58 protein-coding genes (1 of these 58 running past the window's edge) are annotated in these 54,824 nt (G+C 68.6%); 21 read left to right on the forward strand and 37 right to left on the reverse strand.

Going from position 1 to position 54,824, the window contains the following annotated elements; genetic code table 11:
- Positions 1-462 precede the first annotated feature (462 nt).
- A complete protein-coding gene (locus QZH52_RS25860; RefSeq protein ID WP_301813520.1) occupies positions 463-1,047 on the forward strand; it encodes a hypothetical protein in 585 nt (194 codons plus the stop codon).
- A gap of 38 nt (positions 1,048-1,085) precedes the next feature.
- On the opposite strand, the gene QZH52_RS25865 is transcribed toward QZH52_RS25860, so the two are convergent.
- On the reverse strand, positions 1,086-1,343 hold the full coding sequence (locus tag QZH52_RS25865; protein ID WP_301813522.1) for a hypothetical protein: 258 nt from the start codon (positions 1,341-1,343) through the stop codon (positions 1,086-1,088).
- 255 nt (positions 1,344-1,598) lie between these two features.
- Entirely contained in the window at positions 1,599-1,985 is a 387-nt protein-coding gene (locus QZH52_RS38700; protein WP_366919323.1) for a helix-turn-helix domain-containing protein, read from the reverse strand.
- A gap of 56 nt (positions 1,986-2,041) precedes the next feature.
- Between QZH52_RS38700 and QZH52_RS25870 the strand changes: the two genes are divergently transcribed.
- The 4 genes from QZH52_RS25870 to QZH52_RS25885 all read left to right on the forward strand — a co-directional run bounded on the left by QZH52_RS25870 (position 2,042) and on the right by QZH52_RS25885 (position 3,954).
- Positions 2,042-2,545, forward strand: coding sequence for a cupin domain-containing protein (locus QZH52_RS25870; protein ID WP_301813523.1), 504 nt, complete (start codon positions 2,042-2,044; stop codon positions 2,543-2,545).
- 193 nt (positions 2,546-2,738) lie between these two features.
- Complete coding sequence (locus tag QZH52_RS25875) at positions 2,739-2,954, forward strand: hypothetical protein (protein ID WP_286536397.1); 216 nt, start codon at positions 2,739-2,741, stop codon at positions 2,952-2,954.
- Complete coding sequence (locus tag QZH52_RS25880) at positions 2,954-3,211, forward strand: 4Fe-4S dicluster domain-containing protein (RefSeq protein WP_301813676.1); 258 nt, start codon at positions 2,954-2,956, stop codon at positions 3,209-3,211. Before QZH52_RS25875 ends, QZH52_RS25880 begins: the two co-directional genes overlap by 1 nt.
- Before the next feature lie 425 nt (positions 3,212-3,636).
- Positions 3,637-3,954: a hypothetical protein gene (locus QZH52_RS25885; protein WP_301813524.1), complete on the forward strand. Its 318-nt coding sequence runs from the start codon at positions 3,637-3,639 to the stop codon at positions 3,952-3,954.
- Between the two features lie 154 nt (positions 3,955-4,108).
- Here the strand turns inward: QZH52_RS25885 and QZH52_RS25890 are convergent, their stop codons facing one another.
- The gene (locus QZH52_RS25890; RefSeq protein WP_301813525.1) at positions 4,109-5,614 is read right to left on the reverse strand and encodes a tripartite tricarboxylate transporter permease; all 1,506 of its coding nucleotides are present in this window, start codon (positions 5,612-5,614) and stop codon (positions 4,109-4,111) included.
- A gap of 6 nt (positions 5,615-5,620) precedes the next feature.
- On the reverse strand, positions 5,621-6,040 hold the full coding sequence (locus QZH52_RS25895; protein ID WP_301813526.1) for a tripartite tricarboxylate transporter TctB family protein: 420 nt from the start codon (positions 6,038-6,040) through the stop codon (positions 5,621-5,623).
- A gap of 196 nt (positions 6,041-6,236) precedes the next feature.
- On the opposite strand from QZH52_RS25895, the gene gltS reads away from it, so the two are divergent.
- From gltS to QZH52_RS25920, 5 genes are read left to right on the forward strand one after another with little or no spacing between them, the layout of a single operon-like run.
- Complete coding sequence (gene gltS, locus QZH52_RS25900) at positions 6,237-7,451, forward strand: sodium/glutamate symporter (protein ID WP_301813528.1); 1,215 nt, start codon at positions 6,237-6,239, stop codon at positions 7,449-7,451.
- A 53-nt stretch (positions 7,452-7,504) separates the two neighbouring features.
- The gene (locus tag QZH52_RS25905) at positions 7,505-8,170 is read left to right on the forward strand and encodes a DUF3348 domain-containing protein (RefSeq protein ID WP_286536391.1); all 666 of its coding nucleotides are present in this window, start codon (positions 7,505-7,507) and stop codon (positions 8,168-8,170) included.
- 16 nt (positions 8,171-8,186) lie between these two features.
- Positions 8,187-10,277: a DUF802 domain-containing protein gene (locus QZH52_RS25910; protein WP_301813529.1), complete on the forward strand. Its 2,091-nt coding sequence runs from the start codon at positions 8,187-8,189 to the stop codon at positions 10,275-10,277.
- Positions 10,278-10,300: 23 nt separating this feature from the next.
- On the forward strand, positions 10,301-10,924 hold the full coding sequence (locus QZH52_RS25915) for an OmpA family protein (RefSeq protein ID WP_436411634.1): 624 nt from the start codon (positions 10,301-10,303) through the stop codon (positions 10,922-10,924).
- A complete protein-coding gene (locus QZH52_RS25920) occupies positions 10,917-11,519 on the forward strand; it encodes a DUF2894 domain-containing protein (RefSeq protein WP_301813533.1) in 603 nt (200 codons plus the stop codon). Before QZH52_RS25915 ends, QZH52_RS25920 begins: the two co-directional genes overlap by 8 nt.
- Positions 11,520-11,528: 9 nt before the next feature.
- Here the strand turns inward: QZH52_RS25920 and QZH52_RS25925 are convergent, their stop codons facing one another.
- Positions 11,529-11,855 (reverse strand): GYD domain-containing protein, encoded by a 327-nt coding sequence (locus tag QZH52_RS25925; protein ID WP_286527102.1) that lies wholly within the window; start codon positions 11,853-11,855, stop codon positions 11,529-11,531.
- 162 nt (positions 11,856-12,017) lie between these two features.
- Complete coding sequence (locus QZH52_RS25930) at positions 12,018-12,869, reverse strand: oxidoreductase (protein WP_301813537.1); 852 nt, start codon at positions 12,867-12,869, stop codon at positions 12,018-12,020.
- 124 nt (positions 12,870-12,993) lie between these two features.
- On the opposite strand from QZH52_RS25930, the gene QZH52_RS25935 reads away from it, so the two are divergent.
- Positions 12,994-13,962: a LysR family transcriptional regulator gene (locus QZH52_RS25935; protein ID WP_301813539.1), complete on the forward strand. Its 969-nt coding sequence runs from the start codon at positions 12,994-12,996 to the stop codon at positions 13,960-13,962.
- On the opposite strand, the gene QZH52_RS25940 is transcribed toward QZH52_RS25935, so the two are convergent.
- From QZH52_RS25940 to QZH52_RS25960, 5 genes are all read right to left on the reverse strand, one after another.
- Positions 13,959-14,780 (reverse strand): SDR family oxidoreductase, encoded by an 822-nt coding sequence (locus tag QZH52_RS25940; RefSeq protein ID WP_301813541.1) that lies wholly within the window; start codon positions 14,778-14,780, stop codon positions 13,959-13,961. The two genes, QZH52_RS25935 and QZH52_RS25940, sit on opposite strands and share 4 nt — an antisense overlap.
- A 17-nt stretch (positions 14,781-14,797) precedes the next feature.
- Positions 14,798-15,652, reverse strand: a complete 855-nt coding sequence (locus QZH52_RS25945; protein WP_301813542.1) for a helix-turn-helix transcriptional regulator — start codon at positions 15,650-15,652, stop codon at positions 14,798-14,800.
- 57 nt (positions 15,653-15,709) lie between these two features.
- A complete protein-coding gene (locus tag QZH52_RS25950; RefSeq protein ID WP_301813543.1) occupies positions 15,710-16,912 on the reverse strand; it encodes an acyl-CoA dehydrogenase family protein in 1,203 nt (400 codons plus the stop codon).
- 35 nt (positions 16,913-16,947) lie between these two features.
- Positions 16,948-18,039, reverse strand: a complete 1,092-nt coding sequence (locus QZH52_RS25955) for a phosphotransferase (protein WP_301813545.1) — start codon at positions 18,037-18,039, stop codon at positions 16,948-16,950.
- 69 nt (positions 18,040-18,108) lie between these two features.
- Positions 18,109-18,894 carry an enoyl-CoA hydratase-related protein gene (locus QZH52_RS25960; RefSeq protein ID WP_301813546.1) on the reverse strand — a complete coding sequence of 262 codons (786 nt, stop codon included), beginning with the start codon at positions 18,892-18,894 and terminating at the stop codon, positions 18,109-18,111.
- A gap of 189 nt (positions 18,895-19,083) precedes the next feature.
- Here QZH52_RS25960 and QZH52_RS25965 point away from each other — a divergent pair, with 189 nt between their 5' ends.
- Positions 19,084-19,806, forward strand: a complete 723-nt coding sequence (locus tag QZH52_RS25965) for a GntR family transcriptional regulator (RefSeq protein WP_301813547.1) — start codon at positions 19,084-19,086, stop codon at positions 19,804-19,806.
- Between the two features lie 9 nt (positions 19,807-19,815).
- Here QZH52_RS25965 and QZH52_RS25970 read toward each other — a convergent pair whose 3' ends face one another.
- From QZH52_RS25970 to QZH52_RS26015, 10 genes are all read right to left on the reverse strand, one after another.
- Positions 19,816-20,586, reverse strand: a complete 771-nt coding sequence (locus tag QZH52_RS25970) for a crotonase/enoyl-CoA hydratase family protein (protein ID WP_301813548.1) — start codon at positions 20,584-20,586, stop codon at positions 19,816-19,818.
- Entirely contained in the window at positions 20,583-21,653 is a 1,071-nt protein-coding gene (locus tag QZH52_RS25975; protein WP_301813549.1) for a branched-chain amino acid ABC transporter permease, read from the reverse strand. The genes QZH52_RS25970 and QZH52_RS25975 overlap by 4 nt, the downstream gene beginning before the upstream one ends.
- A gap of 9 nt (positions 21,654-21,662) precedes the next feature.
- Positions 21,663-22,682: a branched-chain amino acid ABC transporter permease gene (locus tag QZH52_RS25980; RefSeq protein WP_286654720.1), complete on the reverse strand. Its 1,020-nt coding sequence runs from the start codon at positions 22,680-22,682 to the stop codon at positions 21,663-21,665.
- 29 nt (positions 22,683-22,711) lie between these two features.
- Entirely contained in the window at positions 22,712-23,461 is a 750-nt protein-coding gene (locus QZH52_RS25985; protein ID WP_301813551.1) for an ABC transporter ATP-binding protein, read from the reverse strand.
- Positions 23,454-24,251 carry an ABC transporter ATP-binding protein gene (locus QZH52_RS25990; protein ID WP_301813553.1) on the reverse strand — a complete coding sequence of 266 codons (798 nt, stop codon included), beginning with the start codon at positions 24,249-24,251 and terminating at the stop codon, positions 23,454-23,456. The genes QZH52_RS25985 and QZH52_RS25990 overlap by 8 nt, the downstream gene beginning before the upstream one ends.
- Positions 24,252-24,253: 2 nt before the next feature.
- Positions 24,254-25,453 (reverse strand): substrate-binding domain-containing protein, encoded by a 1,200-nt coding sequence (locus QZH52_RS25995; protein WP_301813555.1) that lies wholly within the window; start codon positions 25,451-25,453, stop codon positions 24,254-24,256.
- Positions 25,454-25,515: 62 nt separating this feature from the next.
- Positions 25,516-27,087, reverse strand: coding sequence for a long-chain-fatty-acid--CoA ligase (locus QZH52_RS26000; protein WP_301813557.1), 1,572 nt, complete (start codon positions 27,085-27,087; stop codon positions 25,516-25,518).
- Positions 27,084-28,268, reverse strand: coding sequence for an acetyl-CoA C-acyltransferase (locus QZH52_RS26005; RefSeq protein WP_286654439.1), 1,185 nt, complete (start codon positions 28,266-28,268; stop codon positions 27,084-27,086). Before QZH52_RS26005 ends, QZH52_RS26000 begins: the two co-directional genes overlap by 4 nt.
- Before the next feature lie 20 nt (positions 28,269-28,288).
- A complete protein-coding gene (locus QZH52_RS26010) occupies positions 28,289-30,388 on the reverse strand; it encodes a 3-hydroxyacyl-CoA dehydrogenase NAD-binding domain-containing protein (RefSeq protein WP_436411632.1) in 2,100 nt (699 codons plus the stop codon).
- Positions 30,389-30,474: 86 nt separating this feature from the next.
- Complete coding sequence (locus QZH52_RS26015) at positions 30,475-31,530, reverse strand: zinc-binding dehydrogenase (protein ID WP_301813561.1); 1,056 nt, start codon at positions 31,528-31,530, stop codon at positions 30,475-30,477.
- 219 nt (positions 31,531-31,749) lie between these two features.
- On the opposite strand from QZH52_RS26015, the gene QZH52_RS26020 reads away from it, so the two are divergent.
- The 3 genes from QZH52_RS26020 (at position 31,750) to QZH52_RS26030 (ending at position 33,537) form a co-directional block, all read left to right on the forward strand.
- Positions 31,750-32,031 carry a type II toxin-antitoxin system prevent-host-death family antitoxin gene (locus tag QZH52_RS26020; RefSeq protein ID WP_301813563.1) on the forward strand — a complete coding sequence of 94 codons (282 nt, stop codon included), beginning with the start codon at positions 31,750-31,752 and terminating at the stop codon, positions 32,029-32,031.
- Positions 32,031-32,447, forward strand: coding sequence for a type II toxin-antitoxin system VapC family toxin (locus tag QZH52_RS26025; protein ID WP_366919324.1), 417 nt, complete (start codon positions 32,031-32,033; stop codon positions 32,445-32,447). The genes QZH52_RS26020 and QZH52_RS26025 overlap by 1 nt, the downstream gene beginning before the upstream one ends.
- Before the next feature lie 322 nt (positions 32,448-32,769).
- Positions 32,770-33,537, forward strand: a complete 768-nt coding sequence (locus QZH52_RS26030; RefSeq protein ID WP_301813565.1) for an SDR family NAD(P)-dependent oxidoreductase — start codon at positions 32,770-32,772, stop codon at positions 33,535-33,537.
- Positions 33,538-33,564: 27 nt separating this feature from the next.
- Here the strand turns inward: QZH52_RS26030 and QZH52_RS26035 are convergent, their stop codons facing one another.
- From QZH52_RS26035 to QZH52_RS26090, 12 genes are all read right to left on the reverse strand, one after another.
- Positions 33,565-34,038 carry an RES family NAD+ phosphorylase gene (locus QZH52_RS26035; protein WP_301813566.1) on the reverse strand — a complete coding sequence of 158 codons (474 nt, stop codon included), beginning with the start codon at positions 34,036-34,038 and terminating at the stop codon, positions 33,565-33,567.
- Positions 34,035-34,514, reverse strand: coding sequence for an MbcA/ParS/Xre antitoxin family protein (locus QZH52_RS26040; protein WP_301813568.1), 480 nt, complete (start codon positions 34,512-34,514; stop codon positions 34,035-34,037). The genes QZH52_RS26035 and QZH52_RS26040 overlap by 4 nt, the downstream gene beginning before the upstream one ends.
- A gap of 62 nt (positions 34,515-34,576) precedes the next feature.
- Entirely contained in the window at positions 34,577-35,578 is a 1,002-nt protein-coding gene (locus tag QZH52_RS26045) for an NADPH:quinone oxidoreductase family protein (RefSeq protein ID WP_301813569.1), read from the reverse strand.
- A gap of 26 nt (positions 35,579-35,604) precedes the next feature.
- Positions 35,605-36,375: a glucose 1-dehydrogenase gene (locus tag QZH52_RS26050; RefSeq protein WP_301813570.1), complete on the reverse strand. Its 771-nt coding sequence runs from the start codon at positions 36,373-36,375 to the stop codon at positions 35,605-35,607.
- Between the two features lie 15 nt (positions 36,376-36,390).
- Positions 36,391-37,449 carry a phosphotransferase family protein gene (locus QZH52_RS26055; protein WP_301813572.1) on the reverse strand — a complete coding sequence of 353 codons (1,059 nt, stop codon included), beginning with the start codon at positions 37,447-37,449 and terminating at the stop codon, positions 36,391-36,393.
- Positions 37,446-38,660 carry an acyl-CoA dehydrogenase family protein gene (locus tag QZH52_RS26060; RefSeq protein WP_301813574.1) on the reverse strand — a complete coding sequence of 405 codons (1,215 nt, stop codon included), beginning with the start codon at positions 38,658-38,660 and terminating at the stop codon, positions 37,446-37,448. Before QZH52_RS26060 ends, QZH52_RS26055 begins: the two co-directional genes overlap by 4 nt.
- Positions 38,661-38,673: 13 nt before the next feature.
- Complete coding sequence (locus tag QZH52_RS26065) at positions 38,674-39,285, reverse strand: methyltransferase domain-containing protein (RefSeq protein WP_301813576.1); 612 nt, start codon at positions 39,283-39,285, stop codon at positions 38,674-38,676.
- 89 nt (positions 39,286-39,374) lie between these two features.
- A complete protein-coding gene (locus QZH52_RS26070; RefSeq protein ID WP_301813577.1) occupies positions 39,375-40,940 on the reverse strand; it encodes an acyl-CoA synthetase in 1,566 nt (521 codons plus the stop codon).
- On the reverse strand, positions 40,925-41,707 hold the full coding sequence (locus QZH52_RS26075; protein ID WP_301813578.1) for an enoyl-CoA hydratase/isomerase family protein: 783 nt from the start codon (positions 41,705-41,707) through the stop codon (positions 40,925-40,927). The genes QZH52_RS26070 and QZH52_RS26075 overlap by 16 nt, the downstream gene beginning before the upstream one ends.
- A gap of 138 nt (positions 41,708-41,845) precedes the next feature.
- Positions 41,846-43,849: an acetyl/propionyl/methylcrotonyl-CoA carboxylase subunit alpha gene (locus QZH52_RS26080; protein ID WP_301813579.1), complete on the reverse strand. Its 2,004-nt coding sequence runs from the start codon at positions 43,847-43,849 to the stop codon at positions 41,846-41,848.
- A 28-nt stretch (positions 43,850-43,877) separates the two neighbouring features.
- Positions 43,878-45,032 carry an acyl-CoA dehydrogenase family protein gene (locus QZH52_RS26085; RefSeq protein ID WP_301813580.1) on the reverse strand — a complete coding sequence of 385 codons (1,155 nt, stop codon included), beginning with the start codon at positions 45,030-45,032 and terminating at the stop codon, positions 43,878-43,880.
- 10 nt (positions 45,033-45,042) lie between these two features.
- Positions 45,043-46,662 carry an acyl-CoA carboxylase subunit beta gene (locus QZH52_RS26090; RefSeq protein ID WP_301813582.1) on the reverse strand — a complete coding sequence of 540 codons (1,620 nt, stop codon included), beginning with the start codon at positions 46,660-46,662 and terminating at the stop codon, positions 45,043-45,045.
- A gap of 197 nt (positions 46,663-46,859) precedes the next feature.
- On the opposite strand from QZH52_RS26090, the gene QZH52_RS26095 reads away from it, so the two are divergent.
- Positions 46,860-48,746 carry an acyl-CoA synthetase gene (locus QZH52_RS26095; RefSeq protein ID WP_301813584.1) on the forward strand — a complete coding sequence of 629 codons (1,887 nt, stop codon included), beginning with the start codon at positions 46,860-46,862 and terminating at the stop codon, positions 48,744-48,746.
- Between the two features lie 27 nt (positions 48,747-48,773).
- The gene (locus QZH52_RS26100) at positions 48,774-49,982 is read left to right on the forward strand and encodes a substrate-binding domain-containing protein (RefSeq protein ID WP_301813585.1); all 1,209 of its coding nucleotides are present in this window, start codon (positions 48,774-48,776) and stop codon (positions 49,980-49,982) included.
- Positions 49,983-50,070: 88 nt separating this feature from the next.
- Here QZH52_RS26100 and QZH52_RS26105 read toward each other — a convergent pair whose 3' ends face one another.
- The 3 genes from QZH52_RS26105 to QZH52_RS26115 are packed head-to-tail and all read right to left on the reverse strand — an operon-like array spanning position 50,071 to position 52,943.
- Entirely contained in the window at positions 50,071-50,940 is an 870-nt protein-coding gene (locus QZH52_RS26105; protein WP_301813586.1) for a phosphatidylglycerol lysyltransferase domain-containing protein, read from the reverse strand.
- On the reverse strand, positions 50,937-51,746 hold the full coding sequence (locus tag QZH52_RS26110) for a TIGR03084 family metal-binding protein (RefSeq protein ID WP_301813587.1): 810 nt from the start codon (positions 51,744-51,746) through the stop codon (positions 50,937-50,939). Before QZH52_RS26110 ends, QZH52_RS26105 begins: the two co-directional genes overlap by 4 nt.
- Positions 51,747-51,767: 21 nt before the next feature.
- A complete protein-coding gene (locus tag QZH52_RS26115; protein WP_301813588.1) occupies positions 51,768-52,943 on the reverse strand; it encodes an acyl-CoA dehydrogenase family protein in 1,176 nt (391 codons plus the stop codon).
- A gap of 156 nt (positions 52,944-53,099) precedes the next feature.
- On the opposite strand from QZH52_RS26115, the gene relB reads away from it, so the two are divergent.
- The 4 genes from relB to QZH52_RS26135 all read left to right on the forward strand — a co-directional run bounded on the left by relB (position 53,100) and on the right by QZH52_RS26135 (position 54,713).
- Positions 53,100-53,327 (forward strand): type II toxin-antitoxin system RelB family antitoxin, encoded by a 228-nt coding sequence (gene relB / locus QZH52_RS26120; protein ID WP_286537933.1) that lies wholly within the window; start codon positions 53,100-53,102, stop codon positions 53,325-53,327.
- Positions 53,311-53,580: a type II toxin-antitoxin system RelE family toxin gene (locus QZH52_RS26125; RefSeq protein WP_301813592.1), complete on the forward strand. Its 270-nt coding sequence runs from the start codon at positions 53,311-53,313 to the stop codon at positions 53,578-53,580. The genes relB and QZH52_RS26125 overlap by 17 nt, the downstream gene beginning before the upstream one ends.
- Before the next feature lie 57 nt (positions 53,581-53,637).
- The gene (locus QZH52_RS26130) at positions 53,638-54,186 is read left to right on the forward strand and encodes a hypothetical protein (RefSeq protein ID WP_301813593.1); all 549 of its coding nucleotides are present in this window, start codon (positions 53,638-53,640) and stop codon (positions 54,184-54,186) included.
- Positions 54,187-54,422: 236 nt separating this feature from the next.
- Positions 54,423-54,713 (forward strand): hypothetical protein, encoded by a 291-nt coding sequence (locus QZH52_RS26135; RefSeq protein ID WP_286537930.1) that lies wholly within the window; start codon positions 54,423-54,425, stop codon positions 54,711-54,713.
- Positions 54,714-54,719: 6 nt separating this feature from the next.
- On the opposite strand, the gene QZH52_RS26140 is transcribed toward QZH52_RS26135, so the two are convergent.
- Positions 54,720-54,824, reverse strand: the end of a protein-coding gene (locus QZH52_RS26140) for a DUF2889 domain-containing protein (protein WP_286537929.1). Its footprint extends 456 nt past the window's final position; only the last 105 of its 561 coding nucleotides appear in the window; its start codon lies off the right edge, out of view; it ends in the stop codon at positions 54,720-54,722.

Raw genomic sequence — 54,824 nt, forward strand, 5'->3', positions numbered from 1 at the left:
AGACCCTGAGCGATACTGCGCCCACTCGGCTGTCCGCAGTGGCACGCTGAGTACCGTGCAGCTCAGCCTTCTCCGGGCTGTGGACCTACACCACGGAATGGGACACGACCCAAGCTCGTCCCGCTGGGTGAGTTCCGCCGTACAACATTGGGTGAGTACCGGAACAGCTCGTTGGACTAGGCCAATGAGGCCTGCCGAAAGGCATTAACCACCATGTTTCGGCGAGTACGCCTCTTTGGTCCTGCAGTGCGCGGGCCGGTTGATTGCTCCCACGGGTTCCAGCGCCTTGTCGCTTCGGCCTGTCGCCGGCGTTGCTCGGGTGTCCAGTTGCGTGCAGCCAATTAGTGCATCCTCTTTAAAGTACGCCAGCACATTCGTCACTGTTTAGTGACGTTCATCTCCGAGACGCACCAGTCGTGCGCACGTTACAAGATTTCTAAGAAAAGCCCACACTGAAGACTAATGAAGGTCCAGAATGAATTAAAGCAACATGAGGAGATTGCTTCGACACAGGGGGCGATGAATCCATCAACGCTGAGAGGAATCCCCATGTCAGATTCACTTGCTGCGCGCCTCGTTCGCGCTACCATATTCGGGCTCGTCCTAGTCATAGGGCCGCTGAGTCTAGCCACTGCGGCGACGCAAGTGTTCCCCGCCGGGCAGGCGTGCAAATTTGACCTGTATGTCGACTCTACTGGCGGCAATCAGCATTACAAGGAATTCTTGGATAAGCAAGGCAAGCCAGTGCGGACACTTCTTGCTGGCGTAGGGTCACAACTCACGTTCACCAATCCAACCAACAACGCTACCTATTCATTCAAAGGGAATGGGTCAGTTCTTCAAACAACAAACAACACCGGCGGTTCTCAAACTGTCACCACGGGGGGGCACAACGTCATCATCCTTTATCCGACTGACGTACCAGCGGGCCCCACCACCACGCTATATGTGGGTCGAGTCGTATACCAGATTGATGCTGCGGGCAACTGGACGATTCAAGGGACTCACGGGAACTCAACTGATATTTGCGCCCTCTTGTCGAGTTAGGTCTGCACACGCGGACGCGCTATTGGCGGACTGCCGCTTCAGTGGCATGGTTGCCTTGTTGCGTCCGCAATAGTTCGGTCGGGCACAATATTGTCTTCTCCCGCGTGCGCCTGCGCGGCGCGCTCAGCGTCACCTGCTGGAACGCCGTTGTTCAGTTGCTGTGGCCCGTTGCTGATGTTGGCTTGTCGAGCGAACACCACAGGCGGATTCTTCATCTCTGCCGTCGTGCGGCATTGGCACTGCGCCTTCATCGCCAACCGTGCATAGGTTTCCATCGCGCCGATGTGCTCGCCCATGTGACTGCAGCGCGGCGGGCAACTCGCCAAAGATGGCATTCAACGCGACGGCCTGGGCTGCAAGAATCGCTTCGCGGTCGCGCATGTCGCCGCGATTCACAGCCTCGCCTTTATCTCTGAGCACGGCCATGCGGTCGGTGAGCGACAACTCGGCGATAGCGGGAGGTGTCACCAAGCATCTCCCCGGCACCAAACGTGAAAAAGCCCGCTGTCGAAAGACGTCGGGCTTCTTTGCTTTGTCGTGATCCGCTGGCGCTAGCTTCGAGCGGCCTTTGATTCAGCCAGCCTCTCCATCTCGAGAACCAAGACGGATGGCTTCACGCGAAGCGCGTCAGCCAATGCGCAGATCGTGTCCAAGGCAGGCGGACTGACCCCACGCTCGATACGCGACACGAAGCTCGGAGACAACGCGGCCTTGGCCGCGAGTTCGGCTTGACTGAGGCCGCGCTCTTTGCGCCGCATCTGAATCGCCGCACCGAACAAAACTATCCGATCTGCCAAACATCCTCTTTCAATACGCCACTCTTGGCGGAAAAGAAGTTTGCAGTAGACTAATGGGCATATATGCCTACTTCCGATGGGCGCGGGAGGACGAAGATGTGTAAGGCAAACCATTGCCCTCGTTCGGCGCCTGGGTTCCATGCGTCGCCCATGCCAAGCGGTTCGCGCGCAGCAGCGCACTGGGGAGGTGCAGCCTCATGAAGAGACAAATCGCCTCCTCCTTCCCCACCGCCAAGCCCTTCAAGCTCCCACCATCACTCGCACTCCCGCGCCCCGCCCCACCGAAGGCCGTTCGCCGCGCCGGCCTGGATGTGCCGATCCCGCGCTTCTTTTCCGACCAGCCCGACCGCTCCGATTTCTGCCACGTGCGCGCCGGCACGGGCATCGTGGTCGACCGCATCGGCGCGGTGACCGACTACCGCTACGAGCTGCTCGGCCACCTGCTCTCGGGCAACCTGTTCGTCGAGCCCTATCTGGTCACGCTGCTCACAGGGGCCGAGCCCTACACGAGCTTCCAGCATCCCGGGCTGAAATTCATCTACCTGTTGTCGGGCGACATCGGCTATCAGTACGGCACCCGGGTCGTGAGGCTTGGTGTCGGCGATTCGCTGCTGTTCGACGCTTCGGCCTTGCACGGCATCGAGGACATCGGCACGCAGCCGGTGACGTATCTGTCGGCGGTGTTCACCTTCAGACGCTAGCCGGCGCCGGCGGCTGCACCCATGGCCGTCAAAGACCTGGTGCCCCATATCCGCCCGCTGCATCGCGTGGCTCTGATCGACGCAGATCGTCTGGACGACAACCACCGGCCGGAGCGCGAATGCTGCCCACGCCGCCGACGGGCTTTTCCCGCCGCCGCGCACCCCAAACCCGAATACCGCCAGAATGAGCCCCATGACCGACTATGGCGCCCTCCCTGCCAGCAATGCCCCCGCGCCGACCCGCCAGCCGCGCGACGGCATGCCTGTGGACGACCGGACCCGGACGGCGACGGGCTCGCCCGGCGACCCCGAGAGCCGATTCGGCGCGGCCGCCAGCATCCTCGACCGGCTCGATACCCGCCCGCTGGCGTTGCGCCTGCGCCGTCGGCCGTGGTGGCGATTCTGGTGATGCCGCTCCGGCCCGCCGGGCGCCCCCGCCCCGGCTGGACGCCCGCCATCGACACCTCGCGCTGCACTGGCTGCGGCTGGTGCGTCGCCGCCTGCGACTCCCACCTGCTCAGCCTCGAGGTCGCGCAATGGAAGAAGCACGCCGTGCTGAACGACGCAGTTCGGTGCACGGGCTGCAGCGACTGCGCCGTCGCCTGCCCCTTCCATGTGATCACCATGCGCAAGGGCGAAAGCCCAACCAGCGACGCCTGCCACTGAGTCGGCGAGCCGCGGCCGCGGAGCCGGCAAATAAACCTGGCCGCCGCCTCCGACTGCCCGTTCCATGAGCATCGCAATGGAGCCCAAGCAGGATGCGGCTCCGACCGGTTGCCCACTCGGTTATCCACAGAGTCATGCACCGCCCAAGGGGAAAACAGGGCCTTGACTTTCGTGTTTTGGTGCAGTGCACAATGGCATCGCTCATTGGGAAGAGCACACCTTCGGTGCGTCCGGCCCGAAAAACGCAGCACGCCAGCTTGGTGCGTCGTCTCGATCTTTTCCACAGCGTGATGCGAGCGGCAACTCACCTGCCGCGGCCCGTCGTGCGCCTCGGCGATGGGCCCGTCACCCCCCTCTTGGGGAGTTGACGCAGGTAATACTAAAGAGCTCAATTGAAGCTCCAGCAAGCGTCCAGGAAGGCAGGCATGAAGACGTTGTCCATCATGGCAGTCGTCACCCTCTGCACCCCTCTTCTTGGCTGCGACGTGCAACCAGACGTGCTGTTCGTGACCGAAAGCAACCCGTTCCAGATGCTGCAGCTGACCGACGCCGAGCAGGGCTGCCCGGCCCCTCGCCGCGTGTGCTACCTGACCTTCAGGGATGGCGGCACTTCGAATGGCTGCTGGGTCCGCGAGAAATCCTATGTCCGGGCCCTTTTTCCGGATCTGGGCGAGCGCGTCATCCCGGTGACCGAGTTCCGCCGCACGATGCTGGCCGAGTACCGCAACATCTCTTTGGACTAGGGCGCCTGAAGCGCCAACGCCCCGAAGTTCTCCCTGTGGGCGGGGGACAACCTTGGGGAAAACCGCCCGGATTGCGAGCGGAATCGTTGCCTGGCGCGGCTTGCGACACGGTGCCCGCCAAAACGGCAGCGCACCGCGCCGCCGTGCAGCTGGCTCAGGCCGCCTGCGCCTGCGGTGCGTTGCGCTTCCAGACCTTCAGGCCGAAGGCCACCAGCTGCCAGACGACGAACACCGCGACCAGGCTCAGCAAGGTGCCGCTGATCGGCCGCGTGACGAAGATGCCGAAGCTGCCCCGGCTGATCAGAAGCGCGCGGCGGAAGTTCTCTTCCAGCATCGGCCCGAGGATGAAGCCGAGCATCAGCGGTGCGGCATCGAGTTCCAGCCGCATGAACATGTAGCCCAGGAAGCCGAAGGCCGCCGTGATGTAGATGTCCTCGAGGTTGTTGTTGACGCTGTAGGTACCGATGCAGCAGAAGAACAGGATCGACGGGAACAGCACGCTGTAGGGGATCTTGAACACCGACAGCCAGTAGCGCACCAGCGGCACGTTCAACACCAGCAGGAAGACGTTGCCGATCCACATGCTGGCCACCAGGCCCCAGAACAGTTCGGGGTGGCTGGCGATCATGTTCGGGCCCGGCTGGATGCCCTTGATGATGAATGCCGCCAGCATCAGCGCCATGACGGCGTTCTCGGGGATGCCGATGCTCATCAGCGGGATGAAGCTGGTGCGCGCTGCCGCTTCGTCGGCCGCGGCCTGGCCGGCCACACCCTCGATGCAGCCGGTGCCGATCTCGTGCTTGTACTTGCTGACCTTCTTGTCGATCGCGTAGGCCGCGAACTGCGCGATGGTCGGTCCGCCGCCCGGTAGGATGCCCAGGAAGGAGCCGACCACGCTGCCGCGCAGGGCGCTCGGGATGATCCGCTTGAACTCCGACCAGGTCGGGATCAGGTTGATCTTGCCGTTGAAGGGCGACCGCTCTTCGCGCGAATCGAGGTTCTTGGTGATTTCGGCGATGCCGAAGCAGCCCAGCGCGATGCTGACGATGCCGACGCCGTCGACCAGGAAGGGCAGATCCAGGGTGAAGCGCTGCGCGCCGCTGTTGACGTCGGTGCCGATGGTGCCGAGCAGCACGCCGATCATGCACATGGCCAGCCCGTTGAGCAGGCTGCCGGTGGTGACGAAGCTCACGCACACGAAGCCGACCAGCATCATCGCCACGTAGTCGGCCGGGCCGAACAGGAAGGCCACCTCGCCCAGCATGGGCGCCAGGAAGGTCAGCACCAGGATGGCGACCGTGCCGCCGATGAAGCTCGAGAAGCCCGCCGTGAACAGCGCCAGGCCGGTCTGGCCCTTGAGCGTCATCGCATAGCCGTCGATACAGGCCACGATACTGCTGGCGTGCGGGATCTTCATCGTGATCGCGCTCACGCTGTCGCCGTACTGCGCCCCGTAGTAGATGCCGGCCAGCATGATGAGCGCACCGGTGGTCGGGATCGAATAGGTCAGCGGCAGCAGCAGGCTGATGGTGGCCAGCGGGCCCAGGCCGGGCAGCAGGCCGACCAGCGTGCCCACCGTGCAGCCGATGGCGCAGAACATCAGGTTGTTGAGGGTCAGGGCGTGGGAGAACCCAAACGCCAGGTTGTTCAAGGCTTCCATGATCGATCAGTAGAGCGGCAGGTTCAGGCCGAGAAGTTTCTGGAGTGCCAGGGCCATAGCGACCAGCCCGAGGGAAATCTTGACGTTGCGTACCCACGAGTAGGAACTGCCGGCCAAGGTGGAGAAGAACACCATGAAGACGATCCCGGCGATCATGTTCACGTAGGTCGAGATCAGCGCCAGGCCGCAGAGGCTGCCCAGGATGATCGCGATGTTCCTGAAGTTGATGCTGAGCCGCACGCGCTCGACGAAGAACGAGCGGACCACGGTCGCCGCGCCGATCACGAGCAGGATGCCGCTCACCATGGCGGGAAACAATCCCGGCCCCGCGCGGCTGAAGTCACCAATGGGATATCGCAGCGCCTGCAGGCCGAAGGCCAGCGAGATCGCCACGAGGAACAGGCCTCGGACTAGATTTCTATTCATACGCGCAAGATGGTTTGTTTCCGGTCGTGAAAGCGGCCCGCTGCCGGACCGCCTTCCGCCCCATGCAGGGTTGCTGGGACAACCCGATGTTGTTTCCTGCTCGCTGATCGGAATCTGACGCCCGGGTGAGGGGAATTACGTAACCGGGCCGTTATGCTCTGGCCGGCGCCCCCTCCCCTCCACCGGAACCACCGCCTTGCTGCAACACGACCTGCACCTCGACGCCTACGTCAGCTTCACGCTGGCGATCCTGCTGTTGTTCGTCGGCAAGGCCTGCACCCGCCACTTCGAGCTGCTGCGCCGCTACAGCATTCCCGAGCCGGTCATCGGCGGGCTGGTCAGCATCGTGGTGGTCAGCACGCTCTACCTGGTGCTCGGGCTCAAGGTGGACTTCCAGCTCGGGGTGCGCGACGTGCTGCTGCTCTATTTCTTCGCCGCCATCGGGCTCGGCTCCGACGTCCGGACCTTGCGCCAGGGCGGCCGGCCGCTGGTGATCCTGGTCGCGCTGGCCACCGGCTTCATGGTGCTGCAGAACCTGGCCGGCATGGCGGTGGCCAGCGGCTTCGGCCTCGACCGCCGCGCCGGGCTGCTGACCGGCTCGGTGTCGCTCACCGGCGGCGTCGGCACGACGCTGGCCTGGGCGCCGCATTTCGTGCAGCTGGGCATCGCCAACGCCGAGGCCATCGGCCTGGCCAGCAACATGGCGGGCCTGATCTCGGCCTGCGCGATCGGCGGCCCGATCGCCGCCTGGCTGATGCGCCGGCACCGGCTCAAGTCGTCGGCCGAAGCGGCGCTGCCGGCCGGCGCCCACTACGAGGACGAGAACCGCAGCCGCCTGGACTACAACAGCGTGCTGCTGGCGCTGCTCTGGCTCAACCTGGCGCTGATCCTGGGCCGCATCGTCAGCGACGCCATCGCGCTGACCCGCCTGCGGCTGCCAGGATTCGTCGGCGCCCTGATCGCCGGCATCGTGCTGCGCAACGTCAGCGCGCTGTTCACCAAGCAGAAGGGCCAGTTGTGGCACTGGGAGCGCATGCAGGCCGGCGTGGCGCTGCTCTCGGACATCTGCCTCGGTGTCTTCCTGACCATGGCCCTGATGGGGCTGCAGCTGTGGCAGATGCATGGCGTGGCGGTCTTCGTGCTGACGGCCGTGTCGCTGCAGATCCTGATGGCGATCGCCTTCGCCGTGTTCGTGGTCTTTCTCTGCATGGGGCGCGACTACGAGGCGGCGGTGGTCTCGGCCGGCTTCGGCGGCATCGCGCTCGGCTCCACCGCCACGGCCATCGCCAACATGAGCGCCGTGACCCGCGAACACGGCGCCGCGCCGCGCGCCTTCATCGTGGTGCCGCTGGTCTGCGGCTTCTTCATCGACCTGGTCAACGCCGTCGTCATCGGGCTCATGGCGGGCTGATGTGGGGACCCGCTTTGCGGGCACCGATGTAAAATCGCCGGTTTTTCCAGTAGGTGCAAGTGTCAAGGCGCACAGGTTTCACCGACTCGGCGCTGGTTCGCTTGCTCGCTCGACTGACCGACATCACGCATCCCGAATCCCGCCAGGGCTTCGCGGACCGCTTGAGTCAGTGGTTCGGCTGGACCGACGCGATTTCGCTCTCGGCGGCGCTGGATGGCAGTCCGGCGGCGACGCCAAGGCGCGCGCGCGGCCCGGCCGACGCCGAACGACCCGAAGTCGATGGCGTGCGGGCGGCATTGGCGAAAGCCATCGCCGAACGCGGCGCCTTTGCGTCCGACTTCGCATCGCACCGTCGACGCTACCTCGCCCGGCAACAGGCCATGGAGACCGCCATCGGTCCCCTGCGCGGCCGGCTGCGCGCCAAGCTCGCGTCCGCGTCGCCCGAGATGGCCCGGCTGGCCGCGCTGGACGTGGTCATGGAGCAGGTGCTCGGGTCGCAGGAGCACCGCCTGCTGGCGACCGTGCCCGGGCTGCTCGAAAAGCACTTCGAGCGCCTGCGCCAGGCGGCCGAGCGGCCGGCCGACGAAAGCGACGGCGGCGCCGCACCCGGCGCCTGGCTGGACGTTTTCTGCCGCGACATGCAGGGCGTGCTGCTGGCCGAACTGGATATTCGATTGCAACCGATCGAAGGGCTGCTCGACGCCCTTCGCAAGAGCTGACCGCTGACAGGCCTTCATGACCAGATTTCTTCACTACGCCGCCTTCTTCGTCGGCCTCGCCGCCGTGTGCTGGGTGGGTGCCGGCTACATCGGCTCGAACCCGCTGGCGCTGGCGATCACGCTGCTGATCGGCGCCTTCTATCTGATGGGCGCGCTGGAACTGCGCCGCTACCACCAGGCCACCGCCACCCTGGCGAGCGCCGTGGCGGGCCTGTCGGCGCCGCCGGCGAGCCTGGGGCCGTGGCTGGACACGCTCCACCCTTCGCTGCAGAACGCGGTGCGCCTGCGGGTCGAAGGCGAGCGCGCCGCCCTGCCCGGCCCGGCCCTGACGCCCTACCTCACGGGCCTGCTGGTGCTGCTCGGCATGCTCGGCACCTTCCTCGGCATGGTGGTGACCCTGAGCGGCACCGGCACGGCACTGGAGAGCGCGTCGGACCTGCAGGCCATCCGCTCGTCGCTGGCGGCCCCGGTGAAGGGCCTGGGACTGGCCTTCGGCACCTCGCTCGCGGGTGTGGCGGCGTCGGCGATGCTGGGCCTCCTGTCGGCCTTGTGCCGCCGCGACCGGCTGCAGGCCGGGCAGCGGCTCGACACGCGGATCGCGACCAGCCTGCGCGTCTTCTCGCAGTCTCATCAGCGCGAGCAAACCTTCGAGCTGCTGCAGCGGCAGAGCGAGGCGATGCCCCAACTGGTCGACCGGCTGCAGGCCATGATGGCGACGATGGAGCGCCAGAGCCAGGCCCTGCACGAACGGCTGGCCGCCAGCCAGGACACATTCCACGGCAAGGCCGAGACCGCCTATGCCGGCCTCGCCGCCACGGTCGGCCGCTCGCTGGAGCAGAGCCTGATCGAAAGCGCCCGCGCCGCCAGCGCCACGATCCAGCCGGTGGTCGAGGCCACCATGGCCGGGATCGCCCGCGAGGCGGCCGCGCTGCACCAGACGGTCGAGCACGGCGTGCAGCGGCAGCTCGACGGGCTGTCGACCCGCTTCGAGGCCAGCACCGCCACCGTGGCCGAACTCTGGCAGGGCGCACTCGCCGGGCAGCAGCGCACCAGCGAGGCGCAGTCCCAAGACCTGCGCGCTGCGCTCGACCGCTTCGCCCAGACCTTCGAACAACGCTCGGCCGCACTCGTCGACAGCGTCTCCGGCCGGCTGGAAAGCACGGTCGGCCAGATGTCGGAGGGCTGGAGCGGCGCCCTGGCGCAACAGCAGCGCGTGAGCGAAAAGCTGTCGGACGACACGCAGGGCGCGCTCGCAGCGGCGGCCGCCACCTTCGAGCAGCACGCGGCTTCGCTGCTGGGCACGGTGGCCCAGTCGCATGCAGGGCTGCAGGCCGAGATCGCCTCGCGCGACCAGCAGCGGCTCGCGGCCTGGACCCAGGCGCTGGAGGCCATGGCCGCCGCGCTGCAACAGGAATGGCAGCAGGCCGGCGCCCGCAGCGAGCAGCAGCAGCAGGCGATCTGCCAGACGCTGGCCGAGACTGCACGCGAGATCTCGGCGCAGACCGAAGCGCACGCGAAGGGCACGATCGCCGAGATCGCCGGGCTCATGCAGACCGCCGCCGAAGCCCCTCGCGCCGCCGCCGAAGTGATCGCCGAGCTGCGCCAGAAGCTGTCCGACAGCATGGCGCGCGACAACGCGATGCTCGACGAACGCACCCGCATCCTGGCGACGCTCGACACGCTGCTGGGCGCGGTGAACCATGCCTCCACCGAACAGCGCGGCGCGATCGACTCCCTGGTCGCCACCTCGGCCGACCTGCTGGAGCGCGTCGGCACGCGCTTCACCGAAACGGTCGACGCCGAAGCCGGCAAGATGGCCGGCATCGCCGCCCAGGTCACCGGCAGTGCGGTCGAGGTCGCGAGCCTGGGCGAGGCCTTCGGCGCCGGCGTGCAGCTGTTCAGCCAGTCGAACGACAAGCTGGCGGCCCACCTGCAGCGCGTCGAAGGCGCGCTCAGCAAGTCGATCGCACGCAGCGACGAGCAGCTGGAGTACTACGTGGCGCAGGCGCGCGAGGTCATCGACCTGAGCATCATGTCGCAGAAACAGATCGTCGAGGACCTGCAGCGCATCGCCAGCCAGCGCGCCACCGAAGGCAGCGAAGCGTGACGACCGAAGAGCTCGACGGCGGCATGGAGCCGACGGTGCCGGTGTGGGCCGTCTTCGGCGACCTGATGTCGGGGCTGCTGGGCGCCTTCGTGCTGATCCTGGTCTGCGTGCTCGGCATGCAGATCGATCTCGCGAGCCAGCTCGAAGCCGAGGTCAAGCAGCGGCAGGAAGCCGCGCAACGGCTGCAGACGCTCGAACAGGCCCTGGCCGGCCCCCTGGCCGCCGGCCGCGTGACGTTGACCAACGGGCGCATCGGCATCAGCGGCAGCGTGCTGTTCGCCTTCAACTCGGCCGAGCTGCAGCCCGAGGGCCGGCAGCTGCTGCGCAGCCTGACCGCCCCGCTGGCCGCCTACCTGCGGGCCCGCGACGAGATCCTGATGGTGAGCGGCTTCACCGACGACCGCCAGATGCGCGACGGTGCGCGCCGCTTCGCCGACAACTGGGAGCTGTCGGCCCAGCGCTCCCTGACGGTGACGCGGGCGCTGATCGAAGAAGGCCTGCCCTCTTCGTCGGTGTTCGCCGCGGCCTTCGGCTCCGAGCAGGCGGTGGCGTCGAACGCCGATGCCGATGGCCGATCGAAGAACCGCCGGGTGGAGATGTCGCCCACGCCGAGGCCCTCCAACGCGCAGGCCCGACCCCGTGGCTAGCAGCGAAGCCGGCGCCCGGATCGCCGCCTGGCGCGAATGCGGCGACCACCGCTTCGATCCCGTGCGCTTCCATTTCATCGAGGCGCTGGCCGGACGCTCGGCCGCCCACGACGGCGAGGCACGCCGCCTCCTCGACGACCGTGTCGCCAGGCTGGTGGCGGACTATGGCGCAGCGCTGGCAGCCGCCCAGGGCCCCAACGTCGACGCGCTGCCGACCGGGAAGCTGCCCGCAGGTCGTGGCCCGCTTGCTCTGCTGGTCGAGCAGGTGGCCCGACAGGCAACGTCCACGGGCGACGGCCCGGCGGCCGGCGAGCTGAAGACGCTCGGCTACTTCCGCAGCACCTGGGCGAAGCTCAGCGCCGAGCGGCGGCTCACGCAGTCGCTGGCCAAGATGCCGGAAAACGCCGGCCCCCTCAACTCGCACCATCTCGTGCATCGATCGCTGACCCTGATGCGCGACCTGTCGCCCGAGTACCTCAACCGGTTCATGGCGTATGTCGACACCCTGCTATGGCTCGACCAAGCGGGCGCCGGCGCCGCCACGGCGGCGCCTGAGAGCCCCAGGAAGGCCGCCCGGGGCAAGGCGGCGGGCTGACCGCCGGGCTCAGCCCTTGGGCGCGGGATAAGCCAGCTTGCCGGCGCTGCCCAGCACCTCCATCGTCTCGGCCACGGTGAACAGCTGCGAGGTCTTGAGCGTGCGGATATGGCCCGCGAGCTCGACCGCGACGATGGCGGTGGCCGCCACCTTGGCGTCGGGCGCCTCGTAGACGATGAAGCCGTCGTAGTCGCCCGCCATGTAATACATGCAGACCAGTTTTCCGCCCAGCTTTTCCATCAGCGCCTTGACCGGCACGCTGCGGTCCTCCGGGTTCTTCGCCAGCTTCTGCCAGCCTTCGGTGTTGTAGCTGAAGCACGTCATGTAGGTCGGCATACGCGTCTCCATTTCCTTGAAATCGAGGCGGAAGCGAGACCGGTCGGAACGGCCGGGCGAACCAGCGCCCCGTCCGGTCCGGAGGGCTCTTTTACTCCGTCAGGCGGGAAATGCAACTTCTCCCGGTTGTCTCGACAATCCGCCGGCCGCATTGACAGGGCTTCATTCGCCCGGTGGGAAATCGGTCGACGCGGCCAGCGCCTGCCAGGCCGCCGTCTCCTGCTCGACGAAGACGTGCTTGTTGCGGATCACCGCCAGCGTGTCGGTGCCCAGCGGCAGCCGCAGCGGCGGCCGCGGCGCTTCGACCAGCGCCATCACTGCCTGCGCCAGGCGCCGCGGATCGCCGGGCTGGTTGTGGCTGATCTGCTTCGCAGCTTCGCGCACGCGGCCCGCAGTGGGGGCGTAGTCGTCGATCACGCGCGGCGAGATGCCGAGCGAAGCGCCGTCCAGGAAGTCGGTGCGGAAGTAGCCGGGCTCGACCACCGTCGCATGGATACCGAGCGGCGCGAGTTCGGCATGCAGGCCCTCGGTGAGGCCCTCGACCGCGAACTTGGTCGAGCAGTAGACGCCGAAGCCGGCACCCGACTGGTAGCCGCCCAGCGACGAGATGTTGATCACATGGCCCCGGCGCCGCTCCCGCATCGATGGCAGCGCCGCGCGCGTGACGTTGAGCAGGCCGAAGACGTTGGTCTCGTAGAGCCTGCGCACTTCGTCGCCCGTAGCCTCCTCGATGGCGCCGAGCAGCCCGAAGCCGGCGTTGTTGACGAGGACGTCGATGCGTCCGAAGCGCTGGAGCGCGGCCTCGACCGCGGCGGCGGCCTGGGCTTCGCTGGTGACGTCGAGCGCCACTGCCAGCAGCGCCGGCGTGTCGCCGAGGCGCAGCGAGGCCGGATCGCGGGCGGTCGCGACGACCGCGTCGCCCTGGGCCAGGGCCGCCTCGGCGATGCGCGCGCCGATGCCGCGCGATGCGCCCGTGATGAACCAGACGCGCTTGAAGTCGTGGGGTTGAGTCATGGTGCTGCTCCTTTGAATGGAAGTGGATGAATGCCTTGCGTGGATGCAATGTAGGTTTTGCACCGGCATTGCACTAGCCATCAATCACCTTATTCATTCACAAGTTATTCGTGATAATCCGCGCATGGCCTTCAACCAGCTGCGCGCGATCTCCACCTTCATCCAGGCGGCTGAGCTCGGCAGCCTGCGCCAGGCCGCCGCCGCTCAGGCGATCACGCCGCAGGCCGCGAGCCAGGCGCTGGGCCAGCTCGAGGCGCACCTGGGCGTGCGGCTGTTCCACCGGACCACCCGGCGCCTGAGCCTCACCGAGGAAGGCAGCCAGTTCCTCGAGGCCGCGCAGCCGGGCCTGGCCACGCTGCAGCGCGCGCTGCAGGGCGCGCGCCGCGGGCGCGAGGAGATCGCCGGCCCGCTGCGCATCGTCGCGCCGCGGGCCACGATGCTGCAGGTGCTGTGGCCGGTGCTCGAAGCGTTCTGCCGCCTGCATCCGCAGGTCGAGCCCGACGTGCAACTCGACGACCGCATCGGCAACTGGGTCGAGGACCGGGTCGATGTCGGCTTCCGCGTCGGCGCGGCGCCCGAGGAAGGTCTGATCGCACGCCGGCTGATGCCGGTCCAGCTGGTGGTGTGCGCGGCGCCGGCCTACCTGGCGCGATTCGGCGCGCCGTCGAGCATCGACGACCTGTCGAACCACCGCTGCAGCTGCTTCCGGCACCCGACCTCGGGCAAGGTGATGCCATGGGAATTCAAGCGCGGCCAGGAGATCGTCTCGCGTGCCTTCGCACCGGCGCTATGCACCAACGACGTCGACCTCGAGGCGCTGGCCGTGGTGGCCGGGCAGGCCGTCGGCCAGCTGGTGGGCGCCACCGCGGCGCCGCTGGTGCGCTCGGGCCAGCTGGTGCCGCTGCTGACCGAGCACGTCACCGATCACCTCGGTCTCTACGTGTATTACGGCAGCCGGGTCGCCCAGCCGGCGCGGGTGCGGGCCTTCATCGACCTCGCAGCCGAGCGGCTGACCGGGAACGACCGCTACTTCCTGCGCCCGGAGGAGCTGCGGGCGAAGCCGCTGCGCGGCCGGCGCGCCGCGCGGCGCTAACCGGCGCCTGCCGCCGCCATGGCCTGCCCGGCCGCTTCCAGCGCCGGCTTGACGCTCTCGAACGCGCCGCCGCCGTCGCAGGGGATCAGCGCGCCCGAGATGTAGCCAGCATACGGCGAGGCCAGGAACAGCGCCAGGTTGGCGATGTCGTCCAGGCTGCCGAAGCGCTTCAGCGGCACCGCGTCCTGCGCGTAAGCGCGTTCGGCAGCCGAAGGCGCCATCAGCTTGCGGAAGCCTTCGGTGCCGTCGATCGGCCCGGGCGAGATCGAGTTGATGCGCACGCCCTCGCCGCCCCATTCGAGCGCCAGCACCCGCGTGAGCTGGTCGACGCCGGCCTTGGCTGCGCAGGCATGCGCCTGGTAGCGCATCGGCACGAAGGACTGCGGCGCCGTGATGCTGATCACCGATGCGCCGGGCTTGCGCAGGTGCGCATGCGCCTGGCGCAGCACGTGGAAGCTGCCGACCAGGTCGATGTCGACCACCACCTTGAAGCCGTTGGACGACATGTCCTTGGCCTCGCAGAGAAAGTTGCCGGCCGCGCCAGACACCAGCACGTCGATGGGGCCGAAGCGGTCGACCGATTCCTGCAGGGCCCGACCCACCGCGTCGAAGTCGCGCACGTCGGCGCACACGCCATGCACCTCGCCGCCGTGACCGCGCAGTTCGGCGACCGCGGCCTCGACGTTCTCGGGCTTGCGGCTGGCCACCGTGAGCCCCGCGCCCTGGCGTGCGAACGCGTGCGCGATGCCGAAGTTGATGCCCGTGGTGCCGCCGAACACGACGACGTGCCGGCCTGTGAAATCGAAATCTACTTGCATGGGTCCTCGAAAAAGAATCAGGCGAACTGGTAGCGCGGCGAGCCCGCGGCGGCCCGGCCGTAGAGCTCGAGCCTGCGGCTGCCGGCGAAGATCGATTTCGGCGTCAGGCCGTAGACCTGCCGGATCGAGTGGCTGAAATGGGTCGAGTCGGGGTAGCCGACGTCGAGCGCGATGTTCGCGAGGTTGGCGTTCTGCGTCACGTAGTAGAGAACGCTGCGGGCCCGCTGCCAGGTGCGAAAGCTGCGGAACGGCGTGCCCACTTCGGCCTTGAACAGGTGCAGGAAACGCGACACCGACAAGTGCGAAGCGTCGGCGCAGTCTTGCGCCGAGGTGTGGCTGTTGGGGTCGTCCTTGATGCGCGCGAGCGTGGCGCGGATGCGCCGGTCGATGGCACGCGGCGGCAGCGCGTCGCCGAAGAAGCTGCGGTCGAAGTCGGCTGTCTGCGGGAACTGCCGCGTGCTGCTGCAACGGAAGCGCTCGAGCGCGGCACGCAAGGCACGCAGCACCTCGTCGTCGAACACGAGGCCGCGCCCCTGCGCGATGAAGATCGGCAGGCGCTTGCTCTCCACGCTGTCGGCCTCGATGAGGATGTTGCAGATCATGCGTTCGCCCGAGGCGATGCGGTGCGGCACGTAGGGCGGAATCACAGACACCTCGGCCTCCTCCCAGGCGCCGCCCGCGACGCTGATGCGGTGCGGCTTGCTGAGCGAGACGTAGATCGAATAGGCGCCGAAGGTGCGCACCGAGGGCTCGCCGAGCAGGCCCACGTAGAGCACTCGATCCGCGTTCAGCCACATGAGCGGCTCCTGCCGCGCGGGGGCGCTGCCGCGCACGGCGATCGTGGATGCGGAAGATTCGAGTTCGATGTGCATGCTTGTCTCCTTGCTTCTGTTCTGCCGTTCGGGTTGCCGCAGGCCGGATGCCTGGGGCTAGCGATACTTCCTGAGCTCCAGCTGCCCGATCTGGTTGCGGTGCACTTCGTCGGGCCCGTCGGCCAGCCGCAGCAGGCGCGCGGTGGCATAGGCCGAGGCGATGCCGACGTCGTTGTTGGTGCCGCCGCCGCCGAAGGCCTGGATGGTCCAGTCGATCACCTGGCAGGCCATCTTGGGCGCCGCCACCTTGATCATCGCGATCTCGGCCTTGGCGATCTTGTTGCCCACGGTGTCCATGCGATGCGCCGCGTTCAAGGTCAGCAGCCGGGCCTGCTCGATCAGGATGCGCGACTCGGCGATGCGCTCGACCGTCACGCCCTGCTGCGCCACGGGCTTGCCGAAGGCCACCCGCGACAGGCTGCGCCGGCACATCAGCTCGAGCATCTTCTCGGCCAGGCCGACCAGCCGCATGCAGTGGTGGATGCGTCCCGGGCCGAGCCGGCCCTGGGCGATCTCGAAGCCGCGGCCCTCGCCGAGCAGCATGTTCGAGGCCGGCACGCGCACGTTCTCGAAAGTGACTTCGGATGCCCGGTCGGGCACGCCGTAGAAGCCGAACACCGCGATCGGCCGCACCACCGTGACGCCGGGCGTGTCCAGCGGCACCAGGATCATCGACTGCTGCTTGTGGCGGTCCGCATTGTCGGGGTCGGACTTGCCCATGAAGATGCAGATCTTGCAGCGCGGGTCGGTGGCATTGGTGGTGTACCACTTGCGGCCGTTGATCACGTAGTGGTCGCCGTCGCGCACGATGCTCGACTCGATGTTGGTGGCGTCGCTGGAGGCCACGTCGGGCTCGGTCATCGCGAAACAGGAGCGGATCTCGCCGGCCAGCAGCGGCACCAGCCATTGCGCCTGCTGCTCGGGCGTGCCGTAGCGGGCCAGCACCTCCATGTTGCCGGTGTCGGGCGCGGAGCAGTTGAAGACCTCGGGCGCCAGGTGGGAGCGGCCCATGATCTCGCACAGCGGCGCGTATTCGAAGTTGCTCAAGCCGGCGCCGTGCTCGGACTCCGGCAGGAACAGGTTCCACAGGCCGGCGGCACGGGCCTTGGGCTTGAGCTCCTCGAGCACCGGGGCGACCTTCCACGGGCCCAGTTCTTCGGCCTCGCGGTAGTAGCGCTTCTCGTTCGGATAGATGTGCTCGTCCATGAAGGCGACGAGGCGTTGCTGCAGATCCTGGACCTTGGGGGAGAACTCGAACACGGGTGACTTTCGGATGGAATGGATGAGAGCCGCAACTAGCGCGCGGTCCTGGGGAAGTGGGCCTCGACCTGGCGCCAGGCGGCCTCGGCGATGGGCCGGGCGCGGGCACCGGTCTCGCGCGCCTCGGCGCTCGACGCCGTGCCGTCGTGCGAGCGCTTGAGAATGCCCTGCAGGATGGCGGCGAGCCGGAACATGGCGTAGGCCAGGTAGAACTCCCAATGCGCCGGATCGACCGGCTCGCGGTCGACCCGGCGGCAATAGGCATCGAGGTAGGCGCGCTCGCCCGGAATGCCGAGGGCTGCGAAGTCGGCGCCGGCCATGCCGCGGAACTGCTGCGCGCCCAGGCGCCAGGGCAGCGCGTGGTAGGCGAAGTCGGCCAGCGGGTGGCCGAGCGTGGACAGCTCCCAGTCGAGCAGCGCCAGCACGCGCGGCTCGCTCGGGTGGAAGATCATGTTGTCGATGCGCAGGTCGCCGTGGAAGATGCAGCTTTCGTCCCGACCCGCCGGCGTGACGGGGACATTCGCCGGCAGCCACTCGATCAGCCGCTCCATTGCGGGAATCGCGTCGACGCCGCCCGGGCCTTCGACCGTCGCCTGGTACTGGCGGGTCCAGCGCGCGATCTGGCGCTCGAAGAAGGCCCCGGGCCGGCCGTAGTCGGCCAGTCCGGCCGCACCCACGTCGACCCGATGCAGCGCGGCGACCACGCGGTTCATCTCCTCGTAGATGGCGCCGCGCGCGGCCACCGGCATGCCGGGCAGCGCCGGGTCCCAGAGCACGCGGCCGTCGACGAATTCCATCACGTAGAACGGCGTGCCGACGACCTGCGGGTCGTCGCAAAAGCAATGCACGCGCGCCACCGGCACGTCGGTGCCGCCCAGGGCATGCAGCACCCGGTACTCGCGGTCGACCGCATGCGCGGAGGGCAGCAGCACGCCGTCGGGTTGCTTGCGCAGCACGTAGCGGGCACCGGCGGCATCGCTCAGCAGATAGGTGGGATTGGACTGGCCGCCCTTGAAGCGGGTGGCGCTCAGCGGGCCGCGCAGGCCGGGCAGCCGGCCTGCGAGCCAGGCGGCCAGGCGGACCGTGTCCAGCGGCCGCGGGGCCGTTTCCGGAGAAATCGCGCTCACGAGGAAGGTCCTTGCATGCGGCCCATCGTAGGCCACATTGTCTGACAATACATCAGGGTTTGTCCGACACTATCGCCCGATGAACAGGGGGTTTCTCTTGGCCGAGAAGGCTTTGACACCCTCCTCGGCATCGGCCGTGGCGCCCGAGGCGACCATGCCGCGGTGCTCGATCTCGAGTTGGGCTTCGAGCGGGCGGCCGGCCGCGCCGTCGAGCAGGGCCTTGGTCCGCGCCAGCGCGGCGGTGGCGCCGGCGGCGAGTGCCTCGACCAGTTCGCGCGCACGGGCTTCCAGTTCGGCATCCGGATGGACCTGCGACACGGCGCCGATCGCCAGGCACTCGCGCGCCGTCAATGGCTGGTTGGTGAGGAAGATCTCCTTGGCACGCGCGGCACCCACGCGGCGCGCCAGCAGCCAGGACGACCCGGCGTCGGGTGTGAGGCCGATCGCCGTATAGCCGCCGCGCAGCTTCATCGACTCGGCCGCGAGCACGATGTCGGCACAAAGCGCGAGGCCGATGCCGCCGCCGCCGACCGGGCCGTTGAGTGCGCTGACCACCGGCACCGGCAGCGTCGCCAGCGTGTGGATCGCGCGGTGCAGCGGCGGGATCGCGCGGTCGAGCAGGCCGGACAGGTCGCCGCCCGCATCGACGAAGTCGGCGATGTCGCCGCCGGCGCAGAACTGCCGGCCGCGGGCCCGCAGCAACACCGCGCGCACGCCCACGTCGGCCGCCAGCCGCTCGATGCAGTCGACCAGCGCGCGACCGGTCTCGAGGTCGAGCACATTGGCCCGTTCGGGGCGGTTGAGCGTGAGCAGTGCGACGGCGCCCTCACGCTCCAGCAGTACGGAGTCGGACAATCCAGGACCTCTTTGAACGCGGCGGCGCCGCGACGATGGCCGAGCGTAGGCAAGGCCCTGTCCTGCGTCTTGTGCCAACTCGCTGCGACTTTGGCTTTTCGAGGGTTCATCCGAGGGCAAAGCCCTTGTGGCCGATGCGTATTGCCTGACAATTACGTCAACAATCCCGCCCCAAGCGCGCGAAGCTGCATGACCACCGCCCTCAAGACCGTCTTAACCAGAACGCCCGCCCGCGCCCGGCCGGCGCCCGAGACGCCGCATCCGCGCAGCACGCCCGACCGCGTGGCCGACGCGATCAGCAAGGGCATCCTGATGCGGCGCTTCACGGTCGGCCAGCGGCTGGTCGAGGCCGATCTCACACGTGATCTGGGCGTGAGCCGCAGCACCGTGCGCGAAGCCCTGCGCATCCTGGCGTCTAGCGGCGTGGTCGACCTCACGCCGCACCGCGGCGCCGTGATCCGCTCGCTCACGCGCGAAGACGCCGCCAGCCTGCTCGGCGTGCTGGAGGTGCTGTCGGGCCTGGCCGCAAGGCTGGCGGCGGCCAATATCCACCGCGAGGGCAATGCGAAGCGCTTCGAGGCCGCGGCGCAGAAGCTGGTCAGCGCCCGCACGCCGGAGGCGCTCGACCGCGTGCTCGACGAACGCGCCAACTACTACAAGGTGATGTTCGAGATCGCCGACAGCAGCGAACTCGACCGCGTGCTGCCACAGGCGCGGGCGCATCTGTTCCGGGCCCAGTTCTATCACTCGCTGACCACCGCCGACCTGAAGGCGATGGTGGCCGAATACCGCGCCATCACCGAAGCCATCCTCGAAGGCGACGAGTCCAAGGCCGAGAGCCGCATGCGGCGGCACCTGCAGAAGACCGGCGAGCGCACGCTGCCGCGGATGAGTGCGTTCGCGCTGGCCTGAGGGCCAGCCTCAGCGGCCTTGCCAGACCGCGGCGCGCTTCTCGGCGAAGGCGGTCGCGCCCTCGCGCGCATCCGAGGAGCCATTGACCTTGCGTGCCACAGGCCGCTGGCGCTCGAACATCTCGTCGTCGGTCCAGGTGCGCGAAGCATCCACGATCTGCTTGCTGGCCGCGACCGCGAGCGGCGCGTTGGCGTCGATGCGCCGGGCCAGTTCGAGCGCCGAATCGAGCGCGCCGCCGTTCTCGACCAGCCGGTTGACCAGCCCGCAGGCGGCCGCCTGCTCGGCCGTGACCGGGTCGCCGACGATCGCCAGCTCCATCGCGAGGTTGCGCGAGACCCGGTGCGGCAGCCGCATCAGGCCGCCCGACGATGCGACCAGGCCGCGCTTGACCTCGGGCAGGCCGAAGCTGGCGCCGCGCGCCGCCACGATCAGGTCGCAGGCCAGCGCGATCTCGAAGCCGCCGGCGACCGCATGGCCCTCCACGGCCGCGATGAGCGGCTTGCGCGGCGGCGCTTCGCACATGCCGGCAAAGCCCCTGCCCGCGACGATCGGCTCGTCGCCGCCGGCCGCGAAGGCCTTCAGGTCCATGCCGGCGCAGAAGGAGCCGCCGGCGCCGGTGAGGATGCCCACGTGCAGTTCGGGCCGCGCATCGAGTTCCGACAACGCCGCCGCGAGCGCGACCGCCACGTCCTTGTTGATCGCATTGCGCACCGCCGGACGGTTGATCGTGATGATCTGCACGCTGCCCCGCACTTCGACGAGCACGACGGGTGGATTCACAGCACCTCCTTGGTGGACGCCCGCAGCTTGCCGACGATGCCGCTCGGGAAGAAATAGACCGACAGCACGAAGGCGGTGCCGAACCACAGCAGCCAGCGGTCGGGGTGGAACAGCGCCGCCAAGAGCGGCACCCCGCCGAGCGAGCCGCTCATGCCGCCCATCAGGCTCTGCAGGTAGTTCTCGGCCACCACGAACAGCGCCACGCCGACCACCGAGCCGTAGACCGTGCCGAGGCCGCCGATCACCGCCATCAGCAGGATGTTGAGCATCACGTTGAAGCCGACCGTGGTTTGCGGCCCGACGTAGCGCAGCCACAGCGCCATGAGGATGCCGGCGCAGGTCGCGAGCGCGGCCGCCAGGCAGTTGATCGCCACGCGGTAGTAGAGGGTCCGGTAGCCGATCGCCTCGGCCCGGAACTCGTTCTCGCGGATGGCCTCCAGCACGCGGCCGAAGCGCGAGTTGACGACCCGGAGCATCAGCAGGAACAGCAGCACCGCGCTTGCGAACACCAGGTAGTAGGTCAGCACCTTGCCGTTCACCGTGGTGCCGAGGATGTCGTTCTCGAACAGGCGGAAGCCCGGCGACAGCGACTCGGGCAGCTTGAAGGTGCGGCCGTCGTCGCCGCCGGTGAGGCCGCTCATGCGGGTCACCAGCGCGCCGAAGGCGGCCGCCACCGCCAGCGTCATCATGGTGTAGAAGATGGCCTTCACGCGCAGCGACACCAGAGCGATCAGCAGCGACAGCACCAGCGAAAGTCCCAGCCCCGACAGCGCGCCGACGAGCATGGCGGTCCAGGTCGGGCCGAGCTTGTACATCGCGATCGCGACGCCGTAGGCGCCGATGCCGTAGAACATCGCGTGCGCGAACGACACCACGCCGCAGTAGCCCAGCAGCAGGTCGAAGGAAGCCACCAGCACCACGAAGACGCAGATGGTCGCCGCCACGTTGAGCGAGCGCGCGCCCGAGAACAGGAAGGGCGCCGTGGCGAGGTAGGCCACCACCAGCACCAGCAGCGCCGTGAGCCAGCGGCTGCGCGGCAGGTCGCCCGAGAGAATCGAATTGAACATCGCGCCCGCCTAGTGCTTGTTGACCGGATAGAGACCCTGCGGCCGCCACAGCAGCACCGCCATCATCACGAGGATGTTGGAGACCAGCGCCATGTCGGGCAAGAGGAAGCTCACGTAGTTGGTGCTGAGCGCGATCAGCATCGCGCCGGCGAAGCAGCCGGTGACCGAGCCGAGCCCGCCGATGATCACGATGATCAGCATCTGCACCAGCACCTCGGCGCCGATGGCGACCGTGAACTGCTCGCGGTAGAAGCCCCACATCACGCCGCCCAGGCCGGCCAGCGCCGAGCCGCCGACGAAGACCGCAATGAAGACGTTGCGGATGCGGTAGCCCAGGGCCTCGACCATCGAGCGGTTCTCGACGCCGGCGCGGATCAGGAGGCCGACCCGCGTGCGCGTCAGCAGCAGCGTGAGCCCCGCATACACCACCAGCCCCACCGCCACCGCCACCAGCCGGTAGCGCTCGATGGCGACGTCGCCGAGCAGCAGCGAGCCGCGCAGCGCCTCGGGCATGGGCAGCATCATCTGGTTGGCGCCGAACAGCACCAGCACGATCTGCTCGATGATGATCATCGCGCCGATGGTGATCAGGATCTGCTTCAGGTGGTCGCCGTAGACCGGCCGCACGAACAGGCGCTCGTAGACCCAGCCGAGCGCGGCCGTGACGACCATCGACAGCGCGATGACCGCCGTGATGGCCGCCAGGCTGGCCCACACCGATTCGGACTCGAGCAGGCCCTTGAGCGGCCCGACCAGCAAGGTGGCGGTGTAGGCCCCGACCGCGACGAAGGCCGCGTGGCCGAGGTTCATGACGTCCATCAGGCCGAACACCAGCGTCAGGCCGCTGGCCATGATGAACAGCATCATGCCCATGGCCAGCGCGGCCACGGTCAGCGTGACCCAGGTCGGGAAGCTGCCGATGACCGGCAGCGCCAAGCCGATGAAGGCCAGGATCAGCAGGCCCGGAACCAGGTCACGGCGGCGGCCGGGCAGTGCCTCGAGCGCCTGCGACGCATCGGCGGCCGGCACGGCGGGGGCGGAAGGGTGGGTGGCGGCGTTCAATGCACGGCTCCTGCATGCAGGCCGAGCAGGCGCGCCTGCAGGCCTTCGTCTTCGGACAATTGCTCCATCGACCCGCTGTGCACCATGCGGCCGTCGTCCATCACCGCCACATGGTCGCCCAGCGAGCGCACGAAGTTGAAGTTCTGCTCGACCAGCAGGATCGTGGTGTCGCGCGCCTTGAGCTGCTCGAAGGCCTCGGCCAGGTTGTCGACGATCGCGGGCGCGAGACCCTTGGTCGGCTCGTCGATCAAGAGCAGCTTGCGCGGCTCGATGATCGCGCGGGCGATCGCGACCATCTGCTTCTGGCCGCCCGAGAGCGTGCCGCCGGGGCGCAGCCAGAATCGCTTGAGCGCGGGAAACAGGCCGAAGATCCATTCGAGCCGCTCTTCGTCGAAGGCGCCGCCGATGGCCGCCAGGCGCAGGTTTTCCTGCACCGTGAGGCCCGAGAAGATGCCCATGTCCTCGGGCACGAAGGCGATGCCGCTGCGCGAGATCGCGGGCGTCTCGGCCGCCGTGATGTCCTGGCCGTCGAACACGATGCGCCCGGCGCTCGCATGCCACAGGCCCATGATGGTGCGCAGCGTGGTGCTCTTGCCGGCGCCGTTGCGGCCCAGCAGCACCGTGAGGCCCGAGCGCGGCACCTGCAGGTCGACGCCCTGCAGGATGTGGTACTCGCCGATGTGGGTGTGGACGCCGGCGAGCGTCAGGAGCATGCCGGCGGCATCGTTGCGTGCGGGCTCAGGCATGGGCCACCGCCTTCGCCGCCCGCGGCGCGCTGCGCTTGCCCAGGTAGGCCTCCTGCACGATCGGCGAGGCCATCACCTCGGCCGGCAGGCCGTCGGCCACCAGCCGGCCGTTGTGCAGCACGATGATGCGGTCGGCCAGGGAATGAATCACGTCCATCTTGTGCTCCACCAGCAGGATCGTCTTGTCGCCCTGCGTCTTGAGTCGGCCGATCAGTTCGAGGATGACCGGCACTTCGTCCACGCTCATGCCCGCGGTGGGCTCGTCGAACATCAGGATCTCGGGCTCCAGCGCCATCAGGATCGCGACCTCGAGCTTGCGCTTGTCGCCGTGCGGCAGCTTGGCCGCGAGGTCGCCGGCGCGCGCCGCCAGCCCGACCTGCGCCACGTAGTGCGCGGCCTGGTCGATCAGGTCGCGGCGGCTGCGCCAAACCGACAGCATGTTGAAGCCGGCGCTGTGGCGGCTCTGCACCGCCAGGCGCACGTTCTCGAGCACCGAGAGCTTCGGGAACAGGTTGGTCAGCTGGAAGGCGCGGCCGATGCCCTTGCTGGTGCGCTGCGGCGCGCTCAGCCGCGTGATGTCCTCGCCCTTGAAGTGCACGCTGCCGGCGCTGGCGTGCAACTGGCCCGACAGCAGGTTGAAGTAGGTCGTCTTGCCGGCGCCATTGGGGCCGACGATGGCCGTCAGGGTGCCGGCGTCGAACTGGGTCGTCACCGCGTTGACCGCCACGTGGCCGCCGAACTGGATGCTGAGCCCGGTGCTCGAGAGCACCGGCGCGCGGGTCGCCGCCATGCTCAGTGCTTCACTGTGATCGGCACCGGCATCTCCGACGCCGGGATCTCGCGCACCAGTTCGAGCAGGTCCCACTCGCTGGCGGGCGCCTTCTTCATCTTGAACTGGTACTGGGCCTGCATCGCCTGGTGGTCTTCCTTGCGGAAGGTCATCTTGCCCTTGGGCGTGTCGAACTCCATGCCCTCCATCGCGGCGATCAGCTTCTCGGAGTCGGCCGAGCCGGCCTTCTTGAGGCCCGCGATGATCGCGCTCGCGGTCACGAAGCCGCCCGCGGTGAACAGGTCCGGCGGCATCTTGAAGCGCTTCTGGTGCTCGGTCACCAGCCAGTCGTTCATCGGGTTCTTCGGGAAGCCGTAGTAGTAGAAGGTGCCGCCGGTCACGTCCAGGCCCTTCCAGGGCTTGGTGTTCTCGAGGTTGGCGCCGCCGATCGACAGGAACTCGATGCCGTAGCGGCCCGGGTTCAGCTCGGAGATTTTGCGGATCGGATTCGGCGCGCCCCAGATCACGACCAGGTACTTGCGGCCGGTGGCGTTCTTCATGCCGTCGAAGATGCGCTGCATCGGCGCCGTGAAGTCGGTGGTCGACAACGGGATGAACTCCTCGTGCAGGATCTTGGCCTTGCTCTGGGTCGCGGCCATCGCGTCCTTGAAAGCCTTGACGCCATCGCGCCCGTAGACGTAGTCGGGTGCCAGGAAGGCCAGGTTGTCGCCCTCCTTCAGGCCGGCGGCGCTGGCCAGCGCATCCTGGAAGGAGTTGCGGCTGGCGCGGAACAGGTAGCGGTTCCAGGCCGAGCCGGTCAGCGAGTCGGCGATGGCGGGTTCGACCATCAGCACCTTCTTGTATTCCTCGGCCACCGGCGCCATCGACAGCGCGCCGCCCGACCACGAGGTGCCGACCGCGATGTCGGCCTTGTCGTCCGACAGGGCCTCGGTGAGCATCGCCTTCGACAGCTCGGGCTTCATCTGGTCGTCCTTGACGATCACCTCGATCTTGCGGCCGAGCACGGTCATCGAGCCCTGCGTGAGGTATTCGAGGCCCAGGCGCAGGCCGCGCTCGGTGTCGCGCGCATAGGCTTCCGACGGGCCGGTCTTGCTCGCGATCAGCGCGATCTTGATGGGCTTGTCCTGCGCCTGCACGGCGGACACCACTCCCAGCAATGCGAGGGCGCCGAAGGCGGCGGCGATCAGTTTCTTCAAAGGCATGTCATGTCTCCAGGTGGATGGGGCGGGACGACCTCGCCGGGCCGTTTCTCGGTTTCGAAAATTCAGGCGATGGCGCGCGTGCGGCCACGCCAGTAGGGTTCGCGCAGCAGGCGCTTGAGCACCTTGCCGCTCGGGTTGCGCGGCAGCTCGGCGACGATGTCGATCGACTTCGGGCACTTGTAGTGGGCCAGGTTGGCACGCATGAAATCGATGATCTCGCGCTCGGTCACTGCCATGCCGGGGCGCGGCACGACGCAGGCCTTCACGGCCTCGCCCCAGGTCGCATCGGGCACGCCGATGATGGCGCCGTCGGCCACGGCCGGGTGCTTCATCAGGACGTTCTCGACCTCGGCCGGGTAGATGTTCTCGCCGCCCGACAGGATCATGTCCTTGATGCGGTCGTTGATGTAGAGGTAGCCGCCCTTGAGGTAGCCGCCGTCGCCCGAGCGGAACCAGCCGCCGTTGGCGTTGCGGCCCTCGGGGTAGGCCGCGGCCGTGGCTTCGGGATTGCGCCAGTACTCTTTCAGGTTGCGGTCCGATTCGATCCAGATCTCGCCGACCTCGCCCTCGGGCAGGTCCTGCAGCGTCACCGGGTCGACGATGCGCAGGCGGCCGCCGCCGATCGGCCGGCCCGCCGAGCGCAGCAGCTCGGCATCGCCCGCGCGATGGTCCGCGGGCATCAGGAAGGTGGCCGGGCCCGAGACTTCGGTCAGGCCGTAGACCTGCAGGAAGTTGCAGCCGAAGGCCTCGAAGGCCTGCTGCAGGGTGGTTTCGCTGACCGGCGAGCCGCCGTAGGCGATCAGCTGCAGGCGGCCGTAGTCGCCCTGCTTCACCTCGGGCGACTGCAGCATGAAGAGGATCATCGCCGGCACGATGAAGGTGTGGGTGATGCCGTGCTCGCCGATGGCCCGGATGTAGCCGGCCGGGTCGAACTCCGAATAAGCGCTGGTCTGGCCGCCGGTGTAGAGCGTCAGCAGCAGCATGGTCATGCCGGCGACGTGGAACACCGGCAGCGGGTTGCCCAGCACGCGGCGCTGGTCAAACTCCCACTCCTTCGCGACCACGCGCGAGGTCGACAGCAGCCCGGCATGGCTCAGCACGATGCCCTTGGGCAGGCCGGTGGTGCCGGATGAATAGAGCTGCAGCGCGGCGTCATGGGTGTCGGCATCGACCGGCTTGAAGCTGTCGTCGTGGCCCGCGTACCAGTCTTCGAAGGACTGCAGGCCATCGTGCGCCTGCTCGGTGCAGACCAGCGTGCGGACACTGTCGAGTCCGGCGGCCCGCACGGTGGCGATGAAGGCCTGGTCGGCCATCAGGAAAGGCGCTTCGCCATTCTTGAGGATGTAGGCGATCTCGGGTGCCGCCAGCCGCCAGTTGACCGGCATGCAGACCGCGCCGAGCTTGCAGGCGGCCAGGGTCAGCAGCAAGGTCTCGATGTGGTGCTTGGTGAGCACCGCGACGCGGCTGTCGCGGCCCACGCCCATCGCGGCCAGCGCGTTGGCGATGCGGTTGGTGGCGCGTTCCACGTCGGCGAAGCTGAGCTTGCGCTCGCCGCGGCGGTAGGCCAGCGCGTCGGGGCGCTCGCGCAGCTGGCGCCGCAGGCTGTCGATCAGGGTGCGGTCGTCCATGTTCATGCCACTTCGAACAGTGCCGCGGCCCCCATGCCGCCGCCGACGCACATCGTCGCCACCACGTATTTCACGCCGCGGCGCTTGCCTTCGATGAGCGCATGGCCGACCACGCGGGCGCCGGTCATGCCGTAGGGATGGCCGATCGAGATGCCGCCGCCGTCGACGTTGTAGATCGCCGGATCGATGCCCAGGTGGTCGCGGCAATAGATCGCCTGGCAGGCGAAGGCCTCGTTGAGTTCCCACAGGCCGATGTCCGAGACCTTCAGGCCGTGCTGCTTGAGCAGCTTGGGAATCGCGTACACCGGGCCGATGCCCATCTCCTCGGGCGCACAGCCGGCCACCGCCATGCCGCGGTAGATGCCCAGCGGCGCCAGCCCGCGGCGCTCGGCGAGGCCCCGTTCCATGATCACGCAGGCCGAGGCACCGTCCGACAACTGGCTCGCGTTGCCGGCGGTGACCACGCCGCCTTCGATCACGGGCTTGAGCGAGGCCAGGCCTTCGAGCGTGGTCTCGGGGCGGTTGCCTTCGTCGCGCGTGAGCGTCACGTCCTTGAACGAGACCTCCTTGGTGTTCTTGTCGACCACCGCCATGGTGGTCTCGAAGGCCACGATCTCGGCATCGAAGCGGCCGGCCTGCTGCGCATCGGCGGTGCGCTGCTGCGAGGCCAGCGAATAGCGGTCCTGCGCCTCGCGGCTGATGCCGTACTTCTTCGCCACGAACTCGGCGGTCTGCAGCATCGGCATGTAGGCATGGGCGGCGCGCGCGATCACGTTCGGGTCTTTCTCCTTCGCGACCCAGCCCATGTAGGCCTCCTGCACCGCCGTGATGTTGTCGTGCCCGCCGGCGATCACGACGTCCATGCCGTCGACCATCACCTGCTTGGCCGCGGTGGCGATCGCCATCAGGCCCGAGGCGCACTGGCGGTCCATCGTCTGGCCCGAGACGGTGTCGGGCAGGCCCGCGGCCAGCACCGCGTTGCGTGCCAGGTTCATGCCGGCGGTGCCGGCCGAGAGCACGCAGCCGATCACCGCGTCCTCGATCTCGGCGCCGTCGACGCCGGCGCGCTGCACCGCATGGGCGATCGCGTGCGCCAGCATGGTTGGCGATTTCGTGTGGTTGAGGGCGCCCTTGTAGGCGCGGCCGATGCCCGTGCGGGCGGTGGAGACGATGACGGCTTCTTTCATGGGCTTTCCAGTGAGAGGGTTCAGGCGGCTTGCCAGTCGGACAGGCGCTTGCCCTGCCCGGCCAGCGAGGCCAGCAGCGGCGAAATGGTCCAGTAGCCGTGCGGATTGCCGCGCGTCTTCGCGTAGTGCGCCAGGCGCACGGCGATCTGCGGCAGGCCGATCGCATCGGCCATATGGATCGGGCCGCCGCGGTGGTCGGGGAAGCCGTAGCCGGCGACCCACACCATGTCGATGTCGCCGGGGCGGTAGGCGATGCCCTCTTCGAGGATGCGCGCGCCCTCGTTGATCAGCGGATACAGCAGGCGCTCGACGATCTCCTGCGGCGGGATGTCGCCGCGCCGCGCGATGCCGTGCTGCGCCGCGAGTTCGGCGGCGATGCGCGCGGTCTCGGGGTCGTCGACCGGCTTGCGGCCGTCGTAGCGGTAGTAGCCGGCGCCGGTCTTCTGGCCGAAGCGGCCGAGCTCGAACATCTTGCGCACCACCGCGCGGTAGCTGTCGTCAGGCGGCAGGCCGCCGGCCTTGCCGTATTCGATGACGGTCTTGGCGCCGACGTCGATGCCGGCCATGTCGAGCATGCGGCAGGGGCCCATCGCCATGCCGAGGGCCTCGACCGCGCCGTCGATCTGCGCCGGGCTGGCGCCTTCCATCATCAGGAACTCGGCCTCGCGCATGTAGACCTCGGCCATGCGGTTGCCGATGAAGCCATAGCAGACGCCCGAGACCACCGCCACCTTGCCGATCGTGCGGGCCAGCTGCATCACGGTGGCCAGCACCTCGGGCGCGGTCTTGGCGCCGCGCACCACTTCGAGCAGGCGCATCACGTTGGCGGGGCTGAAGAAATGCATGCCGACCATGTCGGCCGGACGGCCCGTGGCCTCGGCCAGCACATCGACATCCAGTGTCGAGGTGTTGGTCGCGATGATGGCGCCGGGCTTGCAGACCGCGCCGAGCCGGGCGCAGACCTGCTTCTTGAGGTCCATGTTCTCGAACACGGCCTCGATCACCAGGTCGCAATCGGCCAATGCCGCGTCGTCGAGCGAGCCGCGCAGCAGCGCCATGCGCGCCTCGACCTGCTCGGCCGTGAGCCGGCCCTTGGCGGCGCTGGCCTCGTAGTTGGCGCGGATGATGCCGAGCCCGCGATCGAGCGCCGCCTGCGAGGTCTCGACCAGCACGGTCGGGATGCCGGCGTTGGCGAAGTTCATCGCGATGCCGCCGCCCATGGTGCCGGCACCCAGCACGCCGACCGAGCGCACCGGCCTGAGCGTGGTGTCGCGCGGCAGCCCGGGAATCTTGGAGGCCAGCCGCTCGGCGAAGAACAGGTGGCGCATAGCCTTCGATTCGGGCGAGACGCGAAGTTCCTCGAAGAGACGTGCCTCGGCCGCCTCGCCCTCGGCGAAGGGCAGCAACGAAGCTTGCACCGCGCGCACGATGTTGCGCGCCGACGGATGGAAGGGCTTGCGGCGCGCCGCGTCGGCCAGCGCACGCTCGAAGAAGTCCGGCGCCAGCGACTCGGTCGCGACCGCGCGCTCGCTGATGCGGCGCGGACCGGCGCCGCGCGCGAGCAGGGCCTCAATGAAGGCGATGCCGGCTTGCAGCGGCGCGGCATCGCTCATTTCGTCGACCAGCCCGAGTTGCCGCGCCTCGGCGGCGCCGATGCTGCGGCCGCTGGCGATCAGGTCGAGCGCCAGTTCGGCGCCGACCACGCGCGGCAGGCGCTGGGTGCCCAGCGAGCCCGGCAGGATGCCGAGCTTGACCTCGGGCAGGCCCAGCTGGGTCTTGGGATGGGCGACGCGCCAGTGGCAGGCGAGCGCCAGTTCCAGGCCGCCGCCGAGCACCGTGCCGTGCAGCGCCGCCACCACCGGGCGGCCCAATGCCTCGATCCGGGCCAGCGTGCCGTTGAAGGGCTGGGTCGTGAAGTCCGGCAGGTCGAAAGAGGAGATGTCGCCGCCGGCGACGAAGGTGCGGCCCTCGCCATGCAGCAGCAGGGCCTTGCAGCTGGTGTCGGCCTCGAAGGCGTCGATGGCGGCCACCAGGCCGGCCACGACCGCCGGCGACAGCGCATTGACCGGCGGGTTGTCGATGCGCAGCAGCGCGATGTCGCCATGGCGGTTCAAAGTCACGGGGGAATTCATGGCGTCTGGTGGTGCGTTCGGGGGGTTCGAGGACTCAGCCGAAGGTAGCAAAGGGGCATTCAAATCTCTTGCGTCTACAGGCTGACCGGGAGGTCGCCGCCCGGCGCCACCAGCAGCTTGATCTGCGTGGTGGGACGCCGCAGCGCCTCGAAGGCGGCGGGCAGTTCGTCGAGCCCGACGACGTCGGTCAGCATCGCCTGCGGATCGACGCGCCCGGCGTCGAGCAGGTCCAGCACCCGCCGCCAGTCGGCCTTGGCGTAGCCCATGACGAACTGAAGGTTCAGTTCCTTGGCCATGGCGCGCTGCGGCACGACGCGGTCCTCGGTGGCGCAGACGCCCACCACCACGATGCGCCCGCGCGGCGGCGCCAGTTCGATGCACTGCTGGATCAGGCCGGCCACGCCCACGCATTCAAAGATGACGTCCGGCGGACCGCCGGCGTGGCGGGCGAAGGCCGGGCCGACCTCCTCCGCCGCCGGATCGATCAGCGCCGTGGCGCCGAAGCGTGCGGCGACCTCGCGCCGGCCGGGTGCCCGTTCGCTGACCGCCACCCGGGTGGCGCCGGCCTGGCGCGCGAAGGCGGTCACGGCCAGGCCGATGGGCCCGGCGCCGATCACCAGCACCTTGCAGCCAAGGCCGACCTGGCCCGACTGCACCGCGTGCAGCCCGACCGCCAGCGGCTCGATCATGGCGCCCTCGCGGGCGTTCACCGCGCCCGGCAGCCGGATCGCCTGGCCGGCCGGCACCTTGACGTACTCGGCCAGGGCGCCGGGGCGGTTCGGGCTGAAGCCGGTCAGGCGGTTGTGCGGGCAGATCATGCCGAGGCCGTCGCGGCATTCGCGAAAGCCCTCGTCGGTGCAGGCGCGGCAGGCGTTGTTGGGCAGGGCCGTGGCGCGCTCGCCGACCTTCCAGGCGGTGGCGCCGCTTTCGACGATCTCGCCGGCGAACTCGTGGCCCAGCACCGTGCCCTCCTTGACCGTGAACAGGCCCGGATGGGTGGCGTGAAGGTCGGAGCCGCAGACGCCGCAGTAGTGCACCCGCAGCACCAGTTCGCCGGCGCCGGCCTGGGGCAGCGGCAGTTCCTCGATGGCCAGCAGACGGTCGCTGCCGCGGAAGACGGCGGCTTTCATGGGGCGGAGGTTATGGGGCGGGCGGGCATGGCCGCAGTCTGGTGGCGCAGGCCGCAAAGTTCTTGCGTCCAGCCGCTGACGTGCAGCCGCTGGGCGCAAGACGAGGCCACGCTGACCCGTCTAGGCTCGGCCGATGGAACTGAAGGGCCAAGTGTTGGTCGGAGTCGGTTGACGGTTGGCGGAAAATGTCATAACGTACAGACATCAAAATCCAAGCAAGTGCCCCGCCGCTTCAATATGACCTCTGTACACACGTTCTCGAGCCGCGACTTCACGCGCGATGTAGGCGCTGCCAAGCGAGCGGCGGCCGAGGGTCCTGTTTTCATCACCGATCGTGGTCGGCCCGCCTTCGCGCTGCTCAAGATCGAGGACTACTACCGCATCACGGGTGAGCCAGAAAAATCGCTGCTGGACCTGATGGACAGCTTGCCGAGTACCGAAGGCATCGATTTCGAGCCGTCGCGCGTCGACATCGAGTTCAAGCCGGCCGAGTTCGGCTGATGTACGTGCTCGACACCAACGTCTTGTCGGAGTTGCGGCCCGGCAAGGCCCAGCAGTCGCAGGAGGTTCGAGCCTGGGCTGCCGGGTTCCCGCACAGCCAATTCTTCGTTTCGGCCGTCACCATCCTCGAACAGGAAATGGGCATCCTGCAACTGGAGCGACGCACCCCGCCAGAGGGCAGCGCGCTGCGCGCCTGGTTCGAGGCCATGTGGAAGGCCTTCGATGGCAGGGTACTGCCATTCACAGGCGAGGTCGCCATGCGCTGCGCGGCGATGCATGTCCCCAACCGAAGGGCCTTCCGCGACTCGATGATCGCGGCCACGACGCTGGAACATGGATTCACGCTGGTCACGCGCAACGTGCGAGATTTCGAAGGGACCGGCATCAAGCTGGTGAACCCCTGGGAGCAGATGTAGGCACTCGGACGGGCCGCGCCGATCTGATTTTCTTGCTGCAACCTAAAAAGCCGGTTGTATTCGAAGGCTCGAATCACGCGGCAGGTGATCCGATGGCACTGCCGATGCGATGGGTTGACGAGCGCCGCCCGCTCCTCCGGCACCAGCACCGAAGGCACCAGCAGGATTGGCGAGCGCCGCGACGGGGCATCGCCGCAGTCTGGTGGCGCAGGCCGCAAAGTTCTTGCGTCCAGCCGCTGACGTGCAGCCGCTGGGCGCAAGACGCCGGCGCGCTGCGCGCCTAGCCTCAGGGCAAACCCTCTGGACGACGACGGAGCAACCCATGGAACTCAAGGACAAGGTGGTGGTGGTCACCGGTGGTGCCAGCGGCATCGGGGCCGCGATGGCGCGGCGCTTCGCCCGGGAGGGCGCACGCGCCGTCGTGGTGGCGGACCGCCACGCCGGCCAGGCCGCCGAACTGGCCGCCGCGATCGGCGCCGAGGCGGCCGGGGTCGATGTCACGGTCGAAGCCGAGCTGCTGCGCCTGATCGACGACACCGAGGCCCGCCACGGCGCCATCGACCTGTTCTGCTCCAACGCCGGCATCACGGCACGCGGCGGGCCCGAGCTGCCCGACTCCGACTGGCAGCGCGTGATGGCGGTCAACCTGATGGCCCATGTGCACGCCGCCCGCGCGCTGCTGCCGCGCATGCTGGCGCGCGGCGGCGGCTACCTGCTGCAGACCGCTTCGGCAGCCGGGTTGCTGTCGCAGTTCGATGCGCCTTATGCGGTCAGCAAGCACGCGGCGGTGGCCTTTGCCGAATGGCTGTCGATCAGCTACGGCGGGCGCGGCATCGGCGTCAGCTGCCTGTGCCCGGGCGGCGTCGACACGCCGCTGCTCGATGCCGAGACGCCGGAACGCCGCGCGCTGATGGCCGAAGGCATCGTGAGCGCGGACGCGGTCGCCCAGGCGGTGGTCGATGGCCTGCGCGAGGAGCGCTTCCTGATCCTGCCGCAGGACTTCATCCGCGAGCAGATGCAGCGCAAGGCGGCCGACCCCGAGCGCTGGCTGCGGGGGATGCGGCGCTGGCAGGGTGCGTTGGAGGGATAAGAACGCCGCTCGTGACGATCTCTTCGACTACGACCTGAAGAGCCGGTTGTATTCGAAGGCTCGAATCACGCGGCAGGTGATCCGATGGCACTGCGGATGCGAAGGGTTGACGAGCGCCGCGCGCTCCTCCGGCACCACCACCGAAGGCACCAGCAGGATCGGCGAGCGCAGCGACGCCAGCCAGGTCGAGCCCAGCTTCACGCTCGCGCGCCCTGCCGGGATGGCCGACCAGGTGGGCGGCAGCGTGGCGATGTCGATTTCTTCGCGGCGAGCCCAGACACCGCCCGGCACATCGAGCTCGAGAAGATATCTGTTCAACGGCAAGCCGCCGTCGTCGATGTGGGCAGCGGTTTCGAGCACGGCAAGGGAGATGGTGGGTGCCGTGTAGAGCACCGGCTCGCCAGCGTCGTTCCAGCGCCCGGGGTTCTTCGCGGCTCCGGCGCCGCTGAGATCATCTGCACGGTATTTGCGCGTGTCGGCCGCAATGCGCCACAGCTTCACTGGTAGGCGCCGCTCTCGATGGAACCCAACAGGCGAGCAACGACTTCCACGCCGGTGGGCGTGTCGATCAGGTCCGCGGGCTTGCGGCCTCCGAGGGCCGGCTGCGGCCGTTCGATCCATTGCCCCAGCCAGCGAGCGGCATCGAAGCCCTTGGCTTCCGGCGCCAAGCTGTTGTCTGCAATGGCTTGCGCGATGCCAAGCAGCCTGATCATGCCGACCGCCGCCTGGCCACCGCGTCCGGTCACACGTTCGCCGGCCGCGGCCTTCTTCTCGGCCGTGGCCTTGGGCACGCCCAGAATCGTGAAGAATCGCGAGGTCGCCACGTCCATGCGCTTGGACAGGTCCTTGATGAAGCTGCCCTGCACGCCCAGCCGCTCGATCTCGACGATTTCCATTGGCGTGGCACTGGAGACGGCGCGCACGTAAGCATCGACGCCATCGGCACTGCGGTAGACCAGAACACTGGGAGCGGACATGGCGGACCTCTTGTCTACAAAGAGACCAATTGTAGTCTCCATATAGACGGATTGCTCTTCCTTCAGGTTTTCGACAACCCCCGCCCCAGCGCCGTCGTCAGCATGATCTTCCCGGTCGCCCGCCGGTCCGCCACCAGCCGCAGCGCCTCGGCCGCGCGCTCAAGCGGATAGCGCCCGGTGATCACCGGACGGATGCGGCCTTCGGCCAGCCAGCCCAGCAGTTCCTGCATCAACTCGTCGTAGCGCTTCGGCTCGGCCTGAGCAAAACCGCCGTAGAACACGCCGACGATGGCGCAGCCCTTGAGCAGCGCCAGGTTGAGCGGCGGCCGCGGGATCTCGCCGGTGGTGAAGCCGATCACCAGGTAGCGGCCCTTCCAGGCCATGCTGCGCAGCGCCGGCTCGGTGTATTGGCCGCCCACGGGGTCGTAGACCACGTCGACGCCGCGTCCGCCCGTGATCGCCTTGAGCCGCTCGCGCAGGTCTTCGCTGGCGTAGTTGATGGTCTCGTCGGCGCCGGCCTGCCGGCACAGGGCGAGCTTCTCGTCGGAAGAGGCCGCCGCGATCACGCGCGCACCCATCAGCTTGCCCAGTTCGATCGCCGAGATGCCGGTGCCGCCGGCCGCGCCGAGCACCAGCAGCGTCTCGCCAGGCCGGATGTCGGCGCGCTCCTTGAGCGCATAGTGCGAGGTGCCGTAGGTGATGACCAGCGCCGCGGCCGCTTCCATCGCGATGCCGGCCGGCAGCCGCACCAGCTTGCGGGCGTCGGTCAGCACCTCCTCGGCGTAGCCGCCCCAGCCGCAGACGGCGATCACGCGGTCGCCCGGCGCGAAGCCCTCGACGCCCGGCCCCACCGCCTTGACCGTGCCCGCCACCTCGCCGCCTGGCGAGAAAGGCAGCGCCGGCTTGAACTGGTACTTGTTCTCGATGATCAGCGTGTCGGGGAAATTGACCGCGCTGGCATGCACCGACACCAGCACCTCGCCGGGGCCGGGCACCGGCGAGGCGACGTCTTCGAACACCAGCGATTCGGGCGGGCCGTGGCGCTTTGCGAGCACTGCTTTCATGGAGGGATTCCTTGGAGGAGGTGGGTTCAGATCATCGAGATCGACATGCCGCCGTCGACCGCCAGGCTGGCGCCGGTGACGAAGGCGCCGGCCGGCGAGCTCAGGTACAGCACGGCATAGCCGATCTCCTCGGGCAGGCCGAGCCGGTGCACCGGCGTCTTCTTCAGGATGCGCTCGCGAGCCTCGCCGTCGAAGGCCTGCGCCAGCCGGGTGTCGATGACGCCGGGCAGCACGGTGTTGGCGCGGATGCCGAATTCGCCGTATTCGAGCGCGAAGACCCGGCTCATGCCGAGCAGCGCGGTCTTGAGGGTGCCGTACAAGCCCAGCATCTTCTCCGGATGCCAGGCCGACAGCGAGGAGATGTTGACGATGCTGCCGCCGCCGCGCGGCTTCATGAGCCGGGTTGCTTCCACCGACAGGTACCAGTAGCCGCGCAGGTTGACTTCGACGGTCTTCATGAACAGCGCCGGGTCGGTGTCGTCGATGCTGCGCCACGGGCTCAGCACCGCGTTGTTGACCAAGATGTCGAGGCCTCCGTGGGACGCCAGCAAATGCGCCGACATCGCCGCGATATCCTCCATGCGGCCGATGTGGCAGGCCCGCGCCTCGGCACTCAGGCCCTCGTCGCGCAGGGCCTGGGCCACGCGTTCGCACTCGTCTGACTTGCGGCTGCTGACCAGCACGTGGGCGCCGGCCTGGGCCAGCACGCGGGCCGTGGCGGCGCCGATGCCGTGCGTGGAGCCGGTGACCAGCGCGACCTTGCCGTGCAGGTCGAAGGGGGTGGCGGGAGCGGGCATGTCTGTCCTTGGTGTTCAGTCGGATCGACCGGGGCGGTCGAGGATGTCGAGCCCGACGCGCGCAAACACCGCCATCGTGTTGCCGAAGTGCAGCGCACTCTCGGCCACCGCGGTGCCCAGGGCAGCGCGACGGCGCAGGCCGGCCGACATCGCGGCCTGGCGGAACATCGCGAAGGCCTTGAAGAAGCGCAGGTCGGCCACCGGGCTTTCGCCCATGGCGCGGAAGTAGCGCTCCCGCAGCTCGGCTTCGCTCGGCAGGCCCTGCGCCGCACGGTCAACGCCGGCCAGTCCGGGCAGCAGGTAGTCGGCCGGCAGTTCCTGCACCGCGAGGAACTGGCCCAGGTCCGCCAGCGAATGGCCCAGGGTCGACAGTTCCCAGTCGAGCACTGCGATCACGCGCGGCGCGGCCTCGACGTCGTCAGAGAACATCAGGTTGTCGAGCCGCGAGTCGCCATGCAGCAGCACCACCGGATGTTCGCCGTGCGGCATCGTGCGCTCGAGCGCGGCGATCAGCCGCTCCATCTCGGGGTCGCCTTCTGGCATCGCGGTGCGGTATTGCTGGCGCCAGCGGTGGAACTGGCGCTCGAAGTAGTTGCCGGGCCGGCCGAAGTCGGCCAGGCCGAGGGCATCAATATCGCTGCAGTGAATCGCAGCCAGCGCATCGATGGCCGCGCCATAGACCGCACGGCGACGCCCGATTGGCAGCTCGGGCAGTGCCACGTGCCGATGCACCACGCCCTCGATGAAATCCATCAGGTAGAACTGCACGCCGACCACCTCGAGGTCATTGCACAGCACATGGATCTTCGGCACCGGCAGCGCGCTGCCATGCAGCGCCGTCAGCAGCCGGAATTCACGGTCCAGCGCATGGGCCGACTTCAGCAACTCGCCGGCCGGCTGGGTGCGCAGGATGTAGCGGCCGCTGTCGGCGCGCAGCTGCCAGATCGGATTCGAGTTGCCGCCGACCAGGCGCTGCGCGTCCCGCAGGCCGTGGAAGGTGGGCACCTGGGTCTGCAGCCAGGCGCCCAGCCGATCCAGGTCCAGCGGCGGTGCGCTGACGACGGCGTGGGTCATCGCTGCGCGCCGTGCCGTTGCAGCATCTGCTTGCCCACCGCCGAAAGATGCACCTGGTCAGGCCCGTCGCCGATGCGGATGAAGCGCGCATAGACGTAGGCCCGCGGCAGGAAGGTATCTTGCGACACGCCGGCGCCGCCGAAGACCTGGATCGCGCGGTCGATCACGCGCGCCGCCATGCTCGGAACCACGATCTTGGCCGCGGCGATGAGGTCGCGCGCCGCCTTGTTGCCCTCGCGGTCCATCTTGTCGGCCGCCTTCAGCGTCAGCAGACGGGCCTGCTCGATCTCGCAGTAGGAATGCGCGATGTCCTCGCGCACCGAGCCCTGCTCGCCCAGGGTCCTGCCGAAGGCCACGCGCGTGCTGGCGCGCTGGCACATCAGCTCGAGCGCGCGCTGCGCGCAGCCGATCAGCCGCATGCAGTGGTGGATGCGCCCGGGCCCGAGCCGGCCCTGGGCGATCTCGAAGCCTCGGCCTTCGCCGAGCAGGATGTTCGAGGCCGGAACGCGGACGTTGTCGTAGACGATCTCGGGGTGGCCGACCGGCGCGTCGTCGTAGCCGAAGGCCGTGATGTCGCGCACGATGCGCACCCCCGGTGTGGCCTTGGGCACCAGGATCATCGACTGCTGCTTGTGCCGCTCGGGATGGTCGGGCGCGGACTTGCCCATCACGATCAGCAAGGTGCAGTCCTCGTTGAGCGCGCCCGAGGTGAACCACTTGCGGCCGTTGATGACGTAGTCGTCGCCGTCGCGCCGGATCTCGCACTGGATGTTGGTCGCGTCGCTCGACGCCACCGCCGGTTCGGTCATCGAGAAGGCCGAGCGGATCGTGCCGGCCATCAGCGGCGCCAGCCACTGCGCCTGCTGAACCTCGGTGCCGTAGTTGGCCAGCACCTCCATGTTGCCGGTGTCGGGCGCCGAGCAGTTGAAGATCTCGGGCGCCCACAGCACCCGGCCCATGATCTCCTTGACCGGCGCGTATTCGAGGTTGCTGAGGCCGCTGCCGTGCGCGCCCGAAAGGAACAGATTCCACAACCCGGCATCGCGCGCCCTGGCCTTCAACGCCTGCAGCACCTGCGGCGTGCGGTACGGGTGGCTGCTCTCACGCACCTCGTCGTAGTAGGCGTTCTCGACCGGGTAGACATGCTGCTGCATGAAGTCCTCGACGCGCCGCTGGAGCGCCAGCGAGCGCTCGGAATGGGTGAAGTCCATCGGGTGTCCTTGCTCAGAGGCGTGTCAGCGCCAGCGCGAGTTCGTGTGCGCCCAGCGGATGGTTGACGCGCGCGTAGGGCGGCTTGGGCCATGACCAGCGGGATGACGGAAACAGCGCCCGCATGGCGTGGATGTCGCAGTGGTACGGCGGCCCGGTCACGAAGCCGTCGGGCGCACCCGCCGCGGGGGCCTGCATGAAGAGCGCCAGCAGTCGGCCGCCGGGCTTCAGCCAGGCATGCAGCTGCGCCGCATAGGCGGTCCAGTGGTCGGGATGCAGCGCACACAGGCAGGTCTGCTCGTAGACCGCATCGACCGGCGCCGTCGGCGACCACTGCAGCACGTCGGCCTGCAGCACCTGGGCCTGCAGGCCGCGCTCGGCCAGATGCTGCTTGCTGCGATCGACCGCCGCCGCAGCGTAGTCCAGGCCGGTGACTTCGACACCGGCCGCCGCCAACTCGGCCACCTCCCAGCCGCTGCCGCAGCCAGGCACCAGCACGGTGCTGCCAGCCGTGAAGACGCCCTCGTCGCGCCAGCGCAGAAGTTGCGGGCTGGCGGCGCCGCGGTCCCACGGCGTGGTGCCGGTCTCGAAGCGGGCTTGCCAGAAGGCTGCGTCGGGGCCGGCCATGTCAGTGCCCGCCCGGCCGCCCGAAGGGCACTGAGCGCCCCCTCGGGGGGCAGCGATACACGAAGTGATGAGCGTGGGGGTGCTTCATGTCAGGTGCCCTCCTTGGGGACACGCAGCTTGGCCTTGAGCACCTTGCCGGTCGGATTGCGCGGCAGCGCATCCACGATCCTCAGTTCCCTCGGCAGCTTGTAGCGCGCGAGCCGGGTCTCAGCGAAGGCCTGCAAGGCTTCGAGCGTGATCGTCCTGCCCGGCTTGACCGCGACCACCGCCACCACGCGTTCGCCCCAGCGTTCGTCGGGCGCACCGACCACCGCCACCTCGGCGATGTCGGGGTGGTCGTAGAGCACGCTCTCGACCTCGGCCGGGTAGATGTTCTCGCCGCCGCTGATGACCATGTCCTTGAGCCGGTCGCAGATGTAGAGGAAGCCCTCGGCGTCGCGATAGCCCACATCGCCGCTGCGGAACCAGCCATCGCGCGTGAACACCGCGGCCGTGGCCTCGGGCTGCCTCCAGTAGCCCGCCATGACGTTGGCGCCGCGCACGCAGACCTCGCCGGCGACACCAGGCTCGGTGATCGCATCGCCCACTGCGTCGATCAGCCGGATCTCGGTCAAGAGGGGCGGCGTACCGCTGGAGCCGAGCTTGTCGGTCGCCCGGTCGGGACTCAGGAAGGTGATCATCGAGGCGGTCTCCGTCATGCCGTAGCCCTGGTGCACCGGAATGCCGCGGGCCGCATAGAGTCGCAGCAGCGGCTCGGGCATCGGCGCGCCGCCGACGGCGATCAACCGCAATGAACTCAGGTCGGCCTCGGCGAAGTCGGGGTGCTGGCTGATGAACAGCAGCATCGCAGGCACCGCGAAGCTGACGGTGATGCGGTGTTCGCGCACCGCCTGCAGCATCGCGGCGACGTCGAAGGCGCGCTGCAGCACCAGGTGGCCGCCCGCCAGCAGCGTCGAGAGGCTGCCGCACAGCAGGCCGCCGACATGGAACATCGGTGCGAAATTGAGCGTGACGTCGGTCGAGACCATGTCCCACAACAGCATCTCGTTGAGGTTGTTGGCCCAGAAGTTGCCGTGCGTGAGCATCGCGCCTTTCGGGTGGCCGGTGGTGCCCGAGGTGTACATGATGACGGCCAGCGCATCGGCGGTGGCCGGCACCGCCGCCGGCACCGCGCCGGGCTGGGCCATCAACGCATCGGCGGGCTCCCAGCCCGGCGCGCCGGCCGCCCGGTGGATGAACCGCTTGCAGGCCAGCGTGGCGCGCACGCCGTCGATCACCGGCACGTGCTCCTCGCCCGCGACCAGCGTGTGGATGCCGGCGTCGCCGATGATCCAGGCCAGTTCGGGGCCGCTCAGGCGAAAGTTGAGCGGCACGAAGACGCCGCCCAGCCGCGAGGTCGCGAACATCACGACCACGAACATCGGGTCGTTCAGGCCCAGGTAGCCCACCCGGTCGCCCGCCGCGACACCGCCGGCTGCCAGCACCGCCGACATGGCTTGGATGCGTCGTTGCAGTTCGCCGTAGCTCCAGCGCACCTCGCCGCAGCTGAGCGCCGGCCGACCAGGCACCCTCCCCGCGCGGCGGGAGAGCCATTCGTGCAGGCCGACCGCATGGGCGCTGCGGTCGGTGGGCGCGCCGGTCAGCGTCCCGTCCACGTCGGCCTCCGCTTTTCGTTGAAGGAGGCCAGGCCCTCCTTGGCGTCCTCGGTCATCGCGAGCAGTGCGATCTGGCTCTCGGTGTAGGCGATGCCTTCGTCGAAGGACATGGCTTCGAGGGCGCGCATCGCGTATTTGCCGCGGCGGATCGCGGTCGGGGACTTGTTGACGAGACGGTCGATCAGCCACTGGGTCTTGGCGTCGAGTTCGGCGGCCGGCACCACGTGGTTGAGCAGGCCGTTGGCCTGGGCTTCGGCCGCGTCGAAGGGTTCGCCCGACAGGCACCATTCGCGCACCGTGCGGCGCGGCGCGATGCGCTGCAGCAGGCTCAGCACCTGCATCGGGAACAGGCCGATCTTGACCTCGGGCAGGCCGAACTGCACATGATCGGCGGCGATCGCCATGTCGGTCATGCAGAGCAGGCCGAGTCCGCCGGCCATGCAGACGCCGTTGATCCGCGCGATGCTCGGCAAGGTCGAGTCCTGCGCCTCGCGCAGCATGTCGGCGTAGTCGATGTTGGGCCGCGACAGGTCGAAGGCGAAGCCCGCGCCGGGCTGCAGGTCGCCACCGGCGCAGAAGGCCTTGTCGCCGGTGGCCGTGAGCACGATCACGCGCACCTCGGGGTCGGCATGGGCACGGCGGTAGCCCTCGCGGATGCCTTCGATCACGTCCTTGTTGATCGCGTTGCGCTTGTCGGGACGGTTGATGGTGATCCAGAAGGCTCTGTCGCGCCTCTCGTGCAGGATGGACGGGTTGGGTTCGGTCATTGATGTCTCCTGGTCTTCTGTTGCGGTTGTGGGCGGCGATGGCAGGTGGTATGCCCTGGGCCGGCCGGCGCAGTGGGGTCGACTGGCCCGCACCGCTTGCCGGGCGCCTTTCCATGGGAGAACAGCATCACCATCGGATCACGCGGGCCCAGCCACGGCCACTTCGATCTCAGCCACCACGCGGCTGGCCGCCACCTGCTCCCCGTTCGACACATGCACCGCCGTCAACCGCCCGGCGACGGGCGCCGCATGCACGTGCTCCATCTTCATCGCCTCCAGGGTGACGATCGGCTGCCCCGCCTCCACCATGTCGCCGACCGCCGCGAGCACTGCGACGACGCGGCCGTTCATGGAGGCGCGCAGTTTTCCGTCGCCACCCGATTCGCCTTGCCTTGCCGAGGCGGCGCGGGTCTTGTCCTCGACGCGCAGCGCCAGGCCGCGGTACTGCAGCAGCAGGGTCGCACCGTCGCGGAACCAGGTCGCGTGCTCGTGCAGGCCATCGCAGACGAAGCGGACCGTGTCGGAGCCGAGTGCCACCACATCGATCGCGAAACTGCGCTCCCCGAGCGCGACCTCGAAGCGGTGCTGGCGCGGCAAGGTCACGCTCGCGTTCTGCGCCTTGCCGCCGATGTCGAAGCGCAGCGAGATCGGCAGGTTGTGCGACAGGCGCCGGCCCGCCGCGCGCTGCCGGCGCTCGCCCGTGGTTTCGTAGAGCAGCACGGCCGCCAGCGCCGCGGCACGCGCCTGCACGGCTTCATCGGGCGCCAGCAAGGCTTCCTGATGCTGGCCGATGAACGCGGTCGTGGCGGCGCCCGCGGCGAACACCGGATGCGCGAGGCAGCTGCGCAGGAAGGCCTGGTTGGTGGTCACGCCAAGCGCCACCGCGTCTTCCAGGCCGGCCGCCAGTTTGCGCCGCGCCTCGTCGCGGGTGCGGCCGTGGCTGATGATCTTGGCGATCATCGAGTCGTAGTACGGCGGGATCTCGGCGCCCGAACACAATGCGTCCTCGACCCGCAGCTGGGCCGGCATCTTCCACAGCGCCACCGTTCCGCTCTGCGGCATGAAGCCCTGGTCGGCATCTTCGGCGCACAACCGAACCTCGATCGCATGGCCCTCGAAACGCACCTGCGCCTGGGTCAGCGGCAGGGCCTCGCCGGCCGCCACGCGCAGCTGCAGTTCGACCAGGTCGAGGCCGGTCACGGCCTCGGTCACCGGGTGCTCGACCTGCAGGCGCGTGTTCATCTCCATGAAATAGAAATTGCCTTCGCGGTCGAGCAGGAATTCGAGCGTGCCCGCACCTTCGTAGCGGATCGCCTTCACGGCCGCCACCGCCGTCGCGCCCATGCGTTCGCGCAGGGCCGCATCGACGGCGGGCGACGGCGCTTCCTCGATCAGCTTCTGGTGCCGGCGCTGCACCGAACAGTCGCGCTCGCCGAGATGGATCGCGTTGCCATGGCGGTCGGCGAAGATCTGGATCTCGATGTGGCGCGGCTCGACGATGGCGCGCTCGAGGATCACCTCCGGGTCGCCGAAGGCACTCTGCGCCTCGGACCTCGCGCTGCGCAGCAGCTCGGGAAATTCCTTCGCCGAAGGCACCAGCCGCATGCCGCGGCCGCCGCCGCCGGCGGTGGCCTTGATCATCACGGGGAAGCCGATGCGGGCGGACTCCTCGGCCAGTCGGCTCTCGCTCTGGTCTTCGCCCTGGTAGCCCGGGATGCACGGCACGCCGGCCGCCTGCATCAGCGTCTTGGCGCCGGCCTTGTTGCCCATCGACACGATGGCTTCAGCCGAAGGGCCGATGAAGACCAGCCCCGCGTCCTTGCAAGCCTGCGCGAAGTCCTCGTTCTCGGCCAGGAAGCCGTAGCCCGGATGCACCGCGTCGGCGCCGCTGAGCTTCGCGGCTTCGACGATGGCCGGGATGCGCAGGTAGGACTGGGCCGGCAGCGGCTCCCCGATGCAGACCGCCTGGTCGGCCTCCTGCACATGGCGGGCGCCGGCATCGGCGGTGGAATACACGGCCACCGTGCGGTAGCCCATGGCGCGCGCGCTGCGGATCACGCGCAGCGCGATTTCGCCGCGGTTGGCGACCAGCACCTTGTGGAAAGGCGTGGCGGAAGGGGTAGAAACAGTCTTGGCAGTCATGAGAGTGGATCCGGATGAAGGCCTGTGGTCAGGCCGGCTGGGGAAAGATGCCCATGAACTTGCTGAGGATCTGCAGCATCACCTCGTCGGCGCCGCCGCCGATCGAGGTCAGGCGGCCGTCGCGGAAGATGCGCGAGATCGGGCTTTCGTCCATGAAGCCCATGCCGCCCCAGAACTGCAGGCAGCTGTCGGCCACTTCGCGGATCACCCGTCCGGCCTTGAGCTTGGCCATGGTGGCGGTGCGGGTCGCGTCCTGGCCGGCCGTGACCTCGGCCACGCCCTGCCAGCAGATCGCGCGCAAGCAGGCGACCTCGGTCTGCAGCTCGGCCAACCGGTAGTGCACCCACTGGTTGTCGAGCACCGAGCGGCCGAAGGCCTGGCGGTCGCGGGTATAGCCGATGGTGGTGTCGATCGCGCGCTGCGCCATGCCGGCGGTGTTGAGCGCGCCCCACAGCCGCTCGATCTGGAACTGCTCCATCTGGTAGATGAAGCCCATGCCCTCCTCGCCGATGCGGTGGCGCTGCGGCACGCGCACGTCGTCGAAGTGCAGCTGGGCGGTGTCCGACGCATGCATGCCCATCTTGCGCAGCTTGCGCGCCACCGTCACGCCCCTGGTCTTCATCGGCACGATGATCAGCGACTTGTTGCGGTGCGCCGCGCCGTCGGAGGTGTTGGCGAGCACGCAGCAGAAGTCGGCCTGGGTGCCGTTGGTGGTCCACATCTTGCCGCCGTTGATGACGTAGTCGCCGCCGTCCTTGCGCGCCGTGGTTTTGATCGAGGCCACGTCGGAGCCGCTGCCGACTTCCGAGACGCCGAGGCAGGCCACGTACTCGCCGGTGATCGCCGGCGCCAGGAATTCTTCGCGCTGTTCCTTGCTGCCGCGGTGCGCGAGCGCCGGGGTCGCCATGTCGGTCTGCACGCCGATGGCCATCGGGATGCCGCCGCAGTTCATGCGCGCCAGGCCCTCGGCCAGAACCGCGCCGTAGGAATGGTCGAGGCCCGAGCCACCGTTCTCGACCGGCTTGGTCAGGCCCAGCAGGCCGAGCGCGCCGAGCTGCCGGAAGACCTGGTGGGCCGGGAAGATCTCCTCGCGCTCCCATTCGTCGACATGGGGATTGATCTCCTTGTCGATGAAGCGGTTCAGCGTGTCGCGCAGGGCCTCGTGTTCGGGGGTGAGTTGCATGCCGTGAACCTCAGGGACGGGCGACCGAGAACTGCATCTTCTGCGGCTCGCGCAGCTCGGCCTCGCGGCAGATCGACAACACCTTGGACAGCACGGCGCGGGTGTCGCGCGGGTCGATCACGCCGTCGTCGAGCAGGCGCGCGCTGGTCGTGAAGACGCTCATCTGGCTGTCGAAGCGGTCGATGATGCGGCGCTCCAGATCGTCGAGCTTGGCCTGGTCGACCTCGCCCTTTCGCTTCATTGCGGCCTCGGTCACGATGACCATGGTCTTGGCGGCCTGCTCGCCTCCCATCACGGCCGTCTTGGCATTCGGCCACGAGAAGCAGAAGCGCGGATGGAAGCCGCGGCCGCACATGCCGTAGTTGCCGGCGCCGAAGGAAGCGCCGCAGTAGATGGTGATCTGCGGCACCGTGGCGTTGGTCACGGCCTGGATCATCTTGGAGCCGTGCTTGATGATGCCGGCCTCCTCGTAGTCCCGTCCGACCATGAAGCCGGTCGTGTTGTTGAGATAGAGGATCGGCGTCTTCGACTGGCAGCAGGCCTGGATGAAGTGGGTCGCCTTGGTGGCGCCGGCCGGGTCGATCGGACCGTTGTTGGTGACGATGCCCAGCGGCAGTCCTTCGATCTTGATGTGGCCGACCACGGTGGCCCCGCCGTAGTTCTCGCCGAATTCGAGGAACTCGGAGTCGTCGGCGATGCGGGCGATGACCTGCTTCATGTCGACCGGGCGCTTGTGGTCCATCGGCATGATGCCCAGCAACTCCTCGGCGTCGTAGCGCGGCGGCTTGAAGCGGCGCGGCGGCTCGGCCGGCAGATCGCGGTTCCAGTCGATGTTGGCCATGATCTCGCGGGCGATGCGGATCGCGTCGCGGTCGTCCTCGGCCAGGTAGTCGCCCAGGCCCGAGATCGAGGTGTGCATCACGGCGCCGCCGAGCTCCTCTTCGGTGGCGATCTCGCCGGTGGCGGCCTTGAGCAGCGGCGGGCCGGCCAGGAAGGCCCGCGAGCGGCCCCGGACCATCACGATGTAGTCCGACAGGCCGGTCTGGTAGGCCCCACCCGCCGTGGACGAGCCGTGCGTCACGGTGAGCACCGGCAGCCCGGCGGCCGAGATGCGCGCGATGTTGCGGAACAGGTTGCCGCCGGTCACGAACTCCTCGACCTTGTAGGTCATGAGGTTGGCGCCAGCGCTCTCGACCAGCTGGATGTAGGGCAGCTTGTTTTCCAGTGCCAGCTCCTGCATGCGCAGCTGCTTGGGGATGCCCATCGGCTGCAGCGCCCCGGCGTCGATGCCCGAGTCGGAGGCGTTGATCATCACACGCACCCCCGAGACCCAGCCGATGCCGCCGATCACGCCGCCGCCCGGCACGCTCTTCTCGAGGTCGGGGTTGTCGAGGCCCAGACCCGCCAGCGAAGAGATCTCGAGAAAGGGCGTGCCCGGGTCGAGCAGCAGCGACAGGCGCTCGCGCGGCAGCAGCTGGCCGCGCTTCTCGAAGCGCTCGCGCGACCTGGCCGAAGTGGCGACGCTGCGCCGCTCGTAGCCGTGGACGCGCTCGATCAGCGCGAGCATGCCGTCGCGGTTGGCCTGGAAGGCCTCGCTGCCGGGGGAAATGGTCGATTCGATGGTTGCCATGTGCGCTGTGCCCGTCGCGCTGGAGCGGGTCGATGGTGTGTGTCCGGCAAGCTTAGGCATCGGCCACGGCGAGGTCTTGCGCAAACTCGCTGCGCACGCGGCCTGCCTCGAACCGTCATTCAGCGCCTGGACGCAAGCGTTCCGCGCCCCCGCCCGCTAGCCTTCACCGGCATCCCCGCGGGCCCGAATCGAAAGCCATGTCCATCCTTCCCCACCCCTCCGACCAACGGCCGACGCGCAAGCCGGTACGCGACGGCGGCGACCTGCTGGCGCGCGAGTCGGTCGGACTCGACGCGCGTTTCGCCGGCATCGACTCGACCCTCGACGTCTTTCGCCTCGCCGCCGCAGCCTGGCCCGATCGCCCGGCGCTGACTTTCGTTCCCGACGGCAACGCCGAGGCCGCGCCGGTCGACGTCAGCTATGCCCGGCTGCACGAGCACATCGTCCGCACCGCCAACCACCTGGCCTCCCTCGGGCTGCGGCGCGACGACTGCGTCGCCTACCTGCTGCCGAACCTGCCCGAGGCACATTTCTGCATCTGGGGCGCCCAGGCCGTCTGCCGGGTGGCGGCGGTCAACCACTTCCTGGAGTCGGCGCAGATCGCCGACCTGCTACAGGCGCTGGACGCCCGGGTGGTGGTCACCGCCTCGCCCGCCGAGGCGCCGGCGCTGTGGGCCAAGCTGGGGCCTGTGCTGGCCGGACTGCCGGGCCTGCGCGAGACGCTGTGGGTCGGCGCCGCCGATCCGGCCGCCCTGCCGCCGGGCGTGCGCCGCTTCGACGACGTCCTGGCCGCGCAGCCCGCCGAGCCCGTGTTCGAGGCCCTGCGCGACCCGGCCGCCCTGGCCGCCTGCTTTCACACGGGCGGCACCACCGGCACGCCGAAGATCGCCCAGCTCTCGCACCGCGCGCTGGTGGTCAACAGCTGGATGCTGGGCGAGATGTTCGACATCCGGCCCAGCGACGTCATCGTCTGCGGCCTGCCGCTGTTCCACGTCAACGGCGTCGTCGTCACCGGGCTCGCGCCCTTCATGCACGGCGCGCGGGTGCTGCTCGCGGGCCGGGAGGGGTTTCGCAATCCGAAGCTGGTGGCCGGCTTCTGGCGGCTGGTGGAGCGCTTCCGCGTCACCACCTTCTCGGGCGTGCCGACGGTCTACGCGGCGCTGCTCAACGTGCCGCTCGCGGGCGCCGACGTCTCTTCGCTGCGCTTCGGCATCTGCGGCGCGGCGCCGATGCCGGTCGAACTGTTCCGGCGCTTCGAGCGCGCCACCGGCATCCGGCTGCTCGAAGGCTTCGGCATGACCGAGACCACCGCCTGCGCCTCGGTGAACCCACGCGACGGCGAGCGCCGGGTCGGCTCGATCGGCCTGCCGGTGCCGTACGGCCGCATGAAGACCGTGATCCTCGACGAGCGCGGCGCCCATGTGCGCGATGCCGCCACCGACGAGATCGGCGTGGTCGCGATCCTGGGGCCGCACCTGACGCCGGGCTACCGGGACCCGCGGCACGACGCCGGCCTCTGGCTGCCGGGCGGCTGGCTCAACTCGGGCGACCTCGGCCGGCGCGATGCCGACGGCTACTTCTGGCTGGTGGGCCGGGCCAAGGACCTGATCATCCGCGGCGGCCACAACATCGATCCGTCGATGATCGAGGAAGCCCTGGCCAGGCACCCCGAGGTCGAGCTGGTGGCCGCAGTCGGCCGCCCCGATGCCTATGCGGGCGAGCTGCCGGTCGCCTACGTCAAGCTGCGCCACGGCGCGCGCGCCGATGCGGAAGAACTCAAGGCCTTTGCCAAGGCGCATGTCACCGAGCGCGCCGCCGCGCCCAACTGGGTCGAGTGCATCGACAGCATGCCGGTCACCGCGGTCGGCAAGATCTTCAAGCCGACGCTGCGCAAGCACGCGATCGCGCGCACCCTGCGCGAGCTGTTTGCCGAAGGGGATCTGCAGCACGCCGGCATCGAGGTGCGCGACGACCGCACGCACGGCGTCGTCGCCGTGGTGGGGGTGGCCGACGAGGCCGCACGCGCCCGCGTGGCCGAACTTTGCGCCGGACTCGCGCTGCAGGTGCGCAGCACGGTCGGCTGACCCCTCATTCACCAGGAGACAACACGCATGATTTCGAGAAGAAGATTCAGCCAGGCGACCGCCGCCGGCCTGCTGCTGCCCGCGGGCGGCGCCCTGCTGGCCCAGACCGGCGACATCAAGGTGGCGCTGATCGTCGCCAAGACCGGCCCCTTCGAGGCCTATGCCAAGCAGGACGAGCTGGGCTTCCGCATGGGGCTCGAATACCTCACCGGCGGCAGCATGGCGATCGACGGCCGCAAGGTGCAGATCATCGTCAAGGACGACCAGCTGCGGCCCGACCTGTCGAAGGCGCTGCTGGCCGAGGCCTATGCCGACGACAAGGTCGACATCGCGGTCGGCGCCGGCGGATCGTCGGGCACGGTGGCGGCGCTGCCGATCGCCGAGGAGTACAAGAAGATCCTGATCGTCGAGCCGTCTGCGGCCGACTCGATCACGGGTGACAAGTGGAACCGCTACGTTTTCCGCGTCGCGCGCACCACCAGCCTGGACGCCACCGCCTCGGTGTCGGCCTTCGGCGGCCCGGTGACGGTGGCCTTCCTGGCCCAGGACAACGTCTTCGGCCGCGACAACGTCACGGCCTACAAGGAGGCCTTCGCGCGGCTCAATCCGCAGGCCAGGATGGGCCACGAGGAATTCGTGCCGCAGGGCACGACCGACTTCACGGCGCCGTTCCAGCGCATCGCCGACTCGCTCAAGGGCACGACCGGGCGCAAGGTGCTGGTGATCCCGTGGGGCGGCGAGCACCCGATCCGCAAGCTGGCCGGCATGAACCCCGAGCGTTTCGGCATCGAGCTGTCGCCCGGTGGCTCGCTGCTGAGCGTGATGCAGACCTGGCGCGAGTTCGAGGGCCTGGAGGGGGGCACCTACTACCACTACAAGTTCCCGCGCAACAAGGCCAACGACTGGCTGGTGACCGAGCACATGAAGCGCTACAAGATGCCGCCGGACTTCTTCGTCTGCGGCGGCTTCTCGGCCGCCAGCGCGGTCGTGACCGCGATTCGCAAGGCTCGCTCGACCGACACCGAGAAGCTGATCGCGGCGATGGAGGGCATGGACTTCGAGACCCCCAAGGGCACGATGACCTTCCGCGCGGAAGACCACCAGGCCATGATGCCGATGTACCACTTCAAGATGAAGAAGCGGGCGCAGCAGGGGGACGAGTGGGACATCCTCGAACTGGTGCGGGAGATTCCGGCATCGGAGATCAAGCTGCCGATACGGAACAAGCGGGGGTAGCTGTCGGACAGCGCCGCCTCGCTCCCGAACGTCTTGCGCACGGTGTGCGGCGGGCAGGCGGCCTGCGCTGAGCTGACCGTCCCGCGCCTCACTCCCGCAACGCCACCCGCAGCTTCGGAATCAGCCCCGCGGGCCCGTACGAGCGCTTGCTGCGACGGAACCCAGGCAGCCCCATGTCCTGCTCGAAGTTGAGCCATTGCACCGGGCGCGCGAAGCTGCGGCAGAAGTGCTGGAACATGTAGGGATAGATACCGACATGGCTGTCCAGCCCCTTCGCGAAGCGCATCACGAAGACACTGGGCTGAAGCTCCTGCGCCAGCACGAAGCCCAGCGGCTGGTCGCCCTCGAAATGGATGAAGCCTTCGAGGCCGAAGGTCGAGGCCTCGGCAATGGCCTCGAGGCAGGCGGACTCGTCGGCCTCGCCGTGGGCCTTGCCCTTCTGCGCCATCCAGCCCCGCAGCACCTCCCGCGCGGCGTCGGCCGCTTCGACGCCGAATGGAACGCTGCGCGGCACGCAGGTCGCCAGCAGTTGCCGGACCTGGTTGCGCTTCCTGGCGAGCGCGCGGCCCGGATAGTCGCTGAACTGCCGGGCCTCGAACAGGTAGTCGGCATCGTCGGCCGAAGTCCAGTGGCGGAACTGCGACGGCGAGAGCCTGTCGACGTGACGCTGCGCGATCGGGTACAGGCAGTCGTGGCCGTCGAGCAGCCGGCGCAGCACGTCGAGCGGCGCCTCGTGCAAGGCGAACAGCGGCATCAGGTGCCGCGTGCCGTCGTAGGCGCGGCCCGAGATGCTGGGCCAGTCGCCGGGCAGGTAGCGGTAGTCGTGCGCCTGCCGAAAGAGATAGAGGTTCGAAAAGGCATGGTCCGACAGGCAATGCTCGGCGCTGCCTTCGCGCAGCCGCATCAGCGCCGCCTCGATCGGCGCCTGCAGCGCCAGCGTGAGCGGCAAGCCGCTCATGCAGCCGGGCGCGCCACCTTGCGCACGCCGGGCGCAGGCGCATCCGCCGGGGGTCCCGCGAAGCACTGGGCGATCGAGAGCCACTCGCGGGCCGAGCCCTGGCTGTAGCGCAGCCCGGTGTCGGCCAGGTTGCGTCGCTGCGTCACCAGCAGGCAGAAATCGAGCGCGCTGCCGCGCACGAATTCGGGCGAGGCGGGATCGCCCCAGTGCCAGCTGTCGTTGCCGGGCGCATCGAGCGAGATGAATGGAACCACCGGCGGCACCGGCAGCTTGCGGTTGACGAAGCTCCAGCCGAAGGTGGTGACGCCGATGTGGGCGATGTGCTTGAGCCGCAGCGTGGCGGCGCGCTCGCGGCCGACCACGTCCCACACGTCCTGCCCATGCGCCCAGGTCTCCATCAGCCGCGCCGACGCAAAGGAGCGTGCGCTCATGCTCGGGCCGTACCAAGGCAGCCGCGCCTTCGGGTCGAGCACGGCCAGCAGGTCGGTGAGCCGCATCGCGATCGGCTCCCAGTGCGCGAGCAGCGCGGCGCCGTCGAGGTGGCCGTACTTCTCGCGTGCAATGGCGCTGATCTCCTTGCCGGTGGCCAGCACCTCGGTCAGCGCCGCGGTGTCGCGCGCGAACGCCTCGGCGTCGGTTGCGGAGAGGGTCGCCGTCTGGTCGAAGTAGCACAGGTGCGCCACCTCGTCCCAGGGCGTCCAACCGTAGAAGTCGCTCTTCAGGCGCCATTGCGCGGGCGTGAGGCTGCGGCAGAGGTCGGCGAGTTCGCGGTACTCGGCGCGCAGGTCGTCGGCAGTGTCTTTCATCGTGCTTCCTGCTTCGTGGTCTCAAAGGCCGAGCTGCCGCGCCGCGAGGTCCTTCATGACCTCCTCGGAGCCGCCGCCGATCATCATCACCTTGACCTCGCGGTAGATGCGCTCGCTCTGCGTGCCGCGCATGAAGCCCATGCCGCCAAGCAGCTGCACCGCCTGGTCGGCGCAGAACTGCATCGCCTGCGTGGCCTGCACCTTGGCCAGGCAGACGCGCGCCACCAGGCGCGCCGGATCGGCCAGCTTGTGCTCGATGCGGTAGGCCAGGTCGTAGACCAGCGTGCGCGATGCATCGATGCGCATGGTCATGTCCATCAGCTTGTGGCGCACCACCTGGCGCTCGGACAGGGGCATGCCGAAGGAGACGCGCTGGCGCGTCCAGTCGACCGCTTCCTTCAGGCAGACCTCGGCAAAACCGCAGGCCAGCGCCGACATGAACAGACGCTCGGTGTTGAAGTTGTTCATGAAGGTCTTGAAGCCCTTGTTCTCGATCCCGACCAGGTTGGCGACCGGCACCCGGCAGTCGTCGAAGCGCAGGTGCGCCGTGTCGGAGCTCCACCACCCCATCTTCTTGAGCGCGGTCCGCGTGAGACCGGGCGTGTCGCCGTCGATCAGCAGCACCGAGATGCCGCCCGCACCCTTGATGGCCGGATCGGTGCGCACCGCGGTGGTGATGAAGTCGGCCCGCATGCCCGATGTGATGAAGGTCTTCTCGCCGTTGACGACATAGTGATCGCCGTCGCGCACCGCGGTGGTCTTGAGCGCCGCCACGTCGGAACCGCCCGAGGGCTCGGTGACCGCCAGCGCCGCGATCTTCTCGCCGGCCAGCACCGGCGGAATGACCCGCTGCTTGAGCGCCTCGCTGCCCGCGTGCAGGATCGGCGGCAGTGCGATGCTGTGCGAGTTCAGCGAGGCCTGCAGCCCGCCCCCGCCGCAGCGCGCGAACTCCTCCGCCACGATCAGCTGGAAGAAGACGTCGGCCGGCGTGCCACCGTAGGCCTCCGGGTAGCCCAGGCCCTGCACGCCGAGCTCGGCGGCGCGCGCGTACAGTTCGCGCGGGAAGGTTTCGGCCTCGTCCCACTCGGCGACGAAGGGCGTGATCTCGCGCGATATGAATTCGCGCAGGGTGGCGCGAAACTGTTCGTGCTCGGGCGTGAAATAGAAGGGCAGCGGCGGTGCCTCGAGGAATTCCATGGTGTCTCCTGTCTGGCATGAGGCTAGCGGCGCGGACGGGAATGGTCTTGCGCCGACTGGCTGCGAGACCGTACCGGAGCGCTCCTGCGTAAGCGACGCGGCCAGGATTCAGGCGAAATGGATACAATGAATACACGTATTCAAAGGAGCCTGGCCATGGCCACTTCGATCCGCCTCGACCCGGCGCTGGAAAGCCGGCTCGATTTTCTTGCTTCGCAAACGGGCCGGACCAAGGCCTTCTATCTGCGCGAATTGGTGGAAAGAGGATTGTCCGACCTCGAAGACTACTACCTGGCAGCGGCCACCCTCGAGCGCGTGCGCAAGGGCGAAGAGAAGGTTCACAGCGCGCAAGCGGTGAGGACGAAGCTTGGCCTGGACCATTGACTACACCGACACCGCGCTCAAGCAACTGCGCAAGCTCGACAAGCAGACGGCCCGACGCATCGTCGACTTCATGGATGAGCGCATCGCGAACCAGCAGGACCCGCGGGCTTCCGGCAAGGCACTGACGGGGCCGTTGCTCGGCGCCTTTTGGCGCTACCGGGTCGGTGACTGCAGGGTGATCTGCGATATCCAGGACCAACAGATACGCATCTTGGTCGTCGAACTCGGCGACCGCAAAGACGTTTTTCGATAGCGACCCAGCGAACCCAATGACAAGACTTCGACACGACCCCTCGAACAGGTGGCCCTCATGACGCTCGACACCGGCTTGGCCGTCGTGCTCGGCGTGGCCGTCGGCGCCCTCGCCGGCATCGTGGGCGGGGCGCTTGCGGCCTGGCGCCAGTCGAAGCTGGCGCTGGAGAAATGGTCGCGCTCGCGCGAAGACCAGCATCGCCGCGACACGCGGGAGGCGGTGGCGACCGTGGCCCGAACGCTGGCCTCTACCGCCCATTCGATGATGTGGGCCACCTTCAAGGTCCTGACCTCGGGCAAGGCGAGCCGCGAGGCGCTGGCCTCCTTCGAGGTCGAGTTCCACGGCGAGGTGGCGACCCTGGTCGGTGCCCAGATGCAGCTCGCGGCGCTCGACCACGCGCTCTACGCCCGGGTCACGCCCTACATCGGCCAGGTGATCGCCCTGGGCGGCAACACCTATGCGGCGTTGCGGGCGTCGATGGAGAAGGACCTCGACGCCGAGGACCGGCTGCGCGGCTGCAACCAGGAGGCACTGGACCTGATCCGGGACGTGCCTACCAAGGTGGCCGGTCTGCTGGCCCCGCCGGAAGCCGCGGCGGCAGGCTAAAGAACGCGCGCCCGCGGCCGATATCCATGCAGCGGGCAGCCCGGTGCCGGCCCCGCAGGTGTCGCATCCATGACGACGGCCGATCGGACAACCGAGACTTTCCTCACGCGCAGGCGATGTTTTGGCGCGCGGGAAAGCACTTCGGCGGCCTTTTCAGCCACGCTTAAGGATCGACGAAGAGACTGGTTCCGAGGCAAAGGAAAAGTCCCTTGCCCCACCGAAAAGGATCGAACGCCATGAAGCCTTCCGCCGCCGCCCCCAAGCCCCTGACCCCGTCGCAGATCAAGCTCGTGCTCGAGCTGCTCGAGCTGCGGCAGCTGGCACCGAAGGAGACCGCCGCGAAGTTCGATCGGCTGGCCCGGGGCAAGACCTTTTCCGAAGCCCAGCAGGAGGCGATCGAGATCCTCTTCGCGCTCGAGGAAGACGAGATCCCCGACGCCCTGTTCGACTTCGCGGACGACGAGGCCCGCGACATCGTTCGCGACGGCCTGGCGCACGAGGCGCGACTCACGTTCGTGCGGGCCTGACCCGCTTCAGGACGACGGCTCGTCCTCGCCCTTCGCGCGGTACCAGGTCGGATAGAACTTGGCCACCTGGGGCCCGTCGGTGGCCAATGCGTGGCAGCCGTCGAGCTGGAA

The organism is Variovorax ginsengisoli (genome assembly GCF_030486595.1).
Lineage (GTDB): Bacteria > Pseudomonadota > Gammaproteobacteria > Burkholderiales > Burkholderiaceae_C > Variovorax > Variovorax ginsengisoli_B.

What these genes read in the sequence shown, in the direction of transcription:
- QZH52_RS26045 (WP_301813569.1), bottom strand. Translation starts at nt 35,578, where the DNA reads ATGAAAGCAGTGCTCGCAAAGCGCCACGGCCCGCCCGAATCGCTGGTG.
- QZH52_RS25875 (WP_286536397.1), top strand. Translation starts at nt 2,739, where the DNA reads ATGACCGACTATGGCGCCCTCCCTGCCAGCAATGCCCCCGCGCCGACC.
- QZH52_RS26060 (WP_301813574.1), bottom strand. Translation starts at nt 38,660, where the DNA reads ATGGACTTCACCCATTCCGAGCGCTCGCTGGCGCTCCAGCGGCGCGTC.
- QZH52_RS25930 (WP_301813537.1), bottom strand. Translation starts at nt 12,869, where the DNA reads ATGACTCAACCCCACGACTTCAAGCGCGTCTGGTTCATCACGGGCGCA.
- QZH52_RS25945 (WP_301813542.1), bottom strand. Translation starts at nt 15,652, where the DNA reads ATGCACATCGAACTCGAATCTTCCGCATCCACGATCGCCGTGCGCGGC.
- QZH52_RS38700 (WP_366919323.1), bottom strand. Translation starts at nt 1,985, where the DNA reads ATGGAACCCAGGCGCCGAACGAGGGCAATGGTTTGCCTTACACATCTT.
- QZH52_RS25895 (WP_301813526.1), bottom strand. Translation starts at nt 6,040, where the DNA reads ATGAATAGAAATCTAGTCCGAGGCCTGTTCCTCGTGGCGATCTCGCTG.
- QZH52_RS25995 (WP_301813555.1), bottom strand. Translation starts at nt 25,453, where the DNA reads ATGCCTTTGAAGAAACTGATCGCCGCCGCCTTCGGCGCCCTCGCATTG.
- QZH52_RS26040 (WP_301813568.1), bottom strand. Translation starts at nt 34,514, where the DNA reads ATGTCCGCTCCCAGTGTTCTGGTCTACCGCAGTGCCGATGGCGTCGAT.
- QZH52_RS25860 (WP_301813520.1), top strand. Translation starts at nt 463, where the DNA reads ATGAAGGTCCAGAATGAATTAAAGCAACATGAGGAGATTGCTTCGACA.
- QZH52_RS26105 (WP_301813586.1), bottom strand. Translation starts at nt 50,940, where the DNA reads ATGAGCGGCTTGCCGCTCACGCTGGCGCTGCAGGCGCCGATCGAGGCG.
- QZH52_RS26090 (WP_301813582.1), bottom strand. Translation starts at nt 46,662, where the DNA reads ATGGCAACCATCGAATCGACCATTTCCCCCGGCAGCGAGGCCTTCCAG.
- QZH52_RS26085 (WP_301813580.1), bottom strand. Translation starts at nt 45,032, where the DNA reads ATGCAACTCACCCCCGAACACGAGGCCCTGCGCGACACGCTGAACCGC.
- QZH52_RS26135 (WP_286537930.1), top strand. Translation starts at nt 54,423, where the DNA reads ATGAAGCCTTCCGCCGCCGCCCCCAAGCCCCTGACCCCGTCGCAGATC.
- QZH52_RS26100 (WP_301813585.1), top strand. Translation starts at nt 48,774, where the DNA reads ATGATTTCGAGAAGAAGATTCAGCCAGGCGACCGCCGCCGGCCTGCTG.
- QZH52_RS26025 (WP_366919324.1), top strand. Translation starts at nt 32,031, where the DNA reads ATGTACGTGCTCGACACCAACGTCTTGTCGGAGTTGCGGCCCGGCAAG.
- QZH52_RS26130 (WP_301813593.1), top strand. Translation starts at nt 53,638, where the DNA reads ATGACGCTCGACACCGGCTTGGCCGTCGTGCTCGGCGTGGCCGTCGGC.
- QZH52_RS26015 (WP_301813561.1), bottom strand. Translation starts at nt 31,530, where the DNA reads ATGAAAGCCGCCGTCTTCCGCGGCAGCGACCGTCTGCTGGCCATCGAG.
- QZH52_RS26030 (WP_301813565.1), top strand. Translation starts at nt 32,770, where the DNA reads ATGGAACTCAAGGACAAGGTGGTGGTGGTCACCGGTGGTGCCAGCGGC.
- QZH52_RS26075 (WP_301813578.1), bottom strand. Translation starts at nt 41,707, where the DNA reads ATGACCGAACCCAACCCGTCCATCCTGCACGAGAGGCGCGACAGAGCC.
- QZH52_RS25910 (WP_301813529.1), top strand. Translation starts at nt 8,187, where the DNA reads ATGACCAGATTTCTTCACTACGCCGCCTTCTTCGTCGGCCTCGCCGCC.
- QZH52_RS26000 (WP_301813557.1), bottom strand. Translation starts at nt 27,087, where the DNA reads ATGAACATGGACGACCGCACCCTGATCGACAGCCTGCGGCGCCAGCTG.
- QZH52_RS25890 (WP_301813525.1), bottom strand. Translation starts at nt 5,614, where the DNA reads ATGGAAGCCTTGAACAACCTGGCGTTTGGGTTCTCCCACGCCCTGACC.
- QZH52_RS25935 (WP_301813539.1), top strand. Translation starts at nt 12,994, where the DNA reads ATGGCCTTCAACCAGCTGCGCGCGATCTCCACCTTCATCCAGGCGGCT.
- QZH52_RS25940 (WP_301813541.1), bottom strand. Translation starts at nt 14,780, where the DNA reads ATGCAAGTAGATTTCGATTTCACAGGCCGGCACGTCGTCGTGTTCGGC.
- QZH52_RS25985 (WP_301813551.1), bottom strand. Translation starts at nt 23,461, where the DNA reads ATGCCTGAGCCCGCACGCAACGATGCCGCCGGCATGCTCCTGACGCTC.
- relB (WP_286537933.1), top strand. Translation starts at nt 53,100, where the DNA reads ATGGCCACTTCGATCCGCCTCGACCCGGCGCTGGAAAGCCGGCTCGAT.
- QZH52_RS26055 (WP_301813572.1), bottom strand. Translation starts at nt 37,449, where the DNA reads ATGACCCACGCCGTCGTCAGCGCACCGCCGCTGGACCTGGATCGGCTG.
- QZH52_RS25870 (WP_301813523.1), top strand. Translation starts at nt 2,042, where the DNA reads ATGAAGAGACAAATCGCCTCCTCCTTCCCCACCGCCAAGCCCTTCAAG.
- QZH52_RS26115 (WP_301813588.1), bottom strand. Translation starts at nt 52,943, where the DNA reads ATGGAATTCCTCGAGGCACCGCCGCTGCCCTTCTATTTCACGCCCGAG.
- QZH52_RS26065 (WP_301813576.1), bottom strand. Translation starts at nt 39,285, where the DNA reads ATGGCCGGCCCCGACGCAGCCTTCTGGCAAGCCCGCTTCGAGACCGGC.
- QZH52_RS25990 (WP_301813553.1), bottom strand. Translation starts at nt 24,251, where the DNA reads ATGGCGGCGACCCGCGCGCCGGTGCTCTCGAGCACCGGGCTCAGCATC.
- QZH52_RS26005 (WP_286654439.1), bottom strand. Translation starts at nt 28,268, where the DNA reads ATGAAAGAAGCCGTCATCGTCTCCACCGCCCGCACGGGCATCGGCCGC.
- QZH52_RS26050 (WP_301813570.1), bottom strand. Translation starts at nt 36,375, where the DNA reads ATGCCCGCTCCCGCCACCCCCTTCGACCTGCACGGCAAGGTCGCGCTG.
- QZH52_RS26110 (WP_301813587.1), bottom strand. Translation starts at nt 51,746, where the DNA reads ATGAAAGACACTGCCGACGACCTGCGCGCCGAGTACCGCGAACTCGCC.
- QZH52_RS25880 (WP_301813676.1), top strand. Translation starts at nt 2,954, where the DNA reads ATGCCGCTCCGGCCCGCCGGGCGCCCCCGCCCCGGCTGGACGCCCGCC.
- QZH52_RS25865 (WP_301813522.1), bottom strand. Translation starts at nt 1,343, where the DNA reads ATGGGCGAGCACATCGGCGCGATGGAAACCTATGCACGGTTGGCGATG.
- QZH52_RS25885 (WP_301813524.1), top strand. Translation starts at nt 3,637, where the DNA reads ATGAAGACGTTGTCCATCATGGCAGTCGTCACCCTCTGCACCCCTCTT.
- QZH52_RS26080 (WP_301813579.1), bottom strand. Translation starts at nt 43,849, where the DNA reads ATGACTGCCAAGACTGTTTCTACCCCTTCCGCCACGCCTTTCCACAAG.
- QZH52_RS25915 (WP_436411634.1), top strand. Translation starts at nt 10,301, where the DNA reads ATGGAGCCGACGGTGCCGGTGTGGGCCGTCTTCGGCGACCTGATGTCG.
- QZH52_RS26095 (WP_301813584.1), top strand. Translation starts at nt 46,860, where the DNA reads ATGTCCATCCTTCCCCACCCCTCCGACCAACGGCCGACGCGCAAGCCG.
- QZH52_RS25925 (WP_286527102.1), bottom strand. Translation starts at nt 11,855, where the DNA reads ATGCCGACCTACATGACGTGCTTCAGCTACAACACCGAAGGCTGGCAG.
- QZH52_RS25975 (WP_301813549.1), bottom strand. Translation starts at nt 21,653, where the DNA reads ATGTTCAATTCGATTCTCTCGGGCGACCTGCCGCGCAGCCGCTGGCTC.
- QZH52_RS25965 (WP_301813547.1), top strand. Translation starts at nt 19,084, where the DNA reads ATGACCACCGCCCTCAAGACCGTCTTAACCAGAACGCCCGCCCGCGCC.